We start from the raw sequence: 57,671 nt of genomic DNA, 5'->3' as shown, positions 1-57,671 counted from the left end.
GATCGACATGACAACCAGCACACCTACTTTGGCAAAGAAAATATTTGATCAAGGGAAAGAAAAGGGGATAGCTGTCTTGGATGCGCCAGTCTCAGGTGGAGACTTAGGTGCTAAAAAAGGAACATTGACGACAATGGTTGGAGGAGAGCAAGATGCTTTCGATCATATTAAACCTCTTTTTGATGTTTTTTCTAGCAAAGTTAATCTTCAAGGCCCTGCAGGAAGTGGCCAACATACAAAAATGGCGAATCAAATCATGATTGCCGGAACGATGACCGGAATGACCGAACTGTTGGTTTATGCTGATAAAGCGGGGTTGAATCTAGAAAAGGTATTAGATACAGTTGGAGGAGGCAGTGCTCAGAACTGGTCATTGTCTAATTATGCTCCGCGTATTTTAAAGGAAGATTATTCTCCAGGTTTCTTTGTTAAACACTTTGTCAAAGATTTGAAAATAGCTTTGGACGAAGCTAAAAAGATGGGAATTGATTTGCCAGCAACTGCTTTGGCAGAAAAATTGTATGAAAAATTAGAAGATAATGGACACGGCAATGATGGGACACAAGCTTTGATCAAGCTATGGTGGAACGATTAATAAATCAAACTGATTCATTAAAAAAAAGACGGGGTTGTTGTCCCGTCTTTTTTTATGAGATAAAAGGAAACACAACCATTTTTTTTCATAAGAGAAACGTTTTTTTCAAAAAAATAGTGTAGTTTAATGTTATTTGAAAAGAAATCTGTTAAAATGATACTGAGTTAAGACTTGAAAGGGGCACAAAGTATGAAATCTTCACAACTAACAGCCATTATTCGTCGTTTGGAAGCAATGGTTGAAGATAAAGATAACGAAGTGCAAGTTCGCCGTTTTGAAAAAAATGGAGAAGAACGTTGTCTGATTACCTACGATACAAAAGCTGAAACGTTCGAATTAGAAGAACATGAAACAAATCAAGTGTATAAATTCGATGATATCGATTTGATCGCTATTGAAATTTATGAATTGCTACAAGACTAATTTTTTCATTAGCTTTTTTACACACAAACGAATAAAAAAAGGAATTGAGCGGATATGTTCGATTCCTTTTTTATATCAAAAGGACAAACCCATTTTTTAAAAGTTGAAAAGATCTTACAAGTTAAAGATAGACCATTTAAAATTGAACCAAATGGTGTTAAAGTAGAGAGGGTTTAAATCAACTAAATCGCGAGGAGTAGGGTCTTCTGTTTGTCAACAAATGAAAAACCAGCTCTTCTTTTTTAAAAGGATGGAAAAAATGAAGATTTTAGTACAAAAATTTGGCGGAACGTCTGTTAAAGATGAAGAAAGCCGCACAGCAGCAAAAAAACATGTTGAACATGCTGTTTCAGAAGGTTATAAAGTGATCGTTGTTGTTTCTGCGATCGGACGAAAAGGTGATCCATATGCAACGGATTCTTTATTGGACATGGTAGAAGGCTATCACAGCTTTTTAGATCCACGAGAAAAAGATATGCTTCTCTCAGTGGGAGAAACGATCTCCACAGCCGTTTTTACTCATCTATTGAAAAAAAGCGGTCTTTCTGCAGTAGGGTTGACCGGTCAAGATGCTGGTGTTTTAACAAGTGATGATTATGGAAATGCAAAGGTAAAAGAAATCAATACAGATCTTATCAATCATTACTTTAAAACCAATGATGTTGTTGTTGTGGCCGGTTTTCAAGGTGTTTCAGAAAATGGACACATCACAACGATCGGAAGAGGCGGCAGCGACACCACCGCAGCCTTTTTAGGTGCTGCGTTCCAAGCAGCAAGAATCGATATTTTTACGGATGTTTCCGGCTTGATGACAGCTGACCCTCGTTTGGTAGAAAGTGCTCATTTTTTAGACACTGTCAGTTACTATGAAGTTAGTAACATGGCGCATGAAGGCGCAAAAGTTATTGATCCAAGAGCAGTCGAAATTGCTCTACAAGCTGGCATTCCTTTACGTATCCGTTCTACCTATCAGCCGGTTGATGTGTTGGGTACACTGGTTACTCATGTGGAAAGTCAGATTGAACATTATCGTTTGGTAACAGGGATCGCTCATGTAAAAGACTTGATTCAGTTCACCCTTCACGCTGACAATCAGCAGCAGGAAAAAGTATTTTCAGCGTTAGCAAGTGCTGGGATCAGCTTGGACTTTATCAACCTATTCACTGATTCAGCGGTTTTTACAGTCAAAGCACATCATGAAGCGGCTGCAAAAGAAATTTTTACTGCTCACCAATGTGACTTTGATGAACGATTAGATTGTTCCAAAGTGGCTATTGTCGGGGCAGGAATCACTGGTGTCCCAGGAGTAATGGCTAAAATCGTTTCTGCTTTGAATCTGGAAGGCATTCCTTTCTATCAAACTTCTGACAGCTATACTACGATTTGGGTCTTGATTGATGGAAAGAATCTTAAAAAGGCTGTGAATACATTACACACCGTATTCTTACATTGAGCAACCTTTGAGAGAATTGATATTTCTGTGTTTTTGCGTATAATAAAAAATAAGAAGACAAAGGAGTACTGTTTCAGGTGCTCCTATTTTAATGAGCAGGAGTAAGGTATGTTTACACAATTTAAACCGACATGGATGGTAGAAGCAATCTACCAGATCACGCCAGATCAATTAAGAGAACAAGGTGTCAAAGCTGTTTTGACAGATCTTGATAATACATTGATCGCTTGGAATAATCCTGATGGAACAGAAGAACTGATTGAATGGATCGACCGAATGAAGTTGGCTGATATCCCAGTGATCATTTTATCCAATAACAGTGATGATAGAATCAAACGTGTAGCTGAGTTGTTAAAGCTGAGGTATATCCCTCGTGCATTAAAGCCGTTTAAAAAAGGATTTACCGAAGCATCGAAGCAGCTGCAGTTAGAAAAACATGAAATATTGATGGTTGGCGATCAAATCATGACAGATATTTGGGGAGCGAACCGGTCAGGAATCAGAAGTGTTCTCGTGCGTCCCATCATTGATTCCGATGCTTGGAACACCAAAATCAACCGTTTTTTTGAATTGCATATCATGAGAGCATTAATAAAAAACGATCCAGACATGAAATGGAGGAATGGGATACATGACAGAAACGCAATTAAGTGAGGAAGAAGTAATCCATTGTGTTGGTTGTGGTGCAGTCATACAGATTTCAGATAAGGAGAAAATAGGTTATACTCCTTCTGGTGCCCTTAAGAAAGGACTTGAAAAAGGAGAAGTATATTGTCAAAGATGTTTTAGGCTTAGAAACTATAACGAGATCCAAGACGTTTCTCTAACAGACGATGATTTCTTAAAATTGTTAAATAAAATTGGAACTAAAGATGCATTGATCGTTAATGTGATTGATATCTTTGATTTCAATGGCAGTTTAATCGCAGGTCTTCAAAGATTTGTCGGAAAGAATCCGATATTGCTAGTGGGGAATAAAGTAGATCTCTTGCCTAAATCCATGAAGAAGAGCAAAATGACACAATGGCTGCGTGAAAGAGCGCATGAAGCTGGTTTGCGTCCAATTGATGTGATGCTGACCAGTGCTGTCAAACAGCATGAAATAGAACAACTGAAACAGACGATCGAAAAGTATCGAGACGGCAAGGATGTGTATGTCGTTGGCGTAACGAATGTTGGAAAATCAAGTATCATCAACGCTATTATTCAAAACTCAGCCGGCATCAAAGACTTGATCACGACTTCTCAATTCCCGGGGACGACTTTGGATCAAATCGAGATTCCTTTAGATGATGGAAAAGCTATTATCGATACGCCAGGGATCATTCATCGAAATCAGATGGCCCACGTTTTAGGCGAGAAAGACTTAAAATTGATTTCACCTAAAAAAGAGATCAAACCAAAAGTTTATCAGCTGAAATCGAAACAGACTCTGTTTTTTGGCGGTATAGCACGATTTGACTTCATTGAAGGTGAGGAACATGCTTTTACTTGTTTTATGTCTAATGACTTGAACATTCATCGAACAAAACTTGAAAATGCGGATGACTTGTATTTACGCCAGGTTGGAGATTTATTGCAGCCTCCTCGTCTTGATGAAAAAGAAGGATTTCCTCCATTGGTGCGCCATGAATTTTCAATCAAAGAAAAATCAGATATCGTATTTTCCGGATTAGGATGGGTGACAGTCCAAAAACCAGGCGCAATTGTTGCTGGATGGGCTCCTGAAGGGATCGATGTCGTCATTCGCAAGTCGATCGTATAAGAATTGAAAAGAGAATGGAGCATAAAAATGAAGTTAACGGGTAAACAAAAAAGCTTTTTGAGAAGTAAGGCACACCATCTACATCCCATTTTTCAAATTGGAAAAAATGGCATAAATGATGAACTGCTAAAACAAATCGGGGAAGCTTTAGAAAAAAGAGAATTGATCAAAATCAGTTTATTACAGAACACAGACGAAGAAGCAGCAGACGTGGCTTCAGCAGTTGAAGAAACGATCGATGCCAAAGCAGTACAAATAATCGGCAGAGTGATCGTTTTGTTCAAACCTTCTAGTCAAGAGAAATATCAACGGATTTCATCACAACTGCCTGCTGCAAAAAAAGAGTAGACGTCTTTAGCAAAGGAAGAGATCAGACATGACACGATCAGTTAAAACAATGGACCATACACAAATTTCAAGTGAAATGGCGACCGAATTATCTGAAAAAAAAAGGATAGGGATTCTAGGCGGAACGTTTAATCCGCCTCATATTGCTCACTTAGTGATGGCAGATCAAGTTTGTCAGCAATTGGGGCTAGACAAAATTTGTTTTATGCCGACCTACCTTCCGCCGCATGCTGATGAGAAGAAAACCATTGCAGCTCATCATCGTGTCCGAATGGTAGAAGAAGCAATCAAAGAAAACCAAATGTTTGATATTGAAAAAATCGAAATCGAGCGCGGTGGAAAGAGCTATACATTTGACACGATGAAACAGCTGACACAACTTCATCCCGACACAGAATATTATTTTATTATCGGCGGCGACATGGTCAATGATCTGCCGAACTGGTATCGCATCGATGAATTGACCAACTTAACTCAATTTGTCGGGATCAGACGCCCAGGATTTCCTGTGGAGAGCCGCTATCCACTATTGTGGGTAGATGTGCCGCAAATCGATGTTAGTTCTACTTCTTTGCGAAACAAAATCTCCCGTGGCTGTACTGTACAATATTTGGTTCCTGATGCAGTTATGCAATATATCAACCGGGAAGGACTGTACAAAAATGAAAACTAATCCATCCATCGTCTACTCCGGAGATTATTTTGCTTTATCGAGAGACGCACTTATAGACCAAGTGAGAAAACAAATGGGACCCAAACGTTTTGAGCATGTTTTGCGTGTAGAACAAGCTGCGCTCGCTTTAGCAGAACGTTATCAAGTCTCACTGGAAAAAGCGAGTATTGCAGCTTTGACTCATGACTATGCCAAAGAGCAAGATGATCAGAAAATGAAACACTTGATTGAAACAGAAAAATTGGACAGCGACATGATCCCTTTTGGAAATAATATTTGGCATGGACCATGCGGGGCAGTGATGGTTCAAAAAGAGTTAGGAATAACAGATGAAGATATTTTAAATGCGATCCGCCATCATACGATCGGCGCACCAAAAATGTCTTTATTGGAACAAGTTATTTATGTAGCTGATTACATTGAAGAGGCTAGGGATTTTCCTGGAGTGGAAGAAGCACGCGCACTAGCATTTGATAGTTTAGAAAAAGTGGTAGCTTATGAAACCCACCATACATTGAGTTATTTGATCGAAAACAGAAAAGCTGTCTATCCTAAAGCCATAGAAACATATAACGCATGGACAGCCAAATAAATAGGAGTGAATAAATGAATAATACGAGCGAAGCATTACTAAAAACAGTCGTTAAGGCTGCAGATGACAAACGAGCAGAGGATATTTTGGCGCTTGATGTACAGTCTATTTCCCTGCTGGCTGATTATTTTGTTGTGATGCACGGGAATAACGAAAAACAAGTAGGAGCTATTGCAGAAGGGATCATCGAAGAAGCTGAAAAAGCAGGATATGAAGTAAAACATGTGGAAGGCCGAAATGCTTCCCAATGGGTATTGATCGATCTAGGGGACGTTGTGGTACATGTTTTCTATTACTCAGAGCGTTCATTTTATAATTTAGAAAAATTGTGGAGTGATGCACCTTTAGTAGACATTTCCGGCTGGATAGCGGAATGAATTATGAAACCTTCGCCGAAGTTTATGATGAGTTGATGGATGACCAGTTATATGATCGCTGGTTAACTTATACGAGCCGATACTTGGATGAATCGGATGGAGAGCTGTTGGATCTAGCTTGTGGTTCAGGCGTACTGGCCGTTCGTTTGGCTCAAGAAGGCTACCGTGTGACCGGCCTTGACTTATCTCATGAGATGTTAGAGCTCGCCTTCCAAAAAGCAGTCGCAGCTGATGTCTACTTGCCCTTGATACAAGGAAATATGTTAGATTTGGGAGACATTGGTCAGTATGATATCATTACTTGTTACTGCGACTCTCTCTGCTATTTACCAGACGAAAAAGCAGTAGGAAAAGTCTTTCAAGAAGTTGCAGCCCATTTAACGGAGACAGGTATTTTTCTTTTTGATGTGCATTCGATATATCAGATAGATGAGATTTTTCCTGGATATACATTCAATGATCAAAATGAAGAGGTTAGTTTTCTTTGGAAAAGCTATGTTGGAGAACATCCGCATTCAATCGAACATGACCTAACCTTTTTTGTGCGACAAGAGGATTCAGGATTATATCATCGGATTGAAGAAACACATAAAGAACGAACATACCCCATCGAAACCTATCAGCAACTGTTAAGAGAAGCTGGATTTACTTCTATCCATATCACAGCTGACTTTGACCAGGACATTAAAAAGGATAGCCAACGCTGGTTTTTTGCTTGTCGAAAATAAAAAGAACGTTGAGTAAAAAGAAAGAGCTGATGAAGATGAAAGCTGTAGGCGTCATTGTTGAATATAATCCTTTTCACAATGGGCATCTCTATCATTTGCAGCAAGCACGTGAACAAACGCAAGCTGACGTAGTGATCGCAGTAATGAGCGGGAACTTTTTACAGCGAGGAGAACCGGCAATTGTAGATAAATGGGCACGTGCTGCAATGGCTTTAGCAGGTGGAGCTGACTTGGTTGTGGAGTTGCCGGTCCTCTTCAGTGTTCAGCCTGCTGATTACTTTGCAAAAGGCGGTATTTCTTTATTGCAAGGGTTAAAATGCGAAGCTATTTGTTTTGGAACAGAAAGCGGCACTGCTGAAGATTACGAACTGTTTGCTAAACGGTGGCATGCAAATAATAAACATTTGCAACAAGTTTTTCAAGAAGAAAAAAATGATGGTTCGACTTATGCCGCACAAATGAGTCATGTAATAGAGAAAATAACGGCTGATCTGACAATAGATGTTCATTCTCCAAACACTATTTTAGGATTGGCTTACGCAAAAGAAAATGCTCGGTACTTAGAACCGATGCAATTGGTTCCAATCCAACGAAGAGGTGCTCAGTATCATGACCACACCATTGCTTCAGGTTCATTTGCTAGTGCTACAGCGATCCGAAAGGCCTTACGGAACAAAAAAAGCGAATTAAGCGAGCTGGAAGAGGTGCTGCCGCTTTCCAGTATCCGTGAATTGGAACAGCATGTAGAGGTAGACTGGCAGTCGTTTTGGCCATTATTAAAATACCAGATCCTCGTTCAGTCACCTGAACAGTTGCGAGAAATCTATCAAATGACTGAAGGCATAGAGTACCGGCTAAAACAAAAGGTTTTAAATGCAGACTCTTTTTCTGCATTTGTTTCTGAAGTTAAGACAAAGCGCTTTTCGTGGGTACGTCTTCAACGGTTATGCGTTTATATTTTATTGCAATTAAAAGAAAATGAAGTGAAAAAAGCTTTATCAGAGCCCCCTATTGCTCATCTTCTAGGTTTCAATAAGAGAGGGCAAGCTTACTTGAGTGAAAAGAAAAAGAGTTTTTCAGTGCCATTATTGACTCGCATTCATCAAAAAAATAATGAGTTGTGGTATAGTGACATCAAAGCAGGCAGAATCTATGCATTAGCAAATGAAAAGATAAGAGAGCAAGATTACGGAAGGGTTCCGATTCAAAAATAAATCATATTTCCAACAAGATCAGCGAAAAACTAGAAGATAGCCTGTAAGGTAAATTTTCTTGACAACCCATTTGTTCGCTAGTATAATAATTCTTGTTGCTTTAGGAGTGAAAAAAGTTGAAAATGAAGTGGTCACTTAACGAATTATATAAGTATCGAGAAGAGCCGTTTAATTTTTCAGACACGATTGACTTAAAAGAATCGCTGATGAAAAGAGATAACGAAATTTTAGATGCTTCTCCTATTCATTTTGATGGAATACTTGCAATAGATGAAGAAGAGTTGATTCTTCATATGAACGTTTCATTGGAATTGACACTCCCTTCTGCAAGATCATTAGAACCAGTAAATTATCCGATGGCTTTTACGATCGATGAGATCTATATTCCTCGAACAGCTGGCGATATCAAAGAAGACAATGAAGACGAGGTCGTGATCAAGTTAGAACATGACTGGATCGATTTGACAGAAAGCATTGAAGATTCTGTTTTGCTTCATCTTCCTCTGCAAGTTTTTACAGAAGAAGAAAAAGAACGTCAGGAAATGCCTAGTGGTGAGAACTGGACTGTGATTTCAGAAGAAGATTACTTTTCTTCTGAAAAGCCAGATTCGTCTGAAACGATTGATCCGCGTCTAGCGGGATTGAAAGATTTCTTTAAAGACGATTCTAGTGAAGAATAACAAAAACAGCATTTTCTATTTTTCAATGGAATAGAAAGCAAGAGCAATCTTTTAAGGAGGTGTAGAGAATGGCAGTACCAGCTAGAAGAACATCAAAAGCTAAAAAAGCGAGACGTCGTACACACTTCAAATTAGAAGTGCCAGGTATGAACGCATGCCCTAACTGCGGCGAATTGAAAAAAAGCCATCACGTTTGCTCATCATGCGGACATTACGATGGAAAAGAGGTTGTAAGCAAAGAAGCTTAACCTTTTCAAGAAACACTTTTGAGGACCATGGCCTCAAAAGTGTTTTTTTTAATGAATTTTTTGCTGAAAACAGGTATAATAGATTATGATTCTATTAGACGAGCGGTTCTTCAATGATTAAAAAATGCAACAAATCTACGCATTAATATCTGATGTTAACTGCAAAAAAAATATTGATTCAACGAAAAGGAGCTTATACGATCATGGAACCGCAAACCATTACCCCTGCAATCATCGTATTGTATTTATTGCCATTGATGGTCTTTTTTTTCTTTCGCAAATCCATTGACCGTCATTTTAAAAAAAACCACACGCGGATTAAACTAGCTGATCTTATGGTTCCCTATTTACTCGTAGGGATACATATTCTGAGCCAGCTAGCTTTTCATTTCACCATATTTCCTTATTTTCTTATTTTTATTTTCAGTCTAGCCATTGGGCTGCTGTTTTATTTTGCTTTTAAAAAAGGAGAAATATTATATCGCTCGTTTTTTAAAAGCTGGTGGCGATTTGTTTTTTTAAGTGCGATGACTACTTACTATGGTTTAGTGATTGCACATTTTGTTGTTTCAATCTAATGATGAAACAACATCATTGTCTTCTTCACGGATGTAAGGCAGCTTGCTTACTAGAGAAAAACTGAAAAAATTATTTCGTTTTAAAATAGTAGCCAACTTTGTTCTCAGAGTTGGCTGCTATTTTTTTGCTTATTTTCAGCAAAATTTCATTAGAGGCGTAGATTGGCTTTGGCTGAAACCTATTTGTAAAAAAATATTTTCTCCTATTCATTTTTTTTTGAGAAAGCTCTGTGTTTTGTTGGATCAAAAGAGATCAAAAGTTTGTTCATATCAAACAAATTTATCTTGAAACAGTGGTAAGAAAAGTAGGAGCCAGACAAGTGAAAAAACTTGAATGTTTTGAAAAGGGGTAAAGCCATGAATAAAATTCATTTGGTACAAAAAATCGGGTGAAATTTAGGGGAAAAATGGCATGATTTTCTTGTTTTTTTGGGACAGCTCCCCACTATCTAAACCAGCTGTCATAACGATAGATGGTCCTTTTTTTACAAAAAGAAGACAGACATAAAAAAAATAGATTTCAGGTGGTGTAATGTGGGGCGTTGTGGTAGACTGGAGATAATTAGTGATGATAGGGGTGACTATAGACATGCTAATGGGTGAATTTAAGCACAATATTGATGCAAAAGGGCGTTTGATCATGCCTGCTAAATTTAGAGAAGATCTAGGCGAGAAATTCATCCTGACAAGAGGACTTGATGGCTGTCTGTTTGGTTATCCACAAAAGCAGTGGGAAGAGTTAGAAGAGAAACTGAAACAACTTCCTTTAGCTAAAAAAGAAGCTCGTGCTTTTACCCGCTTTTTTTATTCTGCTGCAACAGAATGCGAGATTGATAAACAAGGTAGAATCAACATCCCGCAAACACTAAGAAAACATGCAGTACTTGAAAAAGTTTGTTACATCATTGGTGTTTCTGAACGTATTGAAATCTGGAGCGAAGAGAAATGGCTGCAGTTTTCTGAAGAAGCTGAAGAATCATTTGATGAGATTGCAGAAGATATGATTGATTTTGGATTTTGATTTTACATTGAGGAAGGAAGATGAAGGTGCCTGAATTTAATCACGAAACAGTTTTGCTGCACGAAACAGTAGATGGGCTTTCCATTTTTCCTGAAGGGATATATGTGGATTGTACTCTCGGAGGGGCAGGGCATAGTGAGTATCTCTTATCTCAATTGAACGAGAAAGGGCATCTTTATGCATTCGATCAAGACGAACGAGCCATCCAACATGCACAAGACAAGTTGGCGTCTTATATTGAAAAAGGCATGGTAACGTTCATAAAAGCTAATTTTAGAGAAATAAAAAAAGAGCTTTATGATAGAAATATTCATCATGTAGATGGTATTTTATATGACTTGGGCGTTTCTTCTCCTCAATTAGATCAGGCAGAAAGAGGATTTAGTTATCACCAAGATGCACCTTTAGATATGAGAATGGATACCGATGCCTCTTTAACAGCAAAAGAAATTGTAAACCAATGGCCATATGAAAAACTGGTCAAAATCTTTTATCGTTATGGAGAAGAAAAGTTTTCTAAGCAAATTGCACGGAAAATTGAAAAGGCTAGAGAACAGAAAACGATTGAAACCACTGGAGAACTAGTTGAATTGATCAAAGACGCTATACCAGCACCAGCTAGAAGAAAAGGCGGTCATCCTGCAAAAAGAACTTTCCAAGCGATTCGGATCGCTGTAAATGACGAGTTGGGCGCCATCGAAACGTCTTTGGAAGATGCACTCGATTTATTGCATGTTGGTGGACGAATCAGTGTGATCACTTTCCATTCGTTGGAGGATCGAATCGTTCAAGCGATTTACAAAAGCCGTGCTAGAGGTCCAGAGTTGCCGCCAGGTCTTCCTGTGCTGCCAGAACAATACCAAGCGGAATTGAAAATCATCACTCGTAAACCGATCGTTCCTTCTGAAGAAGAAATCGAACGAAATCATAGAGCAAGAAGTTCAAGATTAAGAATTGCTGAAAAACAAAAAGAAACAGTTGTTTAGTGCTTGACACTAGAAAAGAAAGGACGTAAATTTATGGCATTAGAGAACAATCTAGCACAAAATATTTCAGAACAAATTCCTTCCTATGTTCCTCAACAGACGCCAGATAAACCAGCTGGCGGAACAAAAGTACATAAGAAAAAGAAACCTTTTCTTTTTGAGAAAACGCTCATGATCATTGCAGGTGCCATTATCTTTCTGCTGATTTTTGCGGTGATTTCTTTTGAAGTAAAGATTGCGAGTACGAATCGTGCTGTTCAGGATACAAGTAGGGAAATCGCTGAAGCAACGATAATCAATAAAAACCTAGAACAAGAAGTTCAAGAGCTTTCTCGTTATGATCGTGTATATGCTATTGCTAAAGCACATGGCTTAGAGATGAATGAAGAAAATGTAAGGAATGTAACCAAATGAAAACAAAAAACCCCTTGAAGAATAGAAAAAAAATGTCGGTTTTATTGTTTTTTGCTGCGTTGATCATTTACGTTATTTTCGCAGGACGTTTTTCATATATCATGATCAAAGGGGAAGTAAACGGGGAAAATTTGGCCAAAAATGTCAACAATCTTTATACGAGAAGTAGCGTCCTAGAGGCTAACCGTGGAACCATTTATGATGTGGGAGGGGACCCGGTAGCAATGGATGCTACTTCTTATTCATTATATGCTGTGTTGACAGATAAGTGGTCGAGTAAAGCGTCTAAACCTCAGTATGTCGTAGACAAAGAAAAAACAGCAAAAGTCCTAGCACAATATATTGCTATGAGTGAAGAGGAGATCTTAAATCGGCTTAATCAAGATCAGGATCAAGTTGAATTTGGGACTGCTGGAAAAAATCTGTCTTATGAGATTAAAAAGAATATTGAAAATGAAAAACTTCCGGGAATCGAATTTACAAATACGCCGGTTCGGCTCTATCCGAATGGTGTTTTTGCCTCTCACTTAGTCGGAGTGGCACAAATGCCAACTGATAAAAACGGTGAAGCTAAAAAAGGAACAGAACTGACTGGTATTATGGGGATCGAAAAAGTATATAACGACTTATTAACAGGAAAAGATGGCGGAAAAGAATATCAGAAGGACAGTTTTGGTTATGTCTTGCCTAATTCAAAAGTGAAGACAACAGAACCAAAAGATGGTTCGGATATCTATCTCACACTAGACAAAAGAATGCAAGTCTACTTAGAAAGTGTTATGAGTGACGTGTACGACAAATATGAACCAAAAGCCATGACAGCGACTTTGATGGATCCTAAAACGGGTGCCATCGTTGCTGCTTCACAACGTCCTACCTTTAATGGAACGACGAAAGAAGGAATCAACCAATTGTGGCAAAATTTATTGGTTGAAAACACTTATGAACCTGGCTCAACCTTCAAAGTCTTGACTTTAGCAGCATCTATCAATGAAGGTGTGTTCAATCCAGATGAATGGTATAAGTCTGGCTCTGTAAAAGTGGCCGACCGAGTAATCAGAGACGTCAATCGCAATGGGTGGGGAACGATCACCTACTTAGAGGGATTAGAACGGTCAAGTAACGTTGCATTTGTTAACTTAGCTGAAAAAATGAACATGGATGTTTGGAAAAATTACTTAGACCAATTTGGTATTGGAAAATCGACGCAGTCAGGTCTACTAAACGAACAAAAAGGCAGCAATACTTACAAATATGCTGCTGAAAAGGCTACAACTTCTTTTGGGCAAGGTCTAACAGTCACTGTCTTTCAAATGATGCAGGCTTTTTCAGCTGTTGCCAATAACGGAAATATGATGAAGCCTCAGTATATTAGCAAAACAGTTGATCCGAATACGGGGGAAGAAAAAATCATTGAGCCTGAAATCGTCGGAAAGCCGATTTCGGAAGAAACGGCTCGCCAGACTCGTGAATATTTAAAGAGCGTAGTTTATGGCGAACACGGTACGGGTCGACGGTATCAGATTGATGGATACGAGATCGCGGCTAAAACAGGAACCGCTCAAATCGTCAACCCTGAAACAAAAAGCTATTACAGCGGTGGAAACAATTATTTGTATTCAGTCGTAGGTATGGCTCCCGCAGATGATCCAGAATATATCTTGTATATCACTGTTCAACAACCTGAGATCACAGATGGCTCTATATCTGGAGGAGATGTGGTCGCTGAAGTATTCAATCCTGTAATGAAAAGAGCACTTGAATATTCTCATGTGAACGAAGAAGAAAATGCCAATGAAAACCAAGTAGATATGCCAGAAGTAACAGGTCATTCAAAAGAAGATGCCTTATCCTTATTAGAAGAAACACCTTTAGATATTACCATTATTGGAAATGGGGATAAAGTGGTCCAGCAGTTGCCATTGCCGCAAGAAAAATTGATTGAAAACCAAAAAGTTGTTTTAATGACAAATGGCGCCATGACGATGCCTGATATGTCAGGTTGGTCAAAAAATGATGTTTTAAAAGTTTCTGAAATAACAGGTATTGAATTTGTTTTTGATGGAGAAGGGTACGTATCTTCACAAAGCTTGCCTCCTGAAGCGTTGCTAAGCGGCGATGAACAAATCAAAATCGAACTACAGCCAAAATCTGCTGAAGATTAAGAAAAGGTGGAAAAAATGAAATTAGAAGAATTGGTAAAACCTCTTATCACAACAAATGCATTAACAGATATCCCAATGGATTTAGACATCCAACAAGTTGTCCAAGACACAAGACAAGTAACAGGACAAACTCTTTTTATTTGTATCCGCGGCTTTAATGTAAATGGGCATGATGTTGTACAAGAAGCTGTTGAAAAAGGTGCTGTTGCCGTGATCGCCAGTGAACCGATCCAGGTTTCTGTGCCGGTGATTTATGTAAAAGATACAGTAAAAGCTATGGCACAGGTTGGAGGAACCTTTTATCAACACCCTAGCCGCAAAATGAAGATGATCGGTGTAACAGGGACAAACGGTAAAACAACGACGACTTTACTTCTAGATCAGATCTTTAGGGATCATCACGAGAAAACAGGTGTTATAGGCACGATGTATCGTAGGATCGTTGATCAAGTGCTGGAAACAAAGAACACAACACCTGATATTCTTACGACACAAAAGACTTTAGATGAAATGATCTCAGCAGGTGTCTCGACTTGTTCGATGGAAGTTTCCTCACATGCTTTAGTACAAGGAAGAGTATGGGGATTAGATTTTGATGTAGCTATTTTTACCAATTTAAGCCAAGATCATTTGGAGTATCACCATACAATGCATGAATATGCTGAAGCGAAGGCTTTGTTATTTTCGCAGTTAGGCAACAGTTACGATCCGAGTAAACCAAAATATGCCGTTATCAATGCAGATGATCCTTATGGCAGAAGTTTCTTTGAAAAGATCGCAGCACCAATTTTGACATATAGTATGGAACAATCAGCCGATTTTAAAGCTGAAAACTTACAGATCGGCAAACGCGGAACTGGCTTTACCCTTGTTTTTCAAGGAGAAGAATACAAAGTACAAATGAATCTCGTAGGTAAATTCAATGTCATGAATGCATTGGCTGCCATCGCTGGAGCTTATGCTGCAGGAATGCCGCTTGAAGATATTTTAACTTCGATCGAAAAAGTGTCAGGAGTGCGCGGACGCTTTGAACTCGTTCCTGCAGATGTCGATTTTTCAGTGATCGTTGATTATGCTCATACACCAGATGGACTAGAAAATGTGTTGAATGCAGCGAATGAAATTAAAAGCAAACGCGTAATTTGCGTAGTTGGATGCGGCGGGGATCGTGATCCGTCTAAACGTTCCGTAATGGCTGATACATCAATGAGTTTAGCTGATGTTTCCATCTTTACTTCAGATAATCCAAGAACAGAAGATCCTGATGCGATTTTGGATCAGATGACGGGTCACTTAGAGAGCGGAACTTACACACGCATTACTGATCGCCGAAAAGCTATTCAAGAGGCCGTTCAAAAAGCAGAAACTGGGGATATCGTATTGATTGCTGGAAAAGGACATGAAGATTACCAAATCATCGGCACGACTAAACACCATTTTGATGATGTTGAAGAAGCACAGGCAGCCATCAAAGCCATTAAAGAGTAAAAAATTAGGAGATAGAAATATGCATTGGACAGAAATATTGATACCATTAGTAAGCAGTTTTGCCATCACCATTATGGCGATGCCATTAGTCATTGGCTACTTTAGAGCAAAACAGCTAGGACAGACAACTAGAGAAGAAGGACCAAAATGGCATGAAGTCAAAACAGGAACACCCACTATGGGCGGAACCGTTTTCCTAGTTGCGGGTCTTTTGACAGCTATCTGGGTAGCTGTTTGGCAGAATGCTTTGTCTTTGAGCATGGGAATCTTGCTATTTATTCTTATGTTGTATGGACTGTTAGGCTTCTTAGATGACTTTATCAAACTCATGATGAAAAGAAATCTTGGCTTGACATCTGCTCAAAAGTTTCTTGGGCAAGTGATCGGCGGGGCACTATTTTTTGTGGTTTACCGTATAGAAGGATTGTCGACTGCGCTCTTTATCCCGCTTTTTGGCACGATCGATATTGGTTGGCTGTATGGATTGTTTGTTGTTTTTTGGCTCGTTGGTTTTTCAAATGCTGTCAATTTAACAGATGGTCTAGACGGTTTGGCAACCGGCACAAGTATCATTGCCTACAGCGCTTATGCGATCATTGCTTGGTATCAAGGACAAACTGATGTGTTGATATTTTGTTTGGCAATCATCGGCGGTTTGATCGGATTCTTTTTCTTCAATAAAAAACCGGCAAAGATTTTCATGGGAGATGTTGGTTCTTTGGCACTTGGCGGCGGATTGGCAGGGGTATCGATCATCTTAAAACAAGAGTGGAGTCTACTATTGATCGGCTTGATTTTTATTATTGAAACTCTTTCAGTTATGCTGCAAGTCGGTTCTTTTAAATTAAGAGGAAAAAGGATCTTTAAAATGGCGCCTATCCATCATCATTTTGAAATGAGCGGGTGGAGTGAATGGAAAATCGTGCTGGTATTTTGGCTGTTAACAGCTATTTTTTCAGCTATTGAATTAGGTATCATTCTGTAACGATTATATACTTTGTTGTGGAAGAGGGAAGATTATGAAGGAAGTAACCATTTATAAAAATAAAAAAGTTTTGGTCTTGGGATTAGCGTTAAGCGGTGTGAATGCAGCCAAGCTGCTTCATTCTTTAGGAGCACTTGTGACAGTGAATGATTACAAGAGCTTTGAAGAAAATCCAGAAGCACAAGAATTACTGGAAGATGGGATTCGCGTTGTTACGGGTGGTCATCCTGTAGAGTTGTTGGATGAAGACTTTGAATTCGTCGTTAAAAATCCAGGCATCATGTATCATAATCCTATTGTTGTGAAAGCAATCGAAAAAAAGATTCCTGTTATCACTGAAGTCCAATTGGCTTATGAAGTAGCAGAAAGCCCGATTATCGGTATTACAGGGACGAATGGGAAAACAACGACAACTACGATGATTACGGAACTTTTAAATACCGATCGTCGATCCGGGAAAGCTTATGCAGCTGGAAATATCGGCACACCTGCTAGCCTTGTAGCAAGTCAAGCTTCTTCTAACGATGATATTGTGATGGAACTGTCCAGTTTTCAATTAATGGGTACAACTTCTTTTCGACCACACATTGCGGTCATCACAAATATTTTTTCAGCTCATCTCGATTATCATGGAACGAGAGAAGAATATGTGGCAGCTAAAATGCGTATTACGGAAAATCAAACAGAAGAGGATTATTTGATTGTAAACTGGGATTTGCCAGAATTACGCGAATGGTCTAAAAAAAGCAAAGCAACCATTATTCCTTTTTCGAGAAAGCAAAAAATTGAAGATGGCGCCTATGTAAAAGATGGTGATATTTATTTTGCAGAGACACGCATCATGAATCGTCAGGATATTTTAGTTCCTGGAGATCACAACTTAGAAAATGCTCTAGCTGCAATTTGTGTGGCTAAGCTATATGGAAAAACTAGTTCAGCAATTCAAAAAACATTCACTGGTTTTGCAGGCGTTAAACATCGGACACAATATGTGCGCAGTTATCGGGAACGTAAATTTTATAATGATTCTAAAGCAACCAATACATTGGCAACGATCAATGCATTAAAAGGATTTGATGCACCGGTCATTTTGCTGGCAGGTGGATTAGACCGCGGAAATGATTTTGATGATTTGGTTCCCTATATGAAATATGTTAAAGCACTGATCGTTTTTGGAGAAACAGCTGCTAAAGTAGCGGATGCTGGACGAAAAGCTGATGTCAAGTCTATTGTAACGGTACAAAATGTAGAAGCAGCTGTTCCAGTCAGCTACGAACTGAGTGAGAAGGGAGATATTATTCTCTTATCGCCAGCATGCGCAAGCTGGGACCAATACCGCAGTTTTGAAGTACGCGGAGATGCTTTTATTGGTGCAATAGAAAAAACGATTCAAAAATTGGAAGAGGAGGACTAGACGCATTTTCGTCTAGGTTGATTATGAAAGTATTATTATCAGGCGGCGGTACAGGAGGACATATTTATCCAGCATTGGCGCTTCTTAGACAAATTAAGAAAGAAGATCCTACTGCCGAGTTTTTATATGTTGGAACAGAACGAGGACTAGAAAGTCGCATCGTTCCAGAAGCAGGGGTAGCTTTTAAAGCTGTAAAAGTAGAAGGGTTCAAGCGTTCTTTATCTTGGGATAATGTTCAGACGATTCTGCTCTTTATAAAAGCGATCAAGGAATCTAAAAAAATCATCCAATCTTTTCAGCCAGATGTTGTGATTGGAACGGGAGGATATGTTTGTGCACCGGTTGTTTACGCTGCTGCTAAACAACACATTCCGACGATCGTTCATGAACAAAATAGTGTGGCAGGGGTTACGAATAAGTTTTTAGCGCGGTATACGGATAAAATCGCGATCTGTTTCGAAGAAGCCAAACATGCTTTTTCGTCTTATGAAGAGAAAGTCGTTTATACCGGAAACCCACGTGCTCAAGAAGTCGCAGGTATTGCCACTTCTTCTGTCTTAGCGGAATATCAATTAGATCCCGCTATCCCTACTGTCTTGATTTTTGGCGGCAGCCGAGGAGCTAAGCCGATCAACCAAGCTTTTATTGAGGCTTTATCTCAGTTAAACGAGAAACATTATCAAGTTTTATATGCTACAGGAGAAGTTCATTTTGAGAAAATAAAAAGTGAGATCGGAGACACAGCAAAAAATATTTCAGTTGTTCCTTACATTTCAAATATGCCTGAAGTTTTTGCGAATGTATCTTTAGTTGTTTCTAGAAGCGGTGCAACGACGTTAGCAGAGTTAACGGCTCTAGGGCTTCCAAGTATATTAATTCCAAGTCCTTATGTCACAAATGATCATCAAACAAGAAATGCAGAAAGTTTAGTGAAAAAAGGCGCAGCAAAAATGATCACGGAAAAAGAATTGACACCAAACACTTTTGTTTCAGCCATAGACGAGTTGATGTTAAATGAAGCGAATCGTGCTGAAATGGCTGTTCAGGCAAAGGAAATGGGCGTTCCTGACGCTGCTGATCGATTGATTGGCTTGATTAAAGAACTACAGTAAACAATCAGAGAGGAGGACAAAAATGTCTGATTTTTATAGCAGAAGAAAAATGAAGCCAACGGGACATGCAACAGATTTGTCCTCTCCATCAAGTAAAAAAGATAAGAAAACAGTCGCGTTTGGTCGTAAAAAAAATATTGAAGATTATTTACCAAAGTTAAAAGAGCAACGCCACAAAAAAATGATCCATCGTTTGATTCCGTTGCTCTTACTGTTTTCATTTGCAATTTTAGTCGTCATTTACTTTATATCGCCTTTAAGTAAAATTGATGAGATCTCAGTAAGTGGTACTTCAAGCATTACGGATCAGGAAGTCATCAATGTTAGCTCGCTTAAGACGCATGAATCTTTGTGGCCCGCTTACTTTTCAAAGAAAAAAACAGAAAAGAAAATCATAGATAATATTCCGCAAGTTCGTGGAGCTTCTCTGACCCTTAATGGACTAAACGATTTTCAGTTAACCATCGATGAATTTAAAACAGTGGGTTATCTTCATGAAGGACCTCACTACTATACGATACTGGAAAATGGGAAAATTGTAGATGAAAGCAGAACAGTTTCAATAGGAAACGATCCTGTTTTTAAAAGTTTTAAAGAAGGAAAAGCGCTAAAGTTGCTGATCAAACAATATGCTTTATTGTCACCTTCTATTCAGAATGCTATTTCAGAAATAGAAGCTGTACCATCTAAAAACGATCCTTATTTGATTCGTCTTTATATGAATGATGGGAAACAAGTGATTGCGTCGATTCCTACTTTTGCAGAAAAAATGAATTACTACCCAGATATGGTTAAGAAAATTGGTAACCGCAAAGGAACGATCAATATTGAAATAGGCGGATACTTTGAACCATTTGAACAAAAAGAACCAGATGAAGAAGACTTTGATGAAGAAGATGAAGAAAATTTTAATGAAGAAACGGAATGAATGAATAAATAAAGAAAAAAATCAAGGAATATTTTGGAATATCTTCGAATATCTTCGAAATTCAGAAAAGGTTATGGTAAAATGAACCATAGCTAGGTTTTCTCACTAAAAATCAAAATTAAAAACTGAGAAAAACAAGTAGGAGGTTTCAATGCATGAGGAGCAATGAAATGTATGTCAGTTTAGATATTGGAACCACTTCAATAAAAGTAGTTGTAGCAGAGTACTTGAATGGACAAATGAACATTATTGGAGTCGGAAACGAAAAATCACAAGGTTTAAGTCGTGGAATCATTGTAGACATTGATCGAACAGTTGAATCAATAAAAAAGGCTATTTCGCAAGCAGAACAAAAAGCTGGAGTCGATATAAAAAGCGTTATTGTAGGTGTGCAAAGCAACTCAGTTGATATCGAGCCTTGTCATGGGATGATCGCAGTAAAAAGCGATGATCATGAAATAACTGACGGAGATGTGCAAAATACCATTGCAGCAGCCATGGTAAAATCGGTGCCTCCTGAAAGAGATATCCTTGCTGTGCTGCCAGAAGAATTTATCGTTGATGGATTTGATGGAATCAAAGATCCGCGTGGCATGATCGGAGTACGATTGGAAATGCATGCTACGATGATCACCGGACCTAAGACGATCGTGCATAATATCAAACGCTGCGTTGAAAAAGCAGGGTTGCAAATCCAAAATATTGTTCTGCAACCTTTAGCTGCTAGTAAAGTGGCTATGTCGAGTGGAGAAAGAGATTTTGGTACGATCTTGATCGATATGGGCGGCGGACAAACAACAGCTGCTGTTATTCACGATGATCAGTTGAAATTTGCATTTGTTGATCAAGAAGGCGGCGAATTTGTAACAAAAGATATTTCAATCGTATTGAATACATCTATTGAAAACGCCGAGCAGTTGAAACGCGATTTTGGATATGCCTATTCACCAGATGCTTCCCCAGATGAACAAATTCCGGTAGAAGTGGTGGGACAGTCAGAACTGGTTAATATTGATGAACTGTATTTATCCGAAATCATTGAAGCGCGAATTGCACAAATTTTTGAAACCGTCAAAGAAGAGTTGGATACGACTGGTGCTAGAGAGTTGCCAGGTGGCATTATTATGACTGGCGGTGTTGCTTCTATGCCTGGAGTACTAGAATTAGCTAAAGAAATATTTGAAGTAAATGTTAAGCTTTACATTCCTGATCAAATGGGTATGCGTTATCCTTCATTTACAACCGCTATCGGTTTAATTGAATATGAAGAAACATTGGACGATATCCAACGCTTAGCTAACCAAAGTACAGTTGGCATCCAATATAGAAGTGGGTCAGTTACTGATGATCAAATGATGCGGAGTCAAAAGTATTATACAGAGGAAGATGATGCAATCAGAGAACGTCCAGCAAAAGCTGAAAAAAGAGATGAAGATTCGATTACAAACAAGCTCAAAAGTTTCTTCAATCATTTTTTTGATTAAAAGTAGGATAATAAGTAAAACAGAACAGAAAGAGACAGTAGGGGGATAAAAAATGGATTTAGAATTCGATACAACTCCAGTAAATGGAGCAATTATTAAAGTCATCGGTGTCGGTGGAGCAGGAAACAACGCTGTCAATCGAATGATCGAAGAAGATGTTCAAGGTGTTGAGTTTATCGTTGCCAACACTGACTTGCAAGCATTAGCCAGTTCAAATGCTGAAACCAAAATTCAATTGGGACCAAAATTAACACGCGGTTTAGGTGCTGGAGCAAACCCGAATATCGGATTGAAAGCAGCAGAAGAAAGTGAAGAGCAAATTGCAGAAGCCTTAAGCGGCGCAGATATGATTTTTGTTACAGCTGGTATGGGCGGCGGAACTGGAACAGGTGCTGCTCCAATCGTTGCTCGTATTGCAAAAGAGCAAGGAGCTTTGACAGTTGGTGTGATCACAAGACCATTTTCATTTGAAGGACCGAAACGCGGACGTTTTGCAGCTGAAGGCCTTGCTAAAATGAAAGAACATGTTGATACACTTGTAACGATTTCAAACAATCGCTTGCTTGAGATCGTGGACAAGAAAACTCCTATGTTAGAAGCATTCCGTGAAGCAGATAACGTATTACGCCAAGGAGTACAAGGGATTTCTGACTTGATCACTTCACCAGGATATGTCAACTTAGATTTCGCGGACGTAAAAACGGTTATGGAAAACCAAGGTTCTGCTTTGATGGGAATCGGTACAGCAAGCGGTGAGAACCGTACAGCTGAAGCTACGAAAAAGGCAATTTCATCACCATTATTAGAAGTTTCAATTGATGGCGCTGAATCGGTTCTATTGAATATCACCGGTGGCTCAGACTTAACGCTATTTGAAGCACAAGATGCATCTGATATCGTTTCTGCAGCTTCAACAACAGAAGTTAATATTATTTTTGGTACTTCGATCAATGAAGATCTAGGAGACGAAGTAGTCGTAACGGTTATTGCTACTGGAATCGACACTACAGCTATTGAAAATAATCGAAACACAAGAAACAGAAATACACGTTCACAATCAGTCGGTACAGAAAAGAAACGTGCTGTACAATCTGAACAAGCACCAGAAACGAAAGGCAACGATCCTTTTGCTGACTGGGATATCCGACGTGAACCAAGTGTGAGAGATCGTAAAGTTTACAAACCAGGTGAAAGTGTCGTAAACGATGAAGAAAAACCAAACGTAGATGCTTTGAATCGCGAAGATCATGCTGAGAAAGAAGAAACAGATCATTTGGATACACCACCGTTCTTTAGAAGAAGGCGCAAATAAACATGCAAAGAATAAAGAAAAATGCAGAGGCGGTCGAAAAGCAAGTAGCACAATCATTGATCAAAGCAAATCGCCAGAAATCAGAAGTGCAGATCATTGTAGTGACTAAAAGTGTTTCAGTCGATGATACCCAAGCTATTGCAGCTTTAGGGTATCATCATCTTGCTGAAAACCGTCCTGAAGGGTTACAATTAAAGCAAGAGGCAGTTACTGATCCTGCTATTGTGTGGCACTACATTGGTTCTTTGCAAACGCGTAAAGTCAAACAAGTCATTAATAAGATCGATTATTTACATTCTTTAGATAGATGGTCTTTAGCAAAAGAAATCGAAAAAAGAGCAGATCATGTCATTCGTTGCTTCTTACAAGTCAATGTCACTGGAGAAGAATCTAAAAGCGGACTAAGACCAGAAGAAACTGAGCAGTTTCTTTCTGATCTTCAGTCATTTAACAATATTGAAGTCATTGGCTTAATGACGATGGCTCCCAAAGAAGCGGACGAAGAAGCGTTGCACAAAACGTTTCGATCGTTGAAGCAATTGCAGGAAACATTGAAACAAAAAGCTTTTTCAAATGCACCTTGTACAGAATTAAGTATGGGGATGAGTCAAGATTATCCAATCGCTATTGAAGAAGGCGCAACATTTGTGCGAATTGGAACAGCTTTTTTTGAAGAATAAAAATAGTTCCAAGTGAGGAGAGTTTGTCATGGGAATGATGAATCGATTCAATGAATTTTTTAGATTAAATGATGAAGAATTAGCTATGGATGAGGCAATCGGCGGAAACTACGACGAAGAACCGGAGTTAAGGAAACCACAAATGAATAAACAAACGACTACAAATAGAACGGATCCAGCTGCTGTGAATATGAGAAAAGAGCAAAGAAGAACCCCTAATGTTGTCTCCATGCATCAAACGGCCCAACAAGGCAAAATCATTATTATGGAACCACGCGTTTATTCAGAAGTAAAAGAAATTGCGGATATTTTGTTGAAACAACAAGCAGTGGTGCTCAACTTTAAACATATGGAAAAAGATCAAGCAAAGAAAACGGTTGATTTTTTAATGGGTACTATTTATGCAATAGATGGGGACATGCAGCGAGTTGGAAATGAAATTTTTCTATGTACACCAAAAAATGTGGAGATCGATGGCGTACTAGAAAAAAATGGCAGTTTTAAAGATCTTAAATTTTATTAAGGGAGGAATTTCTTTTAATTGGCTCAATTATTGATGATGCTTTATAAAATCCTTTCAGGGGCGCTTGAGATTTATTCAGTTCTATTGATCATTTATATTTTAATGTCTTGGTTCCCTACAGCTTATGATTCTACATTTGGACGATTATTGACCACGATTTGCGAGCCTTATCTCGCAGTTTTTAGGAGAATCATTCCCCCGATCGGAATGATCAGTTTCTCTGGGATCGTAGCATTGATCGTCTTAAACCTTGCACGATATGGATTGAGTGCGTTGTTCACCCTATTATTTAGATTACTGATTTGAAACTAAACGGAGGTCTGAAAAGTGATTGAGAATGTCTATCAGCATTTTAGAAAAGAAGAAGCCCCTTTTATCGATATGGCGACAGACTGGATCAAGCAGTGCGAAGATCAGTACACACCCGTACTGACTCCTTTTTTAGACCCTAGGCAGTTTTATATTTTAGAAACATTAGTAGGGAAAAGCAATGAAATTCATCTTTTTTCTTATGGTGGGTACGAAGCGGCAGAACGAAAAAGGGCTTTTGTTTGTCCTGCCTATTTCGAACCTAGACAAGAAGATTTTGAAATTTCTTTGTATGAGATCCATTATCCAACAAAATTTGCTACTTTGTCTCATGGAAAAATCCTAGGTACTTTACTATCATCTGGTCTGAAAAGGACATACTTTGGAGATATTATTTCTGATGGGGAAAGTTGGCAATTTTTTGTTGATGAAACAATGGGGAATTATGTGACGAGCCAAGTTAACAAAATTGGACACATTTCTGTTAGAATTGAAGAAAAAATGTATACAGGTTTGTTAGTCCCTAAAGATAGTTGGACAATCATCAATGATACCGTATCATCCATGCGTGTTGATACATTGTTGTCTTCGGTGTTCAATGTTTCTAGACAACGAGCAAAACAAATGATAGAATCAGGTAAAGTTAAGGTCAACTGGACCCAAATGGATCGTTCCGACTTTCTGTTGGATTTGCTGGATATCGTTTCAGTAAGAGGATATGGACGGCTACAGATTCAAGAAATCGAAGGAAAAAGTAAAAAAGATAAATGGAAACTGAAATTAGGCGTTTTGTATAAATAAATTTACACAATAAACAACAGATAAGTATGTACTTTTAAAACAAAAATTTATTTATGGAGGTACTTCTATGGTTTTAACTCCCTTGGATATACATAATAAAGAATTTCCTGTAAAAATGAGAGGGTATGATCAAGATGAAGTGAATGATTATCTTGAACAGATTATTCGTGATTACGAAACGCTCTTAAAAGAAAAACGTGAAATTGAAAAAGAATTAAAGTTCGCTGGAGAAAAAGTTGAGCACTTTAATAATATGCAGGAAGCTCTTAATAAGTCGATCATCGTTGCGCAAGAAGCGGCAGATCGTTTGAAAGAAAATGCTAATAAAGAAGCAGAAATCATTCATTTAGAGGCAGAAAATAATGCAGATCGTTTATTAAATGAAGCTGTTGCTAAAGCTCGAAAAATCACTTCTGAAACAGAAGAGCTTAGAAAGCAGAGTCGTATTTTTAAGCAGCGTCTGCAATTAATGATCGAATCCCAGTTGGAAATGGTAAAAAATGAAGAGTGGGAAGAGCTTTTGAAGCCTGAACTGGATGATACACTTGATTTATCAACCGTGAAAGAAGTCATTCAACAAATAGAACAAAAAGAAGAAATGACTGCAGGATCTATTTCTGAAAATGAAGCGGAAGATGTTTCTGAAATAGAAGTTGGTTTAGCGACTGAAATCGATCTAGAAGAAGATGCTTCTGATGGTGATCAAATGATGCATGAAGAGGGATCAACACCAGCTATTGAACTACCAAATTAAACAAATAAAAACTAAGAGTGGAACAGAAAACGATAGAATACTTTTCAGCGAGTTAGAGAATGGTGGAAGTCTAACAAGTTCCTTTTATCGTAAGATCATCCATGAGTGCGGATTTGAAAAAACAGTAAAATCTGCCGCTTAATGAGCGTTAACAATTACAAAAGTAGAAAAAGTATTTCTTTTTCTTAAATTTTGGGTGGTACCGCGAAGACTTCGTCCCTATTCAGGGGGAAGTCTTTTTTTTCATCATTTTTTTGATCGGTAGGTTTGATCAATGTACATGAATTAAAGCGGTCTTGCACTTCTTTATTATTTTTTTTAGGCATACAGCAACTGGATGTCTTAGCAGGAACATGTGTGAAAAACAAATAAATGATTTTAACGTGATGAGAAAAAAGAAAGGTGAGGAATGATCATAATGAAAATGAAAGATACATTGAATCTTGGAAAAACAAAATTCAAGATGCGTGGGAACTTGCCCGTTCGAGAAGCAGAATGGCAAAAAGAATGGGAAGAAGCAGATGTTTATCACCAACGTCAAAAAATAAATGAAAATAAGCCGTCCTTTATTTTGCATGATGGTCCTCCATATGCGAACGGCGATATTCATATGGGACATGCGCTAAATAAAATCAGTAAAGATATCATCATCCGTCAAAAGAGTATGTCAGGCTATCGTGCTCCATATGTACCAGGATGGGATACACATGGATTACCGATTGAGCAAGCTGTTACGAATAGCGGCGTAGACCGTAAAAAATTGACAGTAGCAGCTTTTAGAAAAATTTGTGAGGAATATGCTTGGAAACAGGTCAACAAACAAAGGGAAGACTTTAAACGGTTAGGCGTTGCTGGCGAGTGGGACCATCCTTATGTCACATTAGATCCAGTCTATGAAGAACAACAAATTCGTTTGTTCGGTAAAATGGCTGAAAAAGGTTATATCTATAAAGGACTAAAACCGATCTATTGGTCTCCATCTAGTGAATCTTCTTTAGCTGAAGCTGAGATTGAATATAAAGATGTCAAGTCTCCAAGTATCTATGTAGCTTTTGATGTGGTTGATGGAAAAGGGAAGTTAGATGATGCCACATCTTTCATTATCTGGACTACGACACCTTGGACATTGCCTTCTAATTTGGCCATTACCGTTCATCCTGATTTTGATTATGTTTTAGTAAAAGCAGGAGAGAAAAAATACGTTGTTGCTCGTGATTTGCTATCCAATGTATCTTCTGAATTAGGTTGGGACGAAGTAGAAGTATTAGATGAGTTCAAAGGAAAAGACTTAGAGTATATGACAGCTCAACATCCTTTCTATGATCGTACCTCTATGCTGATTCTTGGAGACCATGTAACTTTAGATGCTGGTACAGGCTTGGTTCATACTGCTCCTGGGCATGGGGAAGACGACTATATGGTAGGGAAAAAATACCACCTTGAACCATTATCTCCAATCGATGATAAAGGTTGCTTTACAACAGAAGCACCTGGTTTAGAAGGAATGTACTATGATAAAGCAAACAAAGTGATCACAGAATGGCTGGAAAAAAATGGACAACTATTGAAGTTAAGCTTCTTTACTCATAGTTACCCGCATGACTGGAGAACGAAAAAACCAGTTATTTTCCGAGCAACGCCGCAGTGGTTTGCTTCTATTGATCAATTCCGTCAAGAAATATTAGACGTGATCGAACAGGATGTTAAATGGTGGCATCCATCTGGCAAAACACGTATTTATAACATGGTGCGTGACCGTGGAGATTGGGTTATTTCTCGTCAACGTGTATGGGGTGTGCCACTTCCAATCTTTTACGCAGAAAATGGCGAACCGATCATTACACCGGAGACGATTAATCATGTTGCTACATTAGTCGGTGAGCATGGCTCTAATGTCTGGTTTGAACGCGAAGCGAAGGACTTGTTGCCGGAAGGATTTACTCATCCAGGCAGCCCAAACCAACAATTTACAAAAGAAACGGACATTATGGATGTTTGGTTTGACTCCGGCTCTTCTCATGCTGGTGTATTAAGAACACGTCCGGAATTATCATTCCCAGCAGATATGTATTTAGAAGGTTCTGACCAATATCGCGGTTGGTTTAATTCAAGCTTAACGACATCCGTTGCCGTTAATGATCAAGCCCCTTATAAAAATGTTCTTTCACAGGGATTTGTTATGGATGGCGAAGGAAAGAAAATGAGTAAGTCGTTGGGTAATACCATTCTTCCTGAAAAAGTTATCAAACAAATGGGTGCAGATATCATTCGTTTGTGGACTGCTAGTGTAGATTATGAGTATGACGTACGAGTTTCAACAGAAATTTTACAACAGATCTCTGAATCTTATCGTAAGATTCGTAACACGATTCGTTTCTTGTTAGCCAATACCTCTGATTTTGATCCAAAACAACATAGCGTTGCATTTGAAGATTTGAATGGTTTAGATCAATATATGACCATTCGCTTTAATCAAATCGTGAAGAAAATAAGAGAAGATTACGAAGCGTATGACTTTTCTTCCATTTATCAAACCGTTATGAATTTTGTAACGGTTGATCTGTCGCAATTTTATTTGGATATCGCTAAAGATATTGTTTATATTGATGCGCCAAATGGTCACGATCGACGCGCGATGCAAACTGTTTTCTACGATATTGCTGTTAAGTTGACGAAGTTGTTAACGCCGATTCTTCCACATACTTGCGAAGAAGTTTGGAATTATCTAACTGAAGAAGAAGCATTTGTTCAATTGTCTGAGTTCCCAGAAGTTGAAAACTTCGAGCACCAAGATGAGATCTTGGCAGACTGGAGAACCTTTATGGAAACAAGAGATAAAGTATTGAAAGCTTTAGAAGTTGCGAGAAATGAAAAAATTATTGGTAAATCTTTTGAAGCAGAAGTTACACTTTATCCAACTTCATCCGTTAAAGAGAACTTAGAAAAACTTGGTGCAAATATTGGACAGTTGCTGATCGTTTCTGATCTAAAAATAGCTGATCCAACTCAAACACCAGATTCAGCTATGAAGTTTGACGATTTAGCCGTAGAAGTTACTCACGCTCATGGTGAAACATGTGAAAGATGCCGAATCATCAGCGAAGAAGTAGGAACATTTGAAGATGCGCCTACTATTTGCGGAAGATGCCACGCAATCTTGGAAGAACATTATCCTGAAGCTTTAACTGCTGAAATGGAATAAAAATTATTCTTTCTGTTCTGAAAAATCATAAAGCCAACCAAATTCTTGTGATATAAGATTTGGTTGGCTTTTTTAACAAAGAAAATAGGTTCTTCAACTTTCAAACATTGGTCACGACATTTATTCGGAACGATGGTGCTACAATGGATGTTTAAATGAAAAGTAAGCAGGTTCCGTATAATAAAAATAAAAAGCAAATGCAAGGAATCACAACTCTGAACAGCTTCTTAAAATATTGAACAAAAAGAGCTTTTAAGTTTATGAAAACCCTTGCTTAATAAAACAGGCTGCGTTATAATGTCCTTAAGTGATAGATTTACTTTTTTAAAGAGAACAAAGTTTTTTCAGACCAGCTTACAATTTTTCATGTATGTGTTTGAAATATAAAGTCTAGGATTTTGGAACAATGATTTTGCCTCTATTGAAAAAAGAATCTGTTGCAAAATGTAAAAAATGGAGGTTTAGGTAAGATGGAAAAAGGAACAGTAAAATGGTTCAACGCTGAAAAAGGTTTTGGTTTTATCGAAGTTGAAGGTGGAGACGATGTATTCGTACACTTCAGCGCAATTACTGGTGAAGGTTTCAAAACTTTAGAAGAAGGCCAACCTGTTGAATTCGAAATTGTTGAAGGAAACCGTGGTCCTCAAGCAGCTAACGTTGTTAAACTATAATACTTAACTTACTCAAAAGAGATAGAAACAGAAATGTTTTTATCTCTTTTTTCATTATGTTCAATAGAAACAAAAAAAGAAGCTGGGAAAAAACCAGCTTCTTTTTTTGTTTCATTAATGTATTATCTTCTTCTACCCACAATCAATGAGAAGATGAAGATCAGAACGATTGCTCCGATCAAAGCAGGAAAGACGTAAAATCCGCCTACTTCCCAGCCCCAACCACCAAGTAAGGAAGTACCAATCCATGAACCAATAAAACCTACGATGATATTTCCAATAATTCCTCCTGGTACGTCTTTACCTACGATCATACCAGCAATAGCACCTAAGATGCCACCAACGATAAGAGACCAAATAAATCCTATCATTACTTTCACTCTCCAATACAAAATATTTTCTTTCTACATGCTTTACTATATACACATTTTGGACACAATTCAATTAATATGCTCATTCGTCATAAAAGAATGGAAAGAGTAAAGAGATCAGTGATGTTTATTGGTTAATTCTAACAGTTGGTTACGTAAATCAGATTCCATCGTTGAAAGTTCGCGTTCAGCTTCTTTCCGTTTGATACGACCTTCTTCTTGAATATCAAGGGTTTGCTGTAAGGTTTCAATCAAATCAGTTTGAGTTTGTTGAAGGGTCTCAATGTCAATAATCCCTCGTTCATTTTCTTTTGCTGTTTCAATAGCAGAAGTCTTCAGCATTTCTGAATTTTTCTTCAGCAAGTCATTTGTAGTCTCAGAAACTTGGCGTTGCGCACTGACAGCATCTTTCTGTCTTAATAATGTCAAAGCGATAGCGATTTGGTTTTTCCATAAAGGAATAGCCGTATTGATCGAAGATTGAATTTTTTCAGATAGCGCTTGGTTTGTGTTTTGGATCAAACGAATCTGAGGTGCTTGTTGGATCGTCATTTGACGGGCCAATTTTAAGTCATGGGTCCGTTTTTCCAAGCGATCCAAGAATTGATTCAAATCATTGACCTTTTGAACATCCATTTGATCCGTACTCTTTTCAGCTTTCTCGACTGCAGCAGGAATCAGTTTTGTTAACAGTTCCTCTTGTTTAAGCTCTCCAGCTGCAATATAAATATTCAAGGCTTCAAAGTAATCTAAGTTTTTAGCGTATAACTGTTCAAGCATGGCGTTGTCTCTTAACAATAAACCTTTTTCTTTATCTAGCTTCAAAGCGATTTTATCGATTTGGGCACCAATTTTTTGATATTTTGCCGTTACCTCGTAAATAGATCGGTTGACTTTCCCAAATAAACGTTTAAATACATTTTGATTATCTGCGTTCAAATCTTCCGGGTCTGCTTCGTTCAAGCGATACATTAAATCATTAAGCGTACTGCCGATTTCACCGGTGTCCTGATTTTGAACATGATCCAACATGTGATGAGAAAATTCTCCCAATTTTTGTTGTGCCGCTGCGCCATAAGACATCACCGATTCAATGCTTGTTTCATCTATCTGTTCTGCTAAAGACTGAGCTTGTTGTCGGCGTTCCTTGGAAAGCTTGTCTACAAGGCGATCAGGTGTCTGTTCTTTCGCAGCTGATGTGGAAAGCGGACCAGCAGTAGGTGCAGCGGGTGCTGATGCTGTATCGAAAGGATTCTGCATTAAGCTTTCTAGTTCTTCATTTACATTTTTTACATTTGTTTGTTTCATGTCTGGTGCATTAGCTTCAAGGTCTTCGTATTTATTATTATCCATAAGCGATTCCCAACTCCTTTGAAATTATAGTTCCTCCTGTTGAATTTCGTTACTGTCTCCATTATCTCTTGTCATCATTTTCTTTGCAAGTTCTACTTCTAATTCCATATCTTCAACTTCATCTGATTTGAAGGAAACGTAATCTTGTGCAATCTGGTTGCACATTTCATCGATAGTTTGAGCACTTTTATTTAAGACATCGAATGTTGATTTTTGTTTAACTTCATGTTGATCAACTTCAATATATTTACTGGTCAAGTCTCTTAAAGAAGGCAAGTGGACATATAGGAATTTATCGACTTCATGCAGACGATTAGGTTCAGAAACGATCGCTTTAAACAATTCTTTTGCCAAATGAATCGTATTGTTCCGTTTTTCGATCGCTGTCAGTTTTGTTGAAGCGTGCATGTTTTTCTCTAACTGAAGAATATTGATTTTTGCCGTTTGCATCGTTTCTCTAAAAAATTTCGTTTCTTCTTTAGATAAGCCTTTAGATTTATAAAAAGCTTCTTTTTCAGATGATACTTTTCCTAAACGTTGCCCTTTTCTTACCGTTTGTTTCTGCTCATTTTTATAGAAAAGAAAGCTGCCTATACCTAAACTAATGATTAGAGACACCCAGAAGTCGAAACTGAATAAAAAAAGCAAAATTAAAAAAATCAAAATGGTCGTGACACTAGTAAAAGTATAACTGATGATATCCTTTAAATTTTTCAACAGTTTATCCATTATATTCACCTCATATATTTTTTGGTTCAATGTTGTATTCCAATTCTCTTTTATTTTAGCACACATTGCTGACAGACAACTATCCGTCTTTAGCATGATTTCTTTTTGTCTTAAGATAATGGCGTAAACGAATACCTTCTTAATTCTATTATACTAGAAAGAAGGCTGGAATTTCGACTGAACGTCCTTGTGTTTTTTTTCTTGCACGGTTATCATAGATAAAGAATCGTCGGAGGAGGATGCGGTATGAAATTTGAAGAAGAAACGATTTCTAGTAAAACGATCTATGATGGGCGTCTAATCGATTATGTCGTTAAACAAGTGCGATTGCCCAATGGTGAAACGGCATCGCGTGAAATAGTTGAACATCCTGGTGCAGTAGCGATCATGCCTTTTACATCAGAAGGAAAAATGATTTTTGTGGAACAATTCCGTAAACCTTTAGAAAAAGCTATCCTTGAAATTCCAGCAGGTAAAATCGATTTAACGGACTCTGATCCTCGAGAGACAGGAATAAGAGAATTGGAAGAAGAAACAGGCTTCTATCCAGAAAAATTTGAATTGATCACGCCTTTTTACACAACACCTGGCTTTTCTAACGAATACATTTATCTATATCGCGCAGAAGGTTTAAAGAAAATTGCAAAACCGCGGGCAGGGGATGAGGATGAATTCATTGAAATCAAGACACTGACTTTTGAAGAAGCTTGGGCTGCTTTTGAAGAAAAAAGAATTATTGACGGTAAAACGATCATTGCCCTTCTGTATTGGAAAATAGAACGTTTGTCATTAAATAAAAAGGAAGATTGAGCATGGATCAGAATTTTCGCCAAGAAGAAAAACAGCGTAGAGAAAAAGAACGTGTAGAACAAAAGAAACGAGAAAAAGAAAGAAAAAAGACTGAAAGAAAATACCGCAAATCTTTAGAAAAACAAGGAATTGCTACTTCTACTCGAAAAAGAGAAAATGATAAGATACGGCAAACGGATAAAAAACTAAATTTGATCATTTTAGTGTTGTCCGTTCTTCTTGTAGGATTGCTGCTGATTATTTTTCTGGTATAAAGAAAGGAATAGAAATTTGAAAATAGGAATCATAGGTGCAATGGACGAAGAGATCATTGTGTTAAAAGAAAAAATGGAAAACCGTGAAGATTGGCAAGAAGCAAACGCAGCTTTTTCTAGTGGAGAGCTATATGGACATCAAGTCGTTCTTGTGAAATCAGGAATCGGAAAAGTGAACGCTGCTCTAGCTGCAACTTTGTTGATCAGCAAATACCAGGTAGAAGCAGTGATCAACACAGGATCAGCAGGAGCAATAGATGAATCATTAAAGATAGGAGATGTGGTCGTTTCCACAGCATTAGCTTATCATAGCGCTGATGCAACGGCCTTTGGTTATGTTTATGGACAAATACCACAAATGCCAGCTCGTTATACGGCCGATGACCGACTATTGGATGTTACAGCTGAGGCAATCACAGAAGTTGGCTTATCACCTGTAAAAGGGTTGATCGTGACAAGTGATTCTTTTATTGCTGATTCAAAACGTGTCAAAGAGATCAAGTTTCATTTTCCAGATGCACTAGTGTCAGAAATGGAAGGAGCAGCAGTTGCTCAAACGTGCTATCAATTTCAAATTCCGTTTGTCATCGTTAGAGCCGTTTCTGATACAGCAGATAATGAAGCAAATGTCAGCTTTGATACATTCATCATAAAAGCTGGAAAAAACTCTGCTATGATGGTGTGCCACATTCTTGAAAAACTTAAGTAAGCGACAGAAACGAATGCATGATTGAGGCTATTTTTCAACTCTATAAAAAAATGAGACATGCTCAATAACACAAGAACTTTGACGAACATACAATATGAAAAAGCCGAAACGAGGAGAGGGGCTCTCCATTTTTCGGCTTTTGGCTCTTTTCGACTGAAAAAGAGTTGTTGAATGATGCATCAGTGCTTTCTTGTGGAGTGAATGAAAATAACTACTTAAGAAAAGAAACGTTTGAATAGTGAAGGTTTCTTTTCAGTTTTTTCAGTTTCTTTTTCAACTGGGTATTTTTCCGCGACATCAATCGTCGGTTCGTTAACCGCATCAGTAGCAGTGTAAATCAATGCAACTGGACTGGTTTCAGAATATTCGTTTGAAACCAGCGTAAAGGCTAGTTTATTTTTTTGCGCTACTTGAATAAACATTTCGAAATCAGATAAATCATATTTTCCATTCAACAGTAGTTTTCCGTTTGGATGTTGTTTGATTTCTTTTTCAAAAGCCTTTAAAAAATAATCATTTTGTAGCTGTTCAGGAGAAATCGTTAAATAAACGCGTTCTCGTAAACTGCCCAAATAGTGTCTGCGTTCATCGATCAAGGTTTTTTTGGCACCATACATTCCTTTTTGCAGATACTCATTAGGGTCTTTTGACATATACAAGCTCCTCTCTATTAAATAAATGGGGGAAGAAGCGCAGCTATCGAATGCTTCTAAAGATCGAAAAATCTATGAATCTACTATTCTAGTTTACCATAGAATGACGTAAGATTGAGACAAAAGTCTTTAATAAATGGACATTAAAAACAAAGAAAGAAGAGAATGAATCGTGATAGAATCAGACAAACAAATGAGTTTTTCAGAAAATGAATTTTCTATCTTTTCGATAGAAGGGCTTGATCCCCGTATGACAGCTATTCGTGCGTCGATTCAACCTCGTCTCTACGCATTGGGAGAGACAGCAGCTGAATTTTTAACAGCTAAAGTGGATACTATTTCTTTCCCTGTTCACGTTGCAAAACATCTTCGCCGCACAAAATATGCTCCTGAAAGCACTTGGGCAGCAATTGGCGGAGACAAAAGGGGATACAAGAAATATCCGCATTTTCAAATCGCCATCAATAGAGAATATGTAGCTTTTTGGTTAGCTTTTATCGATCATCCTGAACATAAAGAAGCAATCGCTGATTCGTTGATCAATGAAATCGATCAACTGTACAGTTTACCTGATTCATATGTTATTTCTTTAGACCATACTAAAGAAAAGTATGTTTTCCTGCATGATGCAGATGTAAACAAAAGTCTTATTCGCTTTCGGGATGTCAAAAAAGGAGAATGGATGATTGGTCGATTATTGGAGGCAGGAGATGAAAGAGTAGAGGATAACCAAAAATTAGCAACTTTTATGTTAGAAACGTTCGACTATTTGCTTCCTTTTTATCAGTCGTCATTGTCTATTCAGCTGTTAGAAAAAGAGCAAAAAGGTTTGAAAGGATAAGTAGGGTACTGACCTCTAAAAATAGTCAAAGTTTAATTTTTGTAGAATATTCTATAGTGCGATTGCGTTGGAAAGAGACCTTTTATAAATAGAAGAAATCACTTGGTTAACAATCAAATCATCAGATGAAAAGAAGAATCTAGGTATTTTAGATTTTTTGATCTATTGACTTTTTTGTATGTATTTGTTTATGTAAAATGGACAGCAACTGTATTTAAATCAAGTTTGCTCATTTTGAAAGAAAACTAAAAAATATATTCAGATCTTAAAGAAGAATAGGGGAACTTATGATGAGATAACGAACATTAAATAGTTCACCTTGTATTTTTTACAAAACATTATTTTCTAAACAACTCTCCCAAAATTTTCCCAAATTGGCATACTTGAACAAATAAAATAAAAAAGCTTGGAACCTTAATTTAATAAGAGTTCCAAGCTTTTTAAAAAGTCTGTTTGAACGACTATTTATTATCTTGAGTAGTACTCAACGATAAGCGTTTCGTCGATTTCAGCACTCAATTCTTCACGTAATGGAAGACGAGTCAATGAACCTTCTAATTTTTCATCATCAAAACTGATGAAGTCTGGACGACCAAATACGGATTCAACAGCCGCTTTGATGATTTCCATGTTTTTAGATTTTTCACGAACTGAAACAACTTGTTCAGGTTGAACGCTGTAAGATGGAATGTCTACGCGTTTGCCATCAACAAGGATATGTCCATGGTTTACCAATTGGCGTGCTTGGCGACGAGTAGTTGCAAGACCTAAGCGGTAAACAACATTATCTAAGCGTTGTTCCAAAAGGATCATAAAGTTATCCCCTTGACGACCTTCTTTGATTTTTGAAGCTTTTAAGAATAAGTTGTAGAATTGACGCTCGTTTACACCATACATATAGCGTAATTTTTGTTTTTCTTGTAATTGCAATCCATATTCAGATAATTTTTTACGGCTGTTAGGACCGTGTTCACCTGGTGCGTATGGACGGCGTTCGATTTCTTTTCCTGTACCAGAAAGAGAAATGCCTAAACGACGAGATCTTTTCCAACTTGGGCCTGTAAAACGTGACATAATAAAATTCCTCCAATAATTTTTTTGGAGTAAAATAATTAACTAAAAAGCTCAGTAGACGTGCAGTTTGTTTTTCAATCTTCACCTATGCAGCCGCAGGTTACACAATTGCACTATGCTGTAAGAGACTAGTCCTACAGGTAACAAACTGTTGACGCGCTTACCACTTTTCTGCTGCATTATTTTACACAAAGAGCATTATACCTTATTTGTAAGAGCTGGTCAACTATTCTTTCGGTCTCCCGTATGCTGAACGAGGATTTGTACAAATTCTTCTAGATATTGTCGATCGATGTCATCAAAACGCTCTGTTACTGGAGCATCGATATCTAAGACGCCTTTTAAGGTTTCAGATATTTGAAAGGGAACAACGATTTCAGATTGGCTAGCTGAGTCGCAGGCAATGTGTCCTGCAAAACGATTGACGTCTTTGACTACATGCGTCTGGTTTGTTTCATAAGCGGTGCCGCAAACACCTTTGCCGATAGGGATCCGTACACAAGCAACTTTTCCTTGAAATGGTCCGAGGGCTAAGTTATCTGCTTCAACATCATAAAAATAAAAGCCGGCCCAATTGATGGAAGGCATAGAAGTGTATAACAGAGCAGCAGCATTGCTTAAATTAGCGATCACATTTGTTTCGCCTGTTAAGATGGCTTCAAGTTGTGCATTCATTAGACGATAAGATTTTTCTTTGGACATTTTCTCAGACCTCACGTAAATTTATTTTAGTTGCTAAGATTTTTTATCTTTTGTACTGTTAGAACGTAATCAATATGGTATACTAACTAATAGGTAATTTTACAAGAAATGATTAAAGAAATCTATATTTGGAAATAAAAATGAATCAATTTGCTTGAATGCAACTGGAGGTTAAGGGAACATGAAAATTGCTTTAATCGTTATCATAGTACTCGTGATAGCTGCGTATGTCGCAAGTTATATGATGCGAAAAAGACATTATCAAATCATTAGCGATCTGGAAAGACAAAAAACACAATTATTGAATATGCCAGTTGTTGATGATTTACACGAAGCTGATGACTTAAAACTAACGGGGGAAACTGAAACGACTTTTAAAAAGTGGAAAAAGCAATGGGAACAAATAGAACGCGTTTCTTTTCCATCAATCGAAAATGAATTATTTGATGCAAAACAGGCGATTGACCAATTGAAACTGAAAAAAGCCAATACCGCCGAAGATAAAGCAAGACAAAAGATGAGAGAAACCAAGACGGCTTTAACAGAAATCCAACAAGCATTGAAAGGTTTGCTCAAGATTGAGGGAAATAACCAATCAAGATTGAATCAAATCAAAAGCCAATACCAGAAGATCCGCAAGAATTTATTAACACAAAGTTTCTCTTTTGGTCCTGCTTTAGATGCTTTAGAAAATGAATTGACAGCTTTAGAAACCGAAGTCGCGTCTTTTTCTGAGATCACTTCTCAAGGCGACCATATGGAAGCCAAAAAAGTTTTGGAGAATGTTGAAACAAAAACACAAGATTTAAGAGAAAAGGTTGCTGTTATTCCTGATATTTTGAAAGAATTGACAGAGGAATATCCAGCTCAATTGGAAGAAATCAAAACAGGCTATCAAAAGTTACGAGATCAACATTATCATTTTCCAGATGATCGCATCTTAGAAGACACAGAAAAAATAAATGAACAAAGAAAGCAAGCGATACAAGAAGCTAGCAAGCTTGACATTACGACCGCTCAAGAGCAATTGCCTGTGTTAGAAAAGGAAATTGATCGCTTGTACAGTACGATGGAAGGCGAAATTGATGCTTACCAATACGTGAAGAAAAATTATCAAACGTTGGCTGAATATATCGAGTACTTAACCAATCAAAATGAAAAACTATTGATTGAGATCGATCGCGTTTCACAAAGCTATCAACTGAATCATGATGAATTAGAACAAACGAAGACATTGAAAGACCAATTAGAGAAGATCGAACAACGTTTTGTTTACTATGATGATCATATTCAAGAACAAACAGCTGTTTATTCGGAAATCGAAACCGGCTTTAAAGAAGATGCCAAAAAACTGGCAGCAATAGAAGAAAAACAAAAAAATATTACTGCAGCTCTAAAAGAACTTCGTCAAGAAGAGTTGAAGATCAAAGAACAAATCGATCAGTTCGAGCTCAATATGCGCGGCATGAAACGGTATATAGAGAAACAGCACCTTCCAGGATTGCCGCCTGAGTATGTAGACTTGTTCTTCTCTGTCAGTGATCGTATCGAAACATTGTCAAAAGAAGTTGGGCGTTTGAAAATCAATATCGATGAAATCAAAAAAATGGCAGAGTTGTGCGAAGAAGATATTGATTTATTAATGGATAAAACAGATGAGATGGTGGACAGTGCACTATTGACAGAATACATGGTGCAATACGCTAATCGTTACCGTCAAACCAATCCTCAAGTAGCATCTGCTGTCCAAAAAGGAATGGATGCATTCTATAAAGAATATCAATATCGCGAAGCTTTGGAAATCATTTCAACAGCTTTAGAAAATGCTGAGCCTGGCGCTTTTAAAAAAGTTGAAAGTGAATACTATGAAGATAAACAAGGCGGTAACGCATAAGTTGTTACGCTGAGAACGTATAGAAAACAATTGTTTTAACACTCTTTATTGAAAAATAATATCAAAAAAAGCTGAGACTGTAATCTCAGCTTTTTTTGTTGGTTCTTTATCTTCTAACGTTGGTGAAAAAATAGGTTTCTAACGAGTTTAGTGTGAAAAAGAAATGATTTTTACTGACCAATCTTAGATAATGATCATCCTTTTCACTGTTCCCGCTCATCTAATTTGAAAAGGTGCTTCTTCACATTGACTTTTTTTCTGTTATAATAATGAAGGCCATTTTAGTGGTATAAAAGGTTGAAATATAAATAAAAAATAGCTTTGTAATGAAAGAAAGTGAGATAAGTGATTTATTTTGATAACAGCGCAACGACTCAAGTAGAAGAAAGTGTGCTGGAAACATTCGTGAAAGTTAGTCAACAATTAAATGGAAATCCTTCCAGCTTGCATCGATTAGGAGATAAAGCAGATGGCCTGCTTCAGCAATCTAGACGACAGATCGCTGAAGTGATGGGAACCAAAGATGCTGAAATCTACTTTACGAGTAGTGGTACTGAAGGAGACAATTGGGCGATCAAGGGAACAGCGATTGAAAAAAGGCGCTATGGTAAACATTTGATCACGACTAGTGTAGAACATCCTGCCGTAAAACAAACGATGGCACAATTAGCATCTCTTGGCTTTGATATTACCTATTTGCCTGTCGATGAGCAAGGTGTGGTGTCAGTTGAAGCTTTAACAAAGGCTATTCGTCCTGATACGATTTTGGTTTCTGTTATGGCTGTCAACAACGAAGTGGGCAGTATTCAGCCGATTCATGAAATCGGTGAAATTCTCAAAAAATACCCAACGATTCATTTTCATGTTGATGCTGTACAAGCAGTAGGCAAAATCCCATTCGATTTAGGAGAACATTCCCGCATCGATCTAGCAACTTTTTCAGGACATAAATTTCATGCGTTAAAAGGAACAGGATTTATGTTTATTCGACATGGACGCAAGATTGCGCCTTTGTTGAATGGCGGCGGTCAAGAAAGAGGTTATCGCAGCGGTACAGAAAATGTAGCAGGAATCGCAGCGATGGCAAAAGCTTTACGCTTGCTGTTTGACCACAAAGAAGAAAAAGTTGCTAAACAAAGAGCCATTCGTGATCATATTCTTGATACGCTAGCGCAATATCCGAAAGTAAAAGTTTTTTCTTCAAAAACAGGAGCACCACATATCGTCTGCTTTGCTTTGTCAGGTATTCGCGGCGAAGTCAGTGTTCATGCTTTTGAAAATGAAAATATCTATATTTCAACGACGAGTGCCTGTTCAAGTCGAAGCGGTGCAAGTTCCAGCACCTTGGCAGCTATGAACATTCCAGACAAAATCGCAACTGGGGCTGTTAGGGTGAGTTTGACAGATACAAATACGCTAGAAGAGGCTGATCAATTCCTAAAAGCATTTGATCAATTATATGAACAATTTAAAGCCATTTAGTTAAAGAGAAAGGAAAAAGGATATGTTATACAACGAAGTGATGATTCGTTATGGAGAATTATCAACGAAAGGAAAAAACAAAAAAGCGTTCATTAATCGCTTAGCTCAAAATGTAAAAGCTGCTTTACACGATTTTGAAGAAATTAAAGTCCATGCAGATCGTGATCGGATGCATTTGATTTTAAACGGAGCAGATAGTGATGTTGTAATGGAACGTTTAACATTTATTTTTGGGATTCAAAATTTTTCTCCAGTGATGCGTTTGGAGCGAGACATGGAAATAGTGAAAAAAACAGCTGTAGAAATGGTACGTGAACAATACAGTGAAGGAAAGACGTTCAAAATTTCTACCCGACGAGCAGATCATGACTTTGAGTTAGATACAAACGAAATGAACCAGTTGCTTGGCGGTGAAGTACTGAAAAATATTGAAGGAATCAAAGTTCAAGTAAAAAAACCAGACATCAATTTAAGAGTAGAAGTTCGATTGAATGGCATCTTCCTGTCCTGTCAGACGGTCCAAGGTGCAGGCGGGTTGCCAGTTGGAACAAGTGGTAAAGGGATGCTCATGTTGTCAGGTGGGATCGACTCACCAGTTGCGGGTTATTTGGCTATGAAACGCGGTGTAGAAGTAGAAGCTGTGCATTTTCATAGTCCGCCTTATACAAGTCCGAGAGCTCTTCAAAAAGCCAAAGACCTGACTGCCAAAATTGCTGCTTTTTCTGGCACGATTCAATTCATTGAAGTTCCATTTACAGAAATTCAAGAAGAAATCAAAAAAAGTGTTCCAGAAGGCTATTTAATGACTGTTACGAGAAGAATGATGATGCGTTTAACAGATAAAATTCGTGAACAGCGTAAGGGATTGGCTATTTTTAATGGAGAATCTTTAGGACAAGTCGCATCCCAAACGATGCACAGTATGATTGCCATCAATGATGTGACGACGACGCCTGTTTTACGTCCTGTTATTTCAATGGATAAAAATGAAATTATTGAAATTGCGAAAACGATCGATACGTTTGAATTGTCTATTCAACCTTTTGAAGATTGTTGTACAATTTTTGCTCCGCCTTCACCGAAAACGAAGCCGGATCTTGATAAGGCGCGTGAGTATGAGTCTCGCTTAGATATTGAAGGGTTGATAGAACGAGCCATGGCAAATTTAAGTGTTTCTAAAATCAATGTTGGACAAACACTTGAAGAACAGCAAAAAGAAATATATTCTGACTTGCTTTAATGACTAAACAACTTTAAGCTAGAGACAAGAAACGATTAGGAGAGGGGCTGTAACATGCACATTACTAAAAGAGGCGTAACCTATCATTTGGAAGGAGTCCAACCGAAGACAGGAATGCCGGCACCGGATTTTCATGTAAAGAACTTAGAAGATGAATCCAAAACGTTGAAAGACTTTGAAGGACAAACCTTGATCATAAGCGTTATTCCTGATATTGATACACGCGTCTGTTCACTCCAGACGAAACAGTTCAATCAAACAGCCAGCGAATTAGAGGGCATACAACTTGTAACCATTTCAAATAACCAGAAAGAACAGCAAAAAAGTTGGTGTGCTGCTGAAGGGATCAATATGGAAATGTTGCATGATACAGCTTTAGATTTCGCTCGTGCTTATGGTATTTATATGCCAGAAATGAAAAAACTAGCACGGTCCGTATTTGTCGTGGATGGCTCTGGTCAACTGGTTTACCAAGAGATCGTACCTGAAATGACAGAGGAGCCTGATTATCAAGCTGCGATAACGGCGGCAAAAGATACCAAATAAGATAAATTCGTGTTTGTAATTTGTTTTTAATCATGCTACTATATTTCTGAACAAAGCGAAGATCAAGAGGAGTAATTTTGCAGAGGATTCAAAGAGAAAAGAACAAATGGTGAGAGTTCTTAGTCTATGTAAAATGAAGGTAGCTTGGGAGCTGGCAGAGTGAAAAGAGTAAGTCTGCCCGGAGTAACGTGCCGTTAAAAGCGTTTATGAGGTGGTTTGCTTATAAAAAGAGCAAACAAATTAGGTGGTACCGCGAATGTAAAGCATTCGTCCTATGATATTAATAGGATGGGTGCTCTTTTTTTATGCTCAAAAAGAATAAAGGAGATGGTGACATGGCAAAAGAGATCAACATGCCCCCTAAGTATCAACCAACAGAAGTTGAAAAAGGACGTTATCAAGAATGGGTCGAAGAGGGATTATTCAAACCAAGCGAAGATAAGACAGCAAAACCTTATTCTGTCGTAATCCCGCCTCCCAATGTAACAGGGAAATTGCACTTAGGACATGCTTGGGATGTGACATTGCAAGATATTTTAATCCGTCAAAAAAGAATGCAAGGCTATGATACTTTATGGCTGCCTGGTATGGACCATGCAGGAATTGCGACTCAAGCAAAAGTTGAAGCAAAATTAGCAGAAGAAGGCATTTCGCGCTATGACTTAGGTCGTGAAAAGTTTATTGAAAAAGTGTGGGAATGGAAAGAAGACTATGCTTCTGTTATTCGAGCACAATGGGAAAAAATGGGCATTTCTGTTGATTATAGCCGAGAACGTTTCACAATGGACGAAGGACTTTCAGAAGCGGTTCGAACGGTATTTGTTAAAATGTACGAAAAAGATTTGATTTATCGTGGTGAGTATATCATCAACTGGGATCCAAAAGCCCGTACTGCTTTATCTGATATTGAAGTGGAACACAAAGATGTTGATGGTGCTTTTTATCATATGACCTATCTATTGGCAGATGGCAGCGGCGAAGTAGAGATCGCAACGACTCGACCTGAAACGATGCTAGGAGATACAGCTGTGGCTGTGCACCCAGAAGATGAGCGTTATAAAGACTTAGTTGGTAAGACTGTTATCTTACCTTTAATGAACCGTGAAATTCCTGTCATTGCTGACGAATATGTTGAAATGGAATTTGGAACAGGTGTTGTAAAAATCACACCAGACCATGATCCAAATGACTTCGAAGTAGGGAATCGTCATGACTTGCCACGCTTGAATGTGATGAATGATGATGGAACAATGAACGATGCTGCTGGAAACTATGCAGGGATGGACCGTTTCCAAGCACGTAAAGCAGTAGTGAAAGATCTGGAAGCAGCTGGACGCCTTGTGAAAGTTGAAAAAATCGTGCATAGTGTTGGTCATTCAGAACGAACTGGTGTGATGGTCGAACCGCGTTTATCCACTCAATGGTTCGTGAAAATGGATCCACTGGCACAAGCAGCTTTAGATCATCAAAAAACAGATGATAAAGTTCATTATATTCCTGAACGTTTTGAAAAGACTTATACGCAATGGATGGAAAATGTTCATGACTGGGTCATTTCTAGACAATTATGGTGGGGACATCGCATTCCAGCTTGGTATCATAACCAAACTGGCGAATTATACGTTGGAATGACAGCACCAGAAGACGCAGACAATTGGACACAAGATCCTGACGTGTTGGACACCTGGTTTAGTTCAGCATTATGGCCGTTTTCAACACTAGGTTGGCCAAACGAAGAAGTAGAAGATTACAAACGCTACTTCCCAACGAGCACATTAGTAACCGGTTATGATATCATCTTTTTCTGGGTAAGCCGAATGATTTTCCAAAGCATTCAATTTACTGGCCAACGCCCATTTGAAAATGTATTGATCCATGGCTTGATTCGTGATGAACAAGGACGTAAGATGAGTAAGTCATTAGGCAACGGGATCGATCCAATGGACATAATCGATCAATATGGTGCGGATGCTTTGCGCTGGTTCCTATCCACTGGTTCTGCGCCTGGTCAGGATGTCCGTTTCAGTTATGATAAGATGGATGCAGCTTGGAACTTCATCAATAAAATATGGAACGCTAGCCGTTTTGTATTGATGAATCTCGAAGAATTTTCATATGAAGATATTGATCTTTCTGGAAAGAAAACGGTAGCAGATAGATGGATTTTGACAAAGTTGAATGAAACGATCGAAAAAGTGACAGATTTATATGATCACTTTGAAATTGGTGAAGCAGGTCGTCAATTGTATCACTTTATTTGGGATGATTTTTGTGATTGGTACATTGAAATGAGTAAAGAAATCTTATTTGGCGACGATAAAGAAGCGCAAAAGACAACACGCAGCATTTTGACACATGTGCTGGACCAGATTTTACGTTTGCTTCACCCAACGATGCCGTTTGTGACAGAAGAAATTTGGCAAAATATTCCGCATCAAGGAGATTCTATCGTATCTGCAGATTATCCAACGGTTGACGAAAGCTTGTCCGATGAAGCAGCAACGAAAGGAATGGATGTGTTGATGGAACTGATTCGTGCCGTCCGTAATATTCGTTCAGAAGTCAACACACCTCTATCAAAACCGATCGACTTATTGATCAAAACGAATGATGAAACGATCGAAGCATTTTTAAATCACAATACCTCTTATATCGAACGTTTTTGTAACCCAGAAACCTTAGAAATCGGTCATGCCATTGATGTGCCTGAAAAAGCAATGACCGCTGTGATTAGCGGCGCAGAAGTTTACTTGCCATTAGCAGGACTGATCAACATTGATGAAGAGATTGATCGTTTAGAAAAAGAGTTGGATAAATGGAACAAAGAAGTGAAGCGAGTACAAGGTAAATTGGCTAATGAAAAATTTGTCAATAACGCTCCTGAAGCTATCGTGAAAGCAGAGAAAGAAAAAGAAACAGAATACCTTGAAAAACAAGCTTCTGTTCAAGCAAGGATCCAAGAACTAAATCAACAAGCCTAAATAGCTAAAAATAAAAAAGTCAGCATGCATGTGCTGACTTTTTTATTAGCAAGCAGAAAGGATAGCACTCCTTTTGCAGAACAAAATAGGCTATAATAAAAAGACAGTAGCAGTGATAGAAATGGCGGGGAAAAAATGCTGGAAACTTATGAAAAAGCTTTAAAATGGATCCATGGCATACGAAGATTTGGTAAAAAACCAGGTTTAAAACGAATGGAGTGGATGATGGATAAACTGGATCACCCTGAAAAAAAGGTACCTATGATCCACGTAGCGGGGACAAATGGAAAAGGTTCAACGGTAACCTTTATTCGACATTTGCTCCAAGAGCAGGGATTAGTGGTCGGAACTTTTACTTCTCCATTTATTGAGGTCTTCAATGAGCGAATCAGTGTCAATGGAGAACCCATTTCAAATGAACAACTTTTAGCGCTGGCAAATGCGATATATCCGTTAGCTGAAGCATTAGAAAAAACGGAACTTGGAGGTCCAAGCGAATTTGAAGTCATCACAGCCATGATGTTCCTCTACTTTGGTACAGGACAGGTGGATGTAGCAGTGGTTGAGGTAGGGATCGGCGGTTTGCTTGATTCAACCAATATATTGACACCAGAAGTTTCGGTGATCACAACGATTGGAATGGATCATATGGAACTATTGGGAAAAACATTACCTGAAATCGCAGCACAAAAAGCTGGGATCATCAAACCTGGTGTGCCTGTTGTAGCTGGAAATATTCCAAAAGAAGCCTTAGAGGTGATCGAAAAAATAGCTCAAAACCAACAGAGTCCTCTTTATGCTTTCCAAAAAGATTATGTTATTTCTAAATGGCATACACTGCCAACTTGGGGAGAACAATTCACATATGAGGATGATCAGATCATGCTGCAACCGATCCAACTTTCAATGTTGGGACGACACCAGACAGAAAATGCAGCAGCAGCCATTAAAGCTGTGGCAGTATTCAGCCAAAAAAGAGCGTTATTGTTAAATCATGAAAAGATGCTACTAGGATTGAAACAAGCATTTTGGCCTGGCAGAATGGAAAAGATCTCAGACTCTCCCTTGATTGTCATGGATGGTGCTCATAACGTACCGGGTATCCAACGATTAATAGAAACAATAAAGCTAGATTTCGCTCAGCAAGAAATAGTCATACTTTTTGCCGCTTTACGCAACAAAGAATATAGTAAAATGATTCAAATGCTGAAAAAGGTTCCTCACGTTCACTTGATCCTGACTTCCTTTGAACATGAACGAGCCGTTACGGCTGAAGATATTTGTCAAGAAGAGGATATGGTGTTTTTTGAAGTGTGGCAGGAAGCTTTATTAGCAGCAGTTAAGCAGGCAGGTGAGGACAGTGTATTGTTGATCACTGGTTCGTTGTATTTTATTTCTGAAGTCAGAAGAACATTACTAAAATAAAGAAAAGGCAGGGCTTGTAACATGAATAAATTGAAAGCTGTTATTTTTGATATGGATGGTTTAATGTTTGATACTGAAACAATGTACTATCAAGCCAATCGACGAGCGGCTGATGAAATTGGTTTAGACTTCACATATGATTATTATGTTCGGTATATTGGTGTATCGGATGCTGAATTTTTTGAAAATCTTTATTTAGATTTTCAAGATGATGAAAAGATTGATCGTTTTATTAAAGACAGCAAAACTTACTTATTCGAAACTATTGAACAAGATGGTTTGCTCATCAAAGAAGGTTTATCAGATTTGCTTGCATTCTTACAAGAAAATGATATAAAGTGCGTTGTTGCTTCCAGCAGTGAACGTTCTTTAGTTGAGTTCTTTTTAGAAAAATCTGGCTTATCAGCTCACTTTGATGATTTGATCGGCGGAGATGAAGTCGCACGCGCTAAACCTGACCCTGAAATTTTCGAGAAAGCTTGGCAAAAAACGCAGGGCACAAAGGAAGAAACGTTGATTTTAGAAGATTCGCTAAACGGCATCCGCGCAGCCGATGGGGCAGATATCCCTGTTATTATGGTGCCTGATTTATTTGCTCCGAATGAAGAAGCGGCCCAGAAAACAATAGCTGTGAAGGACAATCTGCGTGAAGTCATCGATTATATCCATAAGAATTATTCTTTTTAAAAAAATAAAAACAGAAAACATCCTTTTTTGCAAACCTTATCGATAATGAAAGAAGGAAATACTCTTTCAAAAAATCAATAAGGTCAGCAGGGAGGTTTTTCTTTGGTTACAAAAGGAACAAGTTTGATCAATGAAGTACCCATTCAATCTCGTCCGAGAGAACGATTAGAACAATATGGAGAAAAAGCGTTAGCAAACCATGAATTGCTAGCTATTTTGCTGCGTACTGGAACAAAAGGTGCCAATGCATTGTCCGTTGCGATGCAAGTTTTGAATGCTTATAAAGATCTTTATTACCTTAAGACTGTTTCAATCGAAGAATTGATGATGGTAAGCGGCATTGGCAAAACAAAAGCGATTGAAGTAAAAGCTGCCATTGAGCTGGGGATACGAGTTTCTAATGCAACGCAGATCAAAGCAGGTCAAATCACATCAAGTCGGCAAGCAGGGGAAATGCTGTCCATTGAAATGAAAGACTTGCAGCAAGAACATGTAATTGTGCTATTTTTGAATACGAAGAATGAAGTCATCAAAAAAGAAACCATTTTTATCGGTGGCCTAAATTCTTCAGTGGCGCATCCGAGAGAGATTTTCAAAGGCGCTGTTCGTTATTCAGCTGCTCGGCTGATCGTCAGTCATAATCATCCTTCCGGCAGTCCTGAACCATCAGAAGCCGACATTTCATTTACCAAGCGAATGATCGAGTGCGGAGAATTGATGGGGATAGAGGTGTTAGACCATCTGATCATTGGTGAAACAGGCTTTATCAGTTTAAAGGAATTTGGGTTATTGTAAGCAGGGATGATATGACTGAGCAGTTAAGTATAGAAAAAAAATAAAGATTTCTATTTTATCTGTCTACAGTGCTTGCGTTAGTTTTTTTTACGTGTTATACTATGTTTAGCATTTTGTTAAGTGGAAAAAAGAATTAAGAATTGTTTCAAAACATTCCAATTCGTACCATAAGCAACAATGTTAAAATAAGTGCAAAAGGCACGAGGAGGAATTTATAATGGAACAAGGAACAGTAAAATGGTTTAACGCAGAAAAAGGTTTTGGCTTTATCGAACGTGAAGGTGCAGACGATGTATTCGTACATTTCTCAGCTATCCAAGGCGAAGGTTTCAAAACTTTAGAAGAAGGACAAGCAGTTTCTTTCGACGTTGAAGAAGGTAACCGTGGACCTCAAGCTGCTAACGTTGTAAAACTTTAATCTTAAAGCAAACAATTTAAACAGTTAAGAGCTGAAACAAAGAGAAAAACTCTTTGTTTCAGCTCTTTTTTATTGCATTTGGCAGAAAGAGAACCAAGGACAGAGAGGACTTGTAATGTAAAAGAACGCTCAAAATATCGGTTCTATAATATTTAATGTGGGTCACAGAAAAAAACATTTCTTTAGCTGCTAAACTTGTTAAAATCCCATTTTTTATCAACGTTAGAAGATGAAGAGCCAAAATATCAAGATCAAAAGCGGTCAGATTTCGAAAAAGTAGTTGTTAATATGTTCTTAGACAATATAATAATGAATATCATTAATAGAAAAAATTAAAACAGCAGGGACTCTAGTTCTTAAAATTATTTTAAATTTAATTTAAAATACATAGATAAATGCTGAATAAAAATGTAAAATACAGTATGATAGGAAAGATAGAAAATGAAGCCTCTAAACCTTATGTGATGGTATGTGTGCCTAGCCGGGTCACAGAAGTAGAGAAACGTGCTGTGATCGATGCAACGAGAATGTCGGGAACCAAAAGATGTCTTTATCATTGAAGAACCTTTTGCAGCTGAGATTGGAGCTGGATTGCCAGTAATGGATCCTACTGGGAGCATGGTCATTGATATCGGTGGCGGTACAACAGATGTTGCAACGATTTCATTAGGAGGAATCGTAAGCAGCCGAACCATTCGTTTAGTTGGAGACCGTATGGTTAAAGTGATCATCCAATCTATACGTAAAAAACATAATTTATTGATCGGAGAAAGAACGGCTGGACAAATTAAAGTGGATATTGGTTGTGCTTCAGTTGAAAAAGCTGTAGAATATGGCACGATTGATGTACGTGGCCAATACCTTTTGACTGGTCTACCAAAAACGATCGATATTGCAGCAGTTGACATTGCTGAAGCGATTCAAGAAGTGACCGAAGGAATCGTGATCGCAGTTAGAGAAACACTTGAAGAAACGTCTCCAGAAATTTCTGCTGATGTCATTGATCACGGCATTGTTTTAACAGGCGACGGTGCTCTGTTGAAAGACATTGCGGATGTGATAGCAAAAGATACAGGTGTGCCGGTCTTTGAAGCGTCAGAACCATTAGATTGTGTAGCTGTTGGCACAGGCGAATCTTTGCAGCATATTGATGTCTACCGCAACCGGGCTATAAAAGGATAACTGTGTGGTACTGTTTTAAGTAAAAAAGACATCAAGAAAGCGGGAGATTTTTTATCCCGCTTCTTTTCATGGCAGTTTTTTGGAAAAACCAAACAAATGAAAGAACTTATGGTAAAATAAAAAGAGTTGAAAGATGAATGAGGTGGTAGCTTGAACCAGTTTTTCTCAAATAAAAAATTGATCATTTTGTTGATCAGTGTCATCATCTGTCTTAGTTTGATTGCTTTTTCAATTACAGGCAATCGGAATGCATCAGTCGTCCAGCAGTTTACAAATGATGTGACAGCATTGACGGGGAGAATTTTTTCAAAACCGGCAAATGCTGTGATGAACACGATCGAATCAGTCGACCATCTAATGAACACGTATGAAGAAAATCAACAGTTAAAATCAAAAATCGACGATCTATATGAATCAGGAGCTGAACTGGCAGCTTTAAAAGAAGATAATAAAAAATTAAAAGAACAATTGAAATTGGAAAGTACATTGAGCGAGTACAGCGGCATCAATGGAACTGTGATTGCCCGTAATCCTGATAACTGGGTCGATCAACTCCTCATCGACAAAGGCAGTCAAAATGGTGTGGAAATGGATATGTCTGTGATGAGTAGCAATGGCTATATCGGTCGGATCGTTGAAGTTAGTCCTACTAGTTCCAAAGTTCAACTTGTGACGACTGCTGATCAAAACATCAGTCGAGTCGCTGCTCAAATCACGACAGACAAAGGTCCTGTACATGGCATCATTAGCGGGTATGATGCAGAAAAAAATCAATTGATTTTAAATCAAATCACAGTTGATGCAGAGTTGGAAAAAGGTGATACTGTCACGACTTCAGGTTTAGGCGGTGTTTCACCGAGTTCATTATTCATCGGAGAAATAGAAGAAGTACAATTAGATGCGCATGGTCTTGCACAAGAAGCTTATATTTCTCCTGCAGCTGATATCGATGATGTCCGTTTCGTGACAGTGGTTAAAAGAAATGCTGAGAGTGGTGAGTAAATGACAAGAAAAGGCAGGATTTCGGTTTTTATTCCTTTGATATTATTTCTTGCTCTGTTGCTTGATGGAACGCTCGCATTCATTTTTTCTGCTCATTTCTATACAGCAACAGATATATATGTTCCGCGGTTGATACTTTTATGCTTATTGGTTTTTGCTTTTTATGCGCCACGGAAGAATATGATTCTTTTCAGCATTTTATTTGGTCTTCTTTATGATAGTTATTATGTAGGTATTCTTGGTATATATGTTGCTTTGTTTCCTTTAGTCGTGTACTTTGTTGATAAACTAAAAAAAATTTTGAATCCCAATTTTATTGTACTTAGTATGCTGACGATTATCATGGTCAGTATGCTTGAGTTCTCAGTATATGGTTTTTATCATATGTTAGAATTAACGACAATGGATATGTCCTTATTTTTGGCAAAAAGATTGGGACCAACATTATTATTGAATTTGCTTTTATTTTTTATTATTTATTACCCACTGAAAAAAAGTGCGCTAGCTATTGTAAAAGACTGATAACATCATTAGGTTTAACAAGTATAAACGGGGGTGGATGTCGTTGGATCAAAGTGTTACTTTAAAAGGAGTCAAAGAAGGCTTTAGGTTGACATTGGATGAAGCCGCATCATACGAAGAGATCATAAAAGACACAGAGAAATTGTTGGAACATTTAAAGACGCAAGAAAAAGACAGTGAAGATCAAAAAGAAACGATCCAATTAGAAGTCTATACAGGTGATCGTTTGTTGAATGAAAAGCAACAAGAAAAATTGACAACATTGGTTCACGAAAATAGCCGATTTAGAATCGAAAAAGTAGCAGCAAATGTTTTAACTTATGAAGAATCGGCCGCTTGGCAAGAAGAGGTTAGTTTACAAATGAAAGCTCAGACGATCCGAAGCGGTCAGGTTCTTACAGCTCCTGGAGATATCCTATTAGTAGGTAAGGTTCATCCTGGTGGAATGATCCGGGCAAAAGGCAGCATTTTTATTATTGGTGAACTTCACGGTGTAGCACATGCAGGACTATCTGGTGATACAAAAGCAGTGATCGTAGCTGACTTTCATTCAAAAGCACAGATCCGTATAGCTGAAAATGTTGAAGTGATCGAAGAAATGACTGGTATAGAACAAAGTAATGGAGCCCAATTTGCCTTTGTCAATGATTTACATATGTTGAATTTTGAATCATTAGACCAGTTAAAGAAAATAAGACCAAGTTTAGAGATCAAGACAGGGGGATTTAATTGATGAGTAAAGCAATTGTCATCACATCTGGTAAAGGCGGCGTAGGAAAAACGACCTCTACAGCAAATATTGGCACAGCCTTGGCCTTACAAGGGAAAAAAGTATGTTTGATCGATATGGATATTGGTTTAAGAAACTTAGATGTTATTTTGGGATTAGAAAACCGTATCATTTACGATATCGTGGATGTTGTTGAAGAACGAGCAAAACTGCATCAGGCCTTGATCAAAGATAAGCGTTTCAATGACAATCTTTATCTACTTCCTGCTGCCCAGCATGCTGACAAAAATGATGTTACAGAAGCACAAATGATTGAAATCGTTGATTCTTTAAGAGAAGACTATGATTACATTTTGATCGATTGTCCGGCTGGGATCGAACAAGGATTTAAAAATTCTATCGCAGCAGCTGATGAAGCGATTTTGGTGACAACACCTGAAATCTCGGCGATTCGTGATGCTGACCGTATTATTGGATTATTGGAGCAAACTGAAATCGGTTCTCCTCAGTTGCTCATCAATCGGATCAGAAAAAGAATGATGCAAGATGGAGAAGTGATGGATGTAGATGAAATTACGCGCCACCTTTCAATCGATCTGCTTGGTATCGTTTTTGATGATGATGATGTAGTCCGTTCTTCTAATAATGGTGATCCAATCGTACTGAATCCTAAGAATCCTGCCTCACAAGGCTATCGTAATATCGCGCGTCGTATGTTAGGGGAGACTGTTCCTTTGATGTCGTTAAGAGAAGAAAAAACAAGCTTTTGGAAAAAGCTGTTTGGCAGAAGAAAATAAAGATTTTATTTATCTTACTAAAAAGATCGGTTCTACAAAATTTAACGTTGGTCTGTAAAAAAATCAATTTTTTAATGCTAAGCTCGTTAGAATCCTATTTCTAGAAATTTCAGGAGGCGCATAGGGCTACTGATAGCCATGAAAAAAAGATGCAATGTGAATCACTTAGTGTTAGGCTTTAGCCGTTACACTCAGTTTGAAGCTTGCAAGCATTGAGACACGATTTTCGGCTCAATGTGTTCTCAGGGCTTTCCATCAGTAGCCCATCGACCGGAGGAAATTTCTTTACCAATGTTAAAAGAGGAAGAACCAAAAGATCAAGCTGATAAACTCAAGCTTGGTCTTTTTTTAGGAATAAAGAAATAGCAAACATTGCTAATGCAAGCATGAAAAATTATTTTCCAACCATCCTTTGACACGATCTCTATGAAGAAAAAGATTGACGGCAGCTGAGTGATTTGATATGATATGAATGTTGTAAATGTGTAGCACCACAACTACAACCGCGCAGAATTGAGTTTTAAGTCCATTTGGCACTCATGATGGCGAGTCTAAGTCTAATAAGGAGGTGCGATAGAATGTACGCAATTATTAAAACTGGTGGAAAACAAGTGAAAGTTGAAGCTGGCCAAGCGATTTACGTTGAAAAACTAAACGTTGAAGCTGGAGAAAAAGTAAGCTTTGATGAAGTGATCTTAGTAGGTGGAGATGAAACAAAAGTTGGTACGCCATTTATTGAAGGCGCAACTGTTGAAGGTACTGTTGAAAAACAAGGCCGTCAAAAGAAAGTAACGACTTTTAAATACAAACCTAAAAAACACAGTCACCGTAAACAAGGCCACCGTCAACCATATACAAAAGTCATGATCGATGCGATCAATGCCTAAAAAAGTGGTGGAATAAATGATTCAAGCATCTTTTAAACGGAACGGCAAAGGAGATATTGTTTCCTTTGAAGTTACTGGTCATGCCGAATCAGGACCTTATGGCAGTGATATCGTTTGTGCTGCTGTTTCAGCATTAACAATTGGATTAACCAACAGCCTCTCTGTATTAACAGGAAAAACGCCTTTTATACAAGAGACGAATGAAATCGAAGGGGGCTATCTTTACGTTGAAATCTCAAAAGCATTTAGCGAAGAGCAACTAAAGATTTCTCAAGTTATTCTTGAAAGCCTATTGATCTCATTGACTGGAATTGCTGAAGAGTATGCTGAATATATCCAAATCAATGATTAATTAAACGGAGGTGCAATCTACATGTTAAAAATGAATTTACAATTCTTCGCTCACAAAAAAGGGGGCGGATCTACAGCTAACGGTCGTGATTCTCAATCAAAACGTTTAGGCGCTAAACGTGCTGATGGTCAAACAGTTACTGGCGGATCAATTTTATACCGTCAACGCGGAACTAAAATTTACCCAGGTGTGAACGTAGGAATTGGCGGAGACGATACATTATTTGCAAAAGTAGACGGCGTTGTACGTTTTGAACGTAAAGGCCGCGACAAAAAACAAGTATCTGTTTATCCTGCTGCTCAATAATAACAAAACTGATCGAATGGGTCTGGGATGAATGTCCCAGGCTTTTTTTTATGAACAAAATGTGGTCCTTTTTTTGGTGATAAAAGAATCCAAAGATTTTTTTTGAAAGTTCTTTTGAAAAGTTAATACCAAAAATGGTAAAGGCAATCATGTAAACTTGTAAGCATACAAATCACTTGTAAAGCAGCATCCCTTCCGATAAAATAATGTAGTGGTCTGAAAGTAAAGTACCTTTTTTTGCTACATAAAAGGAAACTTTTTAGAAAAGAGGCTGATTTTTTGTCCCAAAAAGATATTGAAAACTTGTACCATCAACTGAATGAATCTGTCCAATGCCTCCAATCCAACCTCGACTGGTCTTACTTGGAAGCTTTGGCAGAAACAGGTGAAAACATCATTGAACAGGCATTGCCAGAAGAACTGGCACAAATACTGAAACCAGCATCAGCAGAAAAATTGTTGAAGATCTATCAAGAAGTTGATCTTGAAAAAATGTCGGCGGAAGAAATCAGAAAAAGTTTTCAATTAGCCCTTTTAAAAGGAACAAAAGAGGATAAACTGCAAACGAATCATCAGCTGACACCGGATGCAATCGGTTTTCTTTTTGTCTATTTGCTTGATAAAGTAAGAGATAAAAGTCAGAAAAAACTACGCTTACTTGATTTAGCAGTTGGAACAGGGAACTTGTTAGAAACGATCTATAACGCACTTATAGCTGAAAAAATAGAAGTGGAAGCTGAAGGCATTGAAAACGATGACCTGTTGATTTCTTTAGCTGCTGTTTCATCGTTTTTGCAAAAGCAGAAAATCAAGCTGACTCATCAAGATGCTGTCCAGGATCTTTTAGTTGATCCAGTAGACATCGTCCTCAGTGATCTGCCAGTAGGTTACTACCCTATAGATGAGCGTGCAAAAGACTTCCAAACGGCTGCCGCTGAAGGCCATTCATTTGTGCATCATTTGCTGATCGAGCAAAGTTTTCATTACTTAAAAGAAGACGGGTTCGGTTTATTCCTTGTCCCATCGCTATTATTCGAGACCAGTGAATCACCGGCTCTAATGAAAATGATTCAGCATGAAGGATACTTGCAAGGCTTTCTGCATTTGCCAAAAGAACTTTTTGCAAACGAGCAATCACGGAAATCTATCCTGCTGGTCCAGAAAAAAGGAGCTCACGCAAAACAAGCCAAACAAGTTTTATTGGCTCAAATACCCGAATTGAAGAATCAAGCTGCAATGGTACAATTTATGCAAGAAGTTAACAAATGGGAACAAGAAAATCTATAAAAAATTAAGGGAGATTCGATAAAAATGGCAAAATCAATTGCAATCAATGCAGGAAGCTCTAGTTTAAAATTTACTTTGTTTGAAATGCCAGAAGAAAAAGAAATTGCTTCTGGAATCATCGAAAGAATCGGCTTAAAGGATTCGATTTTTACAACTAAATTCAATGGTGAAAAATATAAAGTCGTTGAAGATATTGACGATCACGAAATCGGAATCCAAAAAGTTCTAGATAAACTGATCGAATTGAATGTTATTTCTAGTTATGATGAAATCACTGGTGTTGGACACCGTGTTGTAGCTGGAGGAGAATATTTCAAAGATTCAGTATTGATCGATGATGATGTATTAGAAAAAATCGAATCTTTGTCAGAATTAGCTCCTTTGCATAATCCAGCTAATGCTACAGGTATCAGAGCATTCAGAAAAATCTTGCCTGATATTACAAGTATTGCTTCATTCGATACTTCTTTCCATACAACAATGCCAAAAGAAAATTACCTATATAGCATTCCAATGGAATATTATGAAGACTTTGCTGCTCGTAAATATGGTGCTCACGGAACTTCTCATAAATATGTTTCTGAAAAAGCAGCTAAGATGATCGGCAAACCATTATCAGAAACAAAAATCATTACTTGCCATTTAGGAAATGGAGCTTCGATCACAGCTGTTAAAGGCGGTGAATCAATCGATACTTCTATGGGATTCACTCCATTAGCAGGTGTAACGATGGGAACGCGTTCTGGGGATATCGACGCTTCATTGTTGCCTTACTTAATGGAAAAACTTGGTTTGACAGATATCAATGACATGATCAACATCTTGAACAAAAAGTCAGGTTTATTAGGATTATCTGGCGTTTCTAGCGACATGCGCGACGTCGAAGAAGCAGCTGCAGAAGGCAATGAAAATGCTCAAACAGCTTTAGATATTTTCTATAACCGTGTGCAAAAATATATTGGACAATATATCGCAATCTTAAACGGAGTAGATGCCATTGTCTTTACTGCTGGTATCGGTGAAAACTCTAAAGAAACAAGAGAAATCATAATCGACGGCATGGACTGGTTCGGCATGAAGATCGATCCTGAAAAGAATGATGTTCGTGGTGAAGAACGTGTCATTTCTACCGATGACTCTAAAATCAAAGTCTTGTTGATCCCAACAGACGAAGAAGTTATGATTGCTCGTGACATTGAACGTCTACGCAAATCAAATTAAAGAATAGAAAGGTTCTATAACAGTTAACGTTGGTCATTTAACACATTTCTTGACTAACGTTAGAAGAGGAAGAACCTATAAAAAAAGGAGCCGAAAGGGCTCCTTTTTTTATGCTAAAATCATTGAATCATTAATGTTGCGGAATAAAAACGGCTCTTTGACAAGTAGTGTTGGTGGGTCAAAAAAGTCAGAGCGATTACATCGCTTTGGCTTTTTTATTTTATGCTGCTTTTTCATCTTTAAAATACAAAGCTCTAGGTTGATAGTGAGAAGCAGTCAATCGATAAACAATCAATAGTCGGGCTCGCAGGTTATAGAAATTTCGATAGCCATATCCTGATCGTTTGATGTTCTTGATTTTGTTGTTCATTCCTTCAATAGGACCATTGGAAAGCGTATAGACAAACGCATTTTTAATGTCCTCTAGGTGTTTTTTAAACGTTTTAAGAACAGTTCTCACTTTTCTCGGTAAAGCATATTTTTTAGATTCTTCTAAAT

The 57,671-nt window shown here is 38.0% G+C and carries 61 protein-coding genes, 1 pseudogene and 3 other annotated features (1 of these 65 running past the window's edge); of the genes and pseudogenes, 55 read left to right on the top strand and 7 right to left on the bottom strand.

Translation table 11 applies throughout. The features are described from left to right. The 32 genes from BM057_RS05250 to cspD all read left to right on the top strand — a co-directional run. Nucleotides 1–595, top strand: the 3' portion of a protein-coding gene (locus BM057_RS05250; protein WP_092091972.1) for an NAD(P)-dependent oxidoreductase. The gene continues 272 nt to the left of window position 1, outside the view; 595 of the gene's 867 nt are visible here — the last part of the coding sequence; the start codon falls outside the window, past its left edge; its stop codon occupies nt 593–595. Between the two features lie 189 nt (nt 596–784). After that, a complete protein-coding gene (locus BM057_RS05245; protein WP_047390055.1) occupies nt 785–1,018 on the top strand; it encodes a YkuJ family protein in 234 nt (77 codons plus the stop codon). Nucleotides 1,019–1,277: 259 nt separating this feature from the next. Beyond that, nucleotides 1,278–2,471, top strand: a complete 1,194-nt coding sequence (gene dapG / locus BM057_RS05240; protein ID WP_047390056.1) for an aspartate kinase — start codon at nt 1,278–1,280, stop codon at nt 2,469–2,471. Between the two features lie 108 nt (nt 2,472–2,579). Next, nucleotides 2,580–3,125 (top strand): YqeG family HAD IIIA-type phosphatase, encoded by a 546-nt coding sequence (locus BM057_RS05235; RefSeq protein ID WP_047390057.1) that lies wholly within the window; start codon nt 2,580–2,582, stop codon nt 3,123–3,125. Beyond that, a complete protein-coding gene (gene yqeH / locus BM057_RS05230) occupies nt 3,103–4,236 on the top strand; it encodes a ribosome biogenesis GTPase YqeH (protein WP_092091970.1) in 1,134 nt (377 codons plus the stop codon). Before BM057_RS05235 ends, yqeH begins: the two co-directional genes overlap by 23 nt. Nucleotides 4,237–4,263: 27 nt before the next feature. Continuing rightward, nucleotides 4,264–4,584, top strand: a complete 321-nt coding sequence (yhbY, locus tag BM057_RS05225) for a ribosome assembly RNA-binding protein YhbY (RefSeq protein WP_047390059.1) — start codon at nt 4,264–4,266, stop codon at nt 4,582–4,584. Nucleotides 4,585–4,612: 28 nt separating this feature from the next. Next, nucleotides 4,613–5,257 (top strand): nicotinate-nucleotide adenylyltransferase, encoded by a 645-nt coding sequence (locus tag BM057_RS05220; RefSeq protein WP_092091968.1) that lies wholly within the window; start codon nt 4,613–4,615, stop codon nt 5,255–5,257. Then, on the top strand, nt 5,247–5,849 hold the full coding sequence (gene yqeK, locus BM057_RS05215; protein WP_092091966.1) for a bis(5'-nucleosyl)-tetraphosphatase (symmetrical) YqeK: 603 nt from the start codon (nt 5,247–5,249) through the stop codon (nt 5,847–5,849). The genes BM057_RS05220 and yqeK overlap by 11 nt, the downstream gene beginning before the upstream one ends. Before the next feature lie 14 nt (nt 5,850–5,863). Beyond that, nucleotides 5,864–6,226, top strand: a complete 363-nt coding sequence (rsfS, locus tag BM057_RS05210; RefSeq protein ID WP_047390061.1) for a ribosome silencing factor — start codon at nt 5,864–5,866, stop codon at nt 6,224–6,226. Then, nucleotides 6,223–6,954, top strand: a complete 732-nt coding sequence (locus BM057_RS05205; RefSeq protein WP_092091964.1) for a class I SAM-dependent DNA methyltransferase — start codon at nt 6,223–6,225, stop codon at nt 6,952–6,954. The genes rsfS and BM057_RS05205 overlap by 4 nt, the downstream gene beginning before the upstream one ends. A 35-nt stretch (nt 6,955–6,989) precedes the next feature. Continuing rightward, nucleotides 6,990–8,168: a nucleotidyltransferase gene (locus BM057_RS05200; protein WP_092091962.1), complete on the top strand. Its 1,179-nt coding sequence runs from the start codon at nt 6,990–6,992 to the stop codon at nt 8,166–8,168. A gap of 122 nt (nt 8,169–8,290) precedes the next feature. Then, on the top strand, nt 8,291–8,848 hold the full coding sequence (locus BM057_RS05195; RefSeq protein ID WP_047390158.1) for a YceD family protein: 558 nt from the start codon (nt 8,291–8,293) through the stop codon (nt 8,846–8,848). A 68-nt stretch (nt 8,849–8,916) separates the two neighbouring features. Further along, nucleotides 8,917–9,096, top strand: a complete 180-nt coding sequence (rpmF, locus tag BM057_RS05190) for a 50S ribosomal protein L32 (protein WP_047390064.1) — start codon at nt 8,917–8,919, stop codon at nt 9,094–9,096. 152 nt (nt 9,097–9,248) lie between these two features. Then, entirely contained in the window at nt 9,249–9,674 is a 426-nt protein-coding gene (locus BM057_RS05185) for a DUF3397 domain-containing protein (RefSeq protein ID WP_245741809.1), read from the top strand. Nucleotides 9,675–10,263: 589 nt separating this feature from the next. Next, nucleotides 10,264–10,695 carry a division/cell wall cluster transcriptional repressor MraZ gene (mraZ, locus tag BM057_RS05180; protein WP_047390067.1) on the top strand — a complete coding sequence of 144 codons (432 nt, stop codon included), beginning with the start codon at nt 10,264–10,266 and terminating at the stop codon, nt 10,693–10,695. A 20-nt stretch (nt 10,696–10,715) separates the two neighbouring features. Further along, nucleotides 10,716–11,681, top strand: coding sequence for a 16S rRNA (cytosine(1402)-N(4))-methyltransferase RsmH (gene rsmH, locus BM057_RS05175; RefSeq protein WP_177186179.1), 966 nt, complete (start codon nt 10,716–10,718; stop codon nt 11,679–11,681). Between the two features lie 33 nt (nt 11,682–11,714). Then, nucleotides 11,715–12,095, top strand: a complete 381-nt coding sequence (gene ftsL / locus BM057_RS05170) for a cell division protein FtsL (protein ID WP_092091958.1) — start codon at nt 11,715–11,717, stop codon at nt 12,093–12,095. Then, entirely contained in the window at nt 12,092–14,260 is a 2,169-nt protein-coding gene (locus tag BM057_RS05165; protein WP_092091956.1) for a penicillin-binding protein, read from the top strand. The genes ftsL and BM057_RS05165 overlap by 4 nt, the downstream gene beginning before the upstream one ends. 15 nt (nt 14,261–14,275) lie before the next feature. Continuing rightward, nucleotides 14,276–15,748, top strand: coding sequence for a UDP-N-acetylmuramoyl-L-alanyl-D-glutamate--2,6-diaminopimelate ligase (locus tag BM057_RS05160; protein ID WP_092091954.1), 1,473 nt, complete (start codon nt 14,276–14,278; stop codon nt 15,746–15,748). Between the two features lie 19 nt (nt 15,749–15,767). Further along, nucleotides 15,768–16,733, top strand: a complete 966-nt coding sequence (mraY, locus tag BM057_RS05155) for a phospho-N-acetylmuramoyl-pentapeptide-transferase (RefSeq protein WP_047390072.1) — start codon at nt 15,768–15,770, stop codon at nt 16,731–16,733. 34 nt (nt 16,734–16,767) lie between these two features. Beyond that, a complete protein-coding gene (gene murD, locus BM057_RS05150) occupies nt 16,768–18,147 on the top strand; it encodes a UDP-N-acetylmuramoyl-L-alanine--D-glutamate ligase (protein WP_092091951.1) in 1,380 nt (459 codons plus the stop codon). A gap of 23 nt (nt 18,148–18,170) precedes the next feature. After that, nucleotides 18,171–19,259 carry an undecaprenyldiphospho-muramoylpentapeptide beta-N-acetylglucosaminyltransferase gene (murG, locus tag BM057_RS05145; protein WP_092091949.1) on the top strand — a complete coding sequence of 363 codons (1,089 nt, stop codon included), beginning with the start codon at nt 18,171–18,173 and terminating at the stop codon, nt 19,257–19,259. A 22-nt stretch (nt 19,260–19,281) separates the two neighbouring features. Then, entirely contained in the window at nt 19,282–20,187 is a 906-nt protein-coding gene (locus BM057_RS05140) for a cell division protein FtsQ/DivIB (RefSeq protein ID WP_052181730.1), read from the top strand. Between the two features lie 155 nt (nt 20,188–20,342). Then, nucleotides 20,343–21,671, top strand: coding sequence for a cell division protein FtsA (gene ftsA / locus BM057_RS05135; RefSeq protein ID WP_092091947.1), 1,329 nt, complete (start codon nt 20,343–20,345; stop codon nt 21,669–21,671). 52 nt (nt 21,672–21,723) lie between these two features. Continuing rightward, complete coding sequence (ftsZ, locus tag BM057_RS05130; RefSeq protein WP_092091945.1) at nt 21,724–22,983, top strand: cell division protein FtsZ; 1,260 nt, start codon at nt 21,724–21,726, stop codon at nt 22,981–22,983. 2 nt (nt 22,984–22,985) lie between these two features. After that, the gene (locus tag BM057_RS05125) at nt 22,986–23,663 is read left to right on the top strand and encodes a YggS family pyridoxal phosphate-dependent enzyme (RefSeq protein WP_047390077.1); all 678 of its coding nucleotides are present in this window, start codon (nt 22,986–22,988) and stop codon (nt 23,661–23,663) included. Between the two features lie 28 nt (nt 23,664–23,691). After that, nucleotides 23,692–24,186, top strand: a complete 495-nt coding sequence (locus tag BM057_RS05120; protein WP_047390078.1) for a cell division protein SepF — start codon at nt 23,692–23,694, stop codon at nt 24,184–24,186. Nucleotides 24,187–24,204: 18 nt separating this feature from the next. Continuing rightward, nucleotides 24,205–24,492 carry a YggT family protein gene (locus BM057_RS05115; RefSeq protein WP_245741808.1) on the top strand — a complete coding sequence of 96 codons (288 nt, stop codon included), beginning with the start codon at nt 24,205–24,207 and terminating at the stop codon, nt 24,490–24,492. Between the two features lie 21 nt (nt 24,493–24,513). Next, nucleotides 24,514–25,296, top strand: coding sequence for a YlmH family RNA-binding protein (locus BM057_RS05110; RefSeq protein WP_092091943.1), 783 nt, complete (start codon nt 24,514–24,516; stop codon nt 25,294–25,296). A 67-nt stretch (nt 25,297–25,363) separates the two neighbouring features. Beyond that, on the top strand, nt 25,364–26,050 hold the full coding sequence (locus tag BM057_RS05105; RefSeq protein ID WP_092091941.1) for a DivIVA domain-containing protein: 687 nt from the start codon (nt 25,364–25,366) through the stop codon (nt 26,048–26,050). A gap of 4 nt (nt 26,051–26,054) precedes the next feature. Further along, nucleotides 26,055–26,274 (top strand) — a binding site (T-box leader). A 194-nt stretch (nt 26,275–26,468) separates the two neighbouring features. Continuing rightward, nucleotides 26,469–29,252, top strand: coding sequence for an isoleucine--tRNA ligase (gene ileS, locus BM057_RS05100; protein WP_092091939.1), 2,784 nt, complete (start codon nt 26,469–26,471; stop codon nt 29,250–29,252). Between the two features lie 470 nt (nt 29,253–29,722). Further along, nucleotides 29,723–29,923: a cold-shock protein CspD gene (cspD, locus tag BM057_RS05095; protein ID WP_047390081.1), complete on the top strand. Its 201-nt coding sequence runs from the start codon at nt 29,723–29,725 to the stop codon at nt 29,921–29,923. A gap of 122 nt (nt 29,924–30,045) precedes the next feature. On the opposite strand, the gene BM057_RS05090 is transcribed toward cspD, so the two are convergent. From BM057_RS05090 to BM057_RS05080, 3 genes are all read right to left on the bottom strand, one after another. Continuing rightward, complete coding sequence (locus BM057_RS05090; RefSeq protein ID WP_047390082.1) at nt 30,046–30,294, bottom strand: GlsB/YeaQ/YmgE family stress response membrane protein; 249 nt, start codon at nt 30,292–30,294, stop codon at nt 30,046–30,048. A gap of 117 nt (nt 30,295–30,411) precedes the next feature. Then, on the bottom strand, nt 30,412–31,647 hold the full coding sequence (locus tag BM057_RS05085; RefSeq protein ID WP_425439018.1) for a toxic anion resistance protein: 1,236 nt from the start codon (nt 31,645–31,647) through the stop codon (nt 30,412–30,414). A gap of 24 nt (nt 31,648–31,671) precedes the next feature. Then, nucleotides 31,672–32,376: a 5-bromo-4-chloroindolyl phosphate hydrolysis family protein gene (locus tag BM057_RS05080; RefSeq protein ID WP_047390083.1), complete on the bottom strand. Its 705-nt coding sequence runs from the start codon at nt 32,374–32,376 to the stop codon at nt 31,672–31,674. A gap of 246 nt (nt 32,377–32,622) precedes the next feature. On the opposite strand from BM057_RS05080, the gene BM057_RS05075 reads away from it, so the two are divergent. Genes BM057_RS05075 through BM057_RS05065 form a run of 3 tightly spaced genes read left to right on the top strand, consistent with a single transcriptional unit; the run spans nt 32,623 to nt 34,149 of the window. Further along, nucleotides 32,623–33,186: an NUDIX hydrolase gene (locus BM057_RS05075; protein ID WP_047390084.1), complete on the top strand. Its 564-nt coding sequence runs from the start codon at nt 32,623–32,625 to the stop codon at nt 33,184–33,186. A 2-nt stretch (nt 33,187–33,188) separates the two neighbouring features. Continuing rightward, nucleotides 33,189–33,440, top strand: coding sequence for a hypothetical protein (locus BM057_RS05070; protein WP_052181732.1), 252 nt, complete (start codon nt 33,189–33,191; stop codon nt 33,438–33,440). A 16-nt stretch (nt 33,441–33,456) separates the two neighbouring features. Beyond that, nucleotides 33,457–34,149: a 5'-methylthioadenosine/adenosylhomocysteine nucleosidase gene (locus BM057_RS05065; protein ID WP_047390086.1), complete on the top strand. Its 693-nt coding sequence runs from the start codon at nt 33,457–33,459 to the stop codon at nt 34,147–34,149. Nucleotides 34,150–34,364: 215 nt separating this feature from the next. Here the strand turns inward: BM057_RS05065 and BM057_RS05060 are convergent, their stop codons facing one another. Beyond that, nucleotides 34,365–34,802, bottom strand: coding sequence for a YueI family protein (locus BM057_RS05060; RefSeq protein WP_047390087.1), 438 nt, complete (start codon nt 34,800–34,802; stop codon nt 34,365–34,367). A 172-nt stretch (nt 34,803–34,974) separates the two neighbouring features. Between BM057_RS05060 and BM057_RS05055 the strand changes: the two genes are divergently transcribed. Next, nucleotides 34,975–35,643: a DUF1054 family protein gene (locus BM057_RS05055; protein ID WP_052181733.1), complete on the top strand. Its 669-nt coding sequence runs from the start codon at nt 34,975–34,977 to the stop codon at nt 35,641–35,643. Nucleotides 35,644–36,111: 468 nt separating this feature from the next. Here the strand turns inward: BM057_RS05055 and rpsD are convergent, their stop codons facing one another. Both rpsD and BM057_RS05045 read right to left on the bottom strand, forming a co-directional pair. Next, nucleotides 36,112–36,717, bottom strand: a complete 606-nt coding sequence (rpsD, locus tag BM057_RS05050) for a 30S ribosomal protein S4 (RefSeq protein ID WP_047390088.1) — start codon at nt 36,715–36,717, stop codon at nt 36,112–36,114. Between the two features lie 222 nt (nt 36,718–36,939). Then, nucleotides 36,940–37,419 (bottom strand): GAF domain-containing protein, encoded by a 480-nt coding sequence (locus BM057_RS05045; protein ID WP_092091937.1) that lies wholly within the window; start codon nt 37,417–37,419, stop codon nt 36,940–36,942. Nucleotides 37,420–37,600: 181 nt separating this feature from the next. Between BM057_RS05045 and BM057_RS05040 the strand changes: the two genes are divergently transcribed. From BM057_RS05040 to BM057_RS04950, 19 genes and pseudogenes are all read left to right on the top strand, one after another. After that, a complete protein-coding gene (locus BM057_RS05040; RefSeq protein WP_092091935.1) occupies nt 37,601–39,313 on the top strand; it encodes a septation ring formation regulator EzrA in 1,713 nt (570 codons plus the stop codon). A 345-nt stretch (nt 39,314–39,658) separates the two neighbouring features. After that, entirely contained in the window at nt 39,659–40,795 is a 1,137-nt protein-coding gene (locus BM057_RS05035; RefSeq protein ID WP_092091933.1) for a cysteine desulfurase family protein, read from the top strand. A gap of 22 nt (nt 40,796–40,817) precedes the next feature. After that, a complete protein-coding gene (gene thiI / locus BM057_RS05030; RefSeq protein ID WP_092091931.1) occupies nt 40,818–42,035 on the top strand; it encodes a tRNA uracil 4-sulfurtransferase ThiI in 1,218 nt (405 codons plus the stop codon). A 54-nt stretch (nt 42,036–42,089) separates the two neighbouring features. Next, nucleotides 42,090–42,581, top strand: a complete 492-nt coding sequence (gene tpx / locus BM057_RS05025) for a thiol peroxidase (protein ID WP_092091929.1) — start codon at nt 42,090–42,092, stop codon at nt 42,579–42,581. Between the two features lie 49 nt (nt 42,582–42,630). Then, nucleotides 42,631–42,859: a binding site (T-box leader), on the top strand. Nucleotides 42,860–42,916: 57 nt separating this feature from the next. Further along, nucleotides 42,917–45,562 (top strand): valine--tRNA ligase, encoded by a 2,646-nt coding sequence (locus BM057_RS05020; protein WP_092091927.1) that lies wholly within the window; start codon nt 42,917–42,919, stop codon nt 45,560–45,562. A 135-nt stretch (nt 45,563–45,697) separates the two neighbouring features. After that, nucleotides 45,698–46,987 carry a bifunctional folylpolyglutamate synthase/dihydrofolate synthase gene (locus BM057_RS05015; RefSeq protein WP_092091925.1) on the top strand — a complete coding sequence of 430 codons (1,290 nt, stop codon included), beginning with the start codon at nt 45,698–45,700 and terminating at the stop codon, nt 46,985–46,987. A 21-nt stretch (nt 46,988–47,008) separates the two neighbouring features. Then, on the top strand, nt 47,009–47,674 hold the full coding sequence (locus tag BM057_RS05010; RefSeq protein WP_047390095.1) for an HAD family hydrolase: 666 nt from the start codon (nt 47,009–47,011) through the stop codon (nt 47,672–47,674). 102 nt (nt 47,675–47,776) lie between these two features. After that, nucleotides 47,777–48,469, top strand: coding sequence for a RadC family protein (radC, locus tag BM057_RS05005; RefSeq protein ID WP_245741807.1), 693 nt, complete (start codon nt 47,777–47,779; stop codon nt 48,467–48,469). A gap of 217 nt (nt 48,470–48,686) precedes the next feature. Next, nucleotides 48,687–48,887: a cold-shock protein gene (locus BM057_RS05000; RefSeq protein WP_047390096.1), complete on the top strand. Its 201-nt coding sequence runs from the start codon at nt 48,687–48,689 to the stop codon at nt 48,885–48,887. Between the two features lie 410 nt (nt 48,888–49,297). Beyond that, nucleotides 49,298–50,069, top strand: a pseudogene (mreB, locus tag BM057_RS04995) (rod shape-determining protein MreB); the annotation flags it as partial. Between the two features lie 150 nt (nt 50,070–50,219). Continuing rightward, entirely contained in the window at nt 50,220–51,071 is an 852-nt protein-coding gene (mreC, locus tag BM057_RS04990) for a rod shape-determining protein MreC (RefSeq protein ID WP_047390097.1), read from the top strand. Further along, the gene (gene mreD, locus BM057_RS04985; RefSeq protein ID WP_092091923.1) at nt 51,072–51,593 is read left to right on the top strand and encodes a rod shape-determining protein MreD; all 522 of its coding nucleotides are present in this window, start codon (nt 51,072–51,074) and stop codon (nt 51,591–51,593) included. Nucleotides 51,594–51,630: 37 nt separating this feature from the next. Continuing rightward, the gene (locus BM057_RS04980; RefSeq protein WP_245741806.1) at nt 51,631–52,326 is read left to right on the top strand and encodes a septum site-determining protein MinC; all 696 of its coding nucleotides are present in this window, start codon (nt 51,631–51,633) and stop codon (nt 52,324–52,326) included. Then, on the top strand, nt 52,326–53,120 hold the full coding sequence (gene minD, locus BM057_RS04975; RefSeq protein ID WP_047390100.1) for a septum site-determining protein MinD: 795 nt from the start codon (nt 52,326–52,328) through the stop codon (nt 53,118–53,120). The genes BM057_RS04980 and minD overlap by 1 nt, the downstream gene beginning before the upstream one ends. A gap of 491 nt (nt 53,121–53,611) precedes the next feature. After that, nucleotides 53,612–53,683, top strand: a sequence feature (ribosomal protein L21 leader region). Nucleotides 53,684–53,698: 15 nt separating this feature from the next. Next, nucleotides 53,699–54,007, top strand: coding sequence for a 50S ribosomal protein L21 (gene rplU / locus BM057_RS04970; protein WP_047390101.1), 309 nt, complete (start codon nt 53,699–53,701; stop codon nt 54,005–54,007). Between the two features lie 16 nt (nt 54,008–54,023). Then, nucleotides 54,024–54,359: a ribosomal-processing cysteine protease Prp gene (locus BM057_RS04965; protein WP_047390102.1), complete on the top strand. Its 336-nt coding sequence runs from the start codon at nt 54,024–54,026 to the stop codon at nt 54,357–54,359. A gap of 21 nt (nt 54,360–54,380) precedes the next feature. Further along, nucleotides 54,381–54,665, top strand: a complete 285-nt coding sequence (gene rpmA, locus BM057_RS04960; RefSeq protein WP_047390103.1) for a 50S ribosomal protein L27 — start codon at nt 54,381–54,383, stop codon at nt 54,663–54,665. Nucleotides 54,666–54,944: 279 nt separating this feature from the next. Next, nucleotides 54,945–55,952 (top strand): class I SAM-dependent methyltransferase, encoded by a 1,008-nt coding sequence (locus tag BM057_RS04955; protein WP_092091919.1) that lies wholly within the window; start codon nt 54,945–54,947, stop codon nt 55,950–55,952. A gap of 24 nt (nt 55,953–55,976) precedes the next feature. Continuing rightward, nucleotides 55,977–57,173: an acetate/propionate family kinase gene (locus tag BM057_RS04950; protein WP_092091917.1), complete on the top strand. Its 1,197-nt coding sequence runs from the start codon at nt 55,977–55,979 to the stop codon at nt 57,171–57,173. A gap of 220 nt (nt 57,174–57,393) precedes the next feature. Here the strand turns inward: BM057_RS04950 and BM057_RS04945 are convergent. Further along, nucleotides 57,394–57,671: transposase (locus BM057_RS04945; RefSeq protein ID WP_143074477.1), on the bottom strand; the 278-nt coding region annotated here is incomplete at its 5' end.

It is taken from the genome of Pisciglobus halotolerans (genome assembly GCF_900113675.1).
Taxonomy (GTDB): domain Bacteria; phylum Bacillota; class Bacilli; order Lactobacillales; family Carnobacteriaceae; genus Pisciglobus; species Pisciglobus halotolerans.
The sequence above is the reverse complement of the archived record's forward strand: the minus strand, read 5'-3'. Positions and strand labels throughout refer to the sequence as shown.

What these genes read in the sequence shown, in the direction of transcription:
- BM057_RS05245 (WP_047390055.1), top strand. Translation starts at nt 785, where the DNA reads ATGAAATCTTCACAACTAACAGCCATTATTCGTCGTTTGGAAGCAATG.
- dapG (WP_047390056.1), top strand. Translation starts at nt 1,278, where the DNA reads ATGAAGATTTTAGTACAAAAATTTGGCGGAACGTCTGTTAAAGATGAA.
- BM057_RS05235 (WP_047390057.1), top strand. Translation starts at nt 2,580, where the DNA reads ATGTTTACACAATTTAAACCGACATGGATGGTAGAAGCAATCTACCAG.
- yqeH (WP_092091970.1), top strand. Translation starts at nt 3,103, where the DNA reads ATGACAGAAACGCAATTAAGTGAGGAAGAAGTAATCCATTGTGTTGGT.
- yhbY (WP_047390059.1), top strand. Translation starts at nt 4,264, where the DNA reads ATGAAGTTAACGGGTAAACAAAAAAGCTTTTTGAGAAGTAAGGCACAC.
- BM057_RS05220 (WP_092091968.1), top strand. Translation starts at nt 4,613, where the DNA reads ATGACACGATCAGTTAAAACAATGGACCATACACAAATTTCAAGTGAA.
- yqeK (WP_092091966.1), top strand. Translation starts at nt 5,247, where the DNA reads ATGAAAACTAATCCATCCATCGTCTACTCCGGAGATTATTTTGCTTTA.
- rsfS (WP_047390061.1), top strand. Translation starts at nt 5,864, where the DNA reads ATGAATAATACGAGCGAAGCATTACTAAAAACAGTCGTTAAGGCTGCA.
- BM057_RS05205 (WP_092091964.1), top strand. Translation starts at nt 6,223, where the DNA reads ATGAATTATGAAACCTTCGCCGAAGTTTATGATGAGTTGATGGATGAC.
- BM057_RS05200 (WP_092091962.1), top strand. Translation starts at nt 6,990, where the DNA reads ATGAAAGCTGTAGGCGTCATTGTTGAATATAATCCTTTTCACAATGGG.
- BM057_RS05195 (WP_047390158.1), top strand. Translation starts at nt 8,291, where the DNA reads ATGAAGTGGTCACTTAACGAATTATATAAGTATCGAGAAGAGCCGTTT.
- rpmF (WP_047390064.1), top strand. Translation starts at nt 8,917, where the DNA reads ATGGCAGTACCAGCTAGAAGAACATCAAAAGCTAAAAAAGCGAGACGT.
- BM057_RS05185 (WP_245741809.1), top strand. Translation starts at nt 9,249, where the DNA reads ATGTTAACTGCAAAAAAAATATTGATTCAACGAAAAGGAGCTTATACG.
- mraZ (WP_047390067.1), top strand. Translation starts at nt 10,264, where the DNA reads ATGCTAATGGGTGAATTTAAGCACAATATTGATGCAAAAGGGCGTTTG.
- rsmH (WP_177186179.1), top strand. Translation starts at nt 10,716, where the DNA reads ATGAAGGTGCCTGAATTTAATCACGAAACAGTTTTGCTGCACGAAACA.
- ftsL (WP_092091958.1), top strand. Translation starts at nt 11,715, where the DNA reads ATGGCATTAGAGAACAATCTAGCACAAAATATTTCAGAACAAATTCCT.
- BM057_RS05165 (WP_092091956.1), top strand. Translation starts at nt 12,092, where the DNA reads ATGAAAACAAAAAACCCCTTGAAGAATAGAAAAAAAATGTCGGTTTTA.
- BM057_RS05160 (WP_092091954.1), top strand. Translation starts at nt 14,276, where the DNA reads ATGAAATTAGAAGAATTGGTAAAACCTCTTATCACAACAAATGCATTA.
- mraY (WP_047390072.1), top strand. Translation starts at nt 15,768, where the DNA reads ATGCATTGGACAGAAATATTGATACCATTAGTAAGCAGTTTTGCCATC.
- murD (WP_092091951.1), top strand. Translation starts at nt 16,768, where the DNA reads ATGAAGGAAGTAACCATTTATAAAAATAAAAAAGTTTTGGTCTTGGGA.
- murG (WP_092091949.1), top strand. Translation starts at nt 18,171, where the DNA reads ATGAAAGTATTATTATCAGGCGGCGGTACAGGAGGACATATTTATCCA.
- BM057_RS05140 (WP_052181730.1), top strand. Translation starts at nt 19,282, where the DNA reads ATGTCTGATTTTTATAGCAGAAGAAAAATGAAGCCAACGGGACATGCA.
- ftsA (WP_092091947.1), top strand. Translation starts at nt 20,343, where the DNA reads ATGAGGAGCAATGAAATGTATGTCAGTTTAGATATTGGAACCACTTCA.
- ftsZ (WP_092091945.1), top strand. Translation starts at nt 21,724, where the DNA reads ATGGATTTAGAATTCGATACAACTCCAGTAAATGGAGCAATTATTAAA.
- BM057_RS05125 (WP_047390077.1), top strand. Translation starts at nt 22,986, where the DNA reads ATGCAAAGAATAAAGAAAAATGCAGAGGCGGTCGAAAAGCAAGTAGCA.
- BM057_RS05120 (WP_047390078.1), top strand. Translation starts at nt 23,692, where the DNA reads ATGGGAATGATGAATCGATTCAATGAATTTTTTAGATTAAATGATGAA.
- BM057_RS05105 (WP_092091941.1), top strand. Translation starts at nt 25,364, where the DNA reads ATGGTTTTAACTCCCTTGGATATACATAATAAAGAATTTCCTGTAAAA.
- ileS (WP_092091939.1), top strand. Translation starts at nt 26,469, where the DNA reads ATGAAAATGAAAGATACATTGAATCTTGGAAAAACAAAATTCAAGATG.
- cspD (WP_047390081.1), top strand. Translation starts at nt 29,723, where the DNA reads ATGGAAAAAGGAACAGTAAAATGGTTCAACGCTGAAAAAGGTTTTGGT.
- BM057_RS05090 (WP_047390082.1), bottom strand. Translation starts at nt 30,294, where the DNA reads ATGATAGGATTTATTTGGTCTCTTATCGTTGGTGGCATCTTAGGTGCT.
- BM057_RS05085 (WP_425439018.1), bottom strand. Translation starts at nt 31,647, where the DNA reads ATGGATAATAATAAATACGAAGACCTTGAAGCTAATGCACCAGACATG.
- BM057_RS05080 (WP_047390083.1), bottom strand. Translation starts at nt 32,376, where the DNA reads ATGGATAAACTGTTGAAAAATTTAAAGGATATCATCAGTTATACTTTT.
- BM057_RS05075 (WP_047390084.1), top strand. Translation starts at nt 32,623, where the DNA reads ATGAAATTTGAAGAAGAAACGATTTCTAGTAAAACGATCTATGATGGG.
- BM057_RS05070 (WP_052181732.1), top strand. Translation starts at nt 33,189, where the DNA reads ATGGATCAGAATTTTCGCCAAGAAGAAAAACAGCGTAGAGAAAAAGAA.
- BM057_RS05060 (WP_047390087.1), bottom strand. Translation starts at nt 34,802, where the DNA reads ATGTCAAAAGACCCTAATGAGTATCTGCAAAAAGGAATGTATGGTGCC.
- rpsD (WP_047390088.1), bottom strand. Translation starts at nt 36,717, where the DNA reads ATGTCACGTTTTACAGGCCCAAGTTGGAAAAGATCTCGTCGTTTAGGC.
- BM057_RS05045 (WP_092091937.1), bottom strand. Translation starts at nt 37,419, where the DNA reads ATGTCCAAAGAAAAATCTTATCGTCTAATGAATGCACAACTTGAAGCC.
- BM057_RS05040 (WP_092091935.1), top strand. Translation starts at nt 37,601, where the DNA reads ATGAAAATTGCTTTAATCGTTATCATAGTACTCGTGATAGCTGCGTAT.
- thiI (WP_092091931.1), top strand. Translation starts at nt 40,818, where the DNA reads ATGTTATACAACGAAGTGATGATTCGTTATGGAGAATTATCAACGAAA.
- tpx (WP_092091929.1), top strand. Translation starts at nt 42,090, where the DNA reads ATGCACATTACTAAAAGAGGCGTAACCTATCATTTGGAAGGAGTCCAA.
- BM057_RS05020 (WP_092091927.1), top strand. Translation starts at nt 42,917, where the DNA reads ATGGCAAAAGAGATCAACATGCCCCCTAAGTATCAACCAACAGAAGTT.
- BM057_RS05015 (WP_092091925.1), top strand. Translation starts at nt 45,698, where the DNA reads ATGCTGGAAACTTATGAAAAAGCTTTAAAATGGATCCATGGCATACGA.
- BM057_RS05010 (WP_047390095.1), top strand. Translation starts at nt 47,009, where the DNA reads ATGAATAAATTGAAAGCTGTTATTTTTGATATGGATGGTTTAATGTTT.
- BM057_RS05000 (WP_047390096.1), top strand. Translation starts at nt 48,687, where the DNA reads ATGGAACAAGGAACAGTAAAATGGTTTAACGCAGAAAAAGGTTTTGGC.
- mreD (WP_092091923.1), top strand. Translation starts at nt 51,072, where the DNA reads ATGACAAGAAAAGGCAGGATTTCGGTTTTTATTCCTTTGATATTATTT.
- BM057_RS04980 (WP_245741806.1), top strand. Translation starts at nt 51,631, where the DNA reads ATGTCGTTGGATCAAAGTGTTACTTTAAAAGGAGTCAAAGAAGGCTTT.
- minD (WP_047390100.1), top strand. Translation starts at nt 52,326, where the DNA reads ATGAGTAAAGCAATTGTCATCACATCTGGTAAAGGCGGCGTAGGAAAA.
- rplU (WP_047390101.1), top strand. Translation starts at nt 53,699, where the DNA reads ATGTACGCAATTATTAAAACTGGTGGAAAACAAGTGAAAGTTGAAGCT.
- BM057_RS04965 (WP_047390102.1), top strand. Translation starts at nt 54,024, where the DNA reads ATGATTCAAGCATCTTTTAAACGGAACGGCAAAGGAGATATTGTTTCC.
- rpmA (WP_047390103.1), top strand. Translation starts at nt 54,381, where the DNA reads ATGTTAAAAATGAATTTACAATTCTTCGCTCACAAAAAAGGGGGCGGA.
- BM057_RS04950 (WP_092091917.1), top strand. Translation starts at nt 55,977, where the DNA reads ATGGCAAAATCAATTGCAATCAATGCAGGAAGCTCTAGTTTAAAATTT.